Raw genomic sequence first — 54,604 nt, forward strand, 5'->3', positions numbered from 1 at the left:
GTCGTAGACGGCATCCATCAGCTGCTTGAGCTGAGGGTAATCGTCCTGCGTCAGGTTGCGGAGATTGAGGTGCAGGTCGTCAAGGGACATTGCGCTCGGTTCCTGATCAGGGGAAAAGGCAATTCTAGCATGAGGGACGGGTGGTCCCGCCGTTGCCGTTCGGTAGCGGAACTGTCATGCCAGCGTCATCGATGCCTTTCAGGATGGCTCCACGAATTCGAATTTGCGACTACGCTGAGATTCGGGAGAGTCGATGACAGCCATGCCACGCCTTCACCGGCAACGCGGACGCAGCATGAACCCGAACAAGAACAATCACCCAGGGGCGCACGCAGCGCCCGATGATCGCCAGCGCATCCGGCTCGAGGCCGTGAGCAAGCGCTGGGGCGATACCACTGCCGTCGACGCCATCGGCTTCGATGTGGCGCCGGGGGAGTTTGTCATCCTGCTTGGCCCTTCGGGCTGCGGCAAGTCGACCACGCTGCGCATGATCGCCGGGCTCGAACAGGCGTCCGCCGGTCGCATCGAGATCGGCGGGCGCGACGTCACCCACCTGCCGCCGGGCGACCGTGGCATCAGCATGGTGTTCCAGTCCTACGCGCTGTTTCCTCACCTGAGCGTGGCCGACAACATCGTCTTCGGCCTGCGCAGCCGCAAGGTGCCCAAGGCCGAGCGCCGCGAGCGCCTGGCGCGGGTGGCCCAACTGGTCGATCTCGAAGCCTATCTCGAGCGCAAGCCGGCCCAGCTCTCCGGCGGCCAGCGCCAGCGGGTCGCGCTGGCCCGGGCGATCATCTCCGAACACCCCATCTGCCTGATGGACGAGCCGCTGTCCAACCTCGACGCCCGCCTGCGCGGCGAGATGCGCCGCGAGATCAAGGCCCTGCAGCAGCGGCTCGGCATGACGGTGATCTACGTCACCCACGACCAGGTCGAGGCGATGAGCATGGGCGATCGGGTGATCCTGATGCAGGAGGGTCGCATCGTACAGGATGCCACGCCAAGCGAGCTCTACGAGCGCCCGGCCAGCGCCTTCGCTGCCAGCTTCATCGGCAGCCCGGCGATGAACCTGGTGACGCTTGCCGCAGCGGCGGACGGCGCCGTGATCGATGGCGAGCCCCGCTGCAGTGTGGCACCCCACGAAGCCAAGGGGCACTGGCTGGGCCTGCGCCCGGAGGAGGTGCGCCTGCTGCCGGCTGATGAGCCCGGCGTGCCCGCCGAGGTGATCGATGCCGAATACCTCGGCGCCGACAGCATCGTGCGGCTCAAGGTGGGTAGCCAGCAGCTGCGCGCCCGCCTCGACGGCAGGCCATCACTCGCTGCCGGGGCGGCCTGCCGGCTGCAGTGGCGGCCAGAGACGGCGCATTTCTTCGATGCGAGCGATGGGCAACGTTTGGCGATAACGGGCCACGACCTGTCAGCGCGGACGGGGCGCCATCGCTTCGAGCCGGGCCGCCCCGGTGCCCAAGGCAATGCAGTGCAAGACCGTGAGGCCCAGGCCTCGTCATATCCCGCAGGGAACGACTCTCCAGGAGTGAACCGATGAACGCACGCTTCTCACTGATCAAACGCCGTCGAAAAGGCGTAACGGTGCTGGCCGGAGCCGGGCTTCTGGCGGCCGGCGCATTGACCGCTCAGGCCCAGACCGAGCTGACCATGTACTACCCGGTGGCCGTGGGCGGTGCCCTGACCGACGTGATCGACGGCCTGGTGGCCGAGTTCGAGAGTGAACACCCGGATATTTCGGTGAATGCCATCTATGCCGGCAACTACGACGACACCCGGGTACGGGCGATGTCGGCCATCGAGGCAGGCAACCCGCCACAGCTCTCGGTGCTGTTCTCCATCGACCTGTTCGACCTGCTGGAGCAGGACGCCATCGTCTCCTTCGACTCGGTGATCGAAACCGACGAGGAGCAGGAGTGGCTCGACGGCTTCTACCCCGGGCTGATGGAGAACGGCCAGATCGACGGTCAGACCTACGGCATCCCCTTCCAGCGCTCCACCATCGTGCTGTACTGGAACAAGGACGCCTTCGAGGCCGCCGGGCTCGACCCCGAGACGCCGCCCGAGAACTGGGAGGAGATGGCCGAGATGGCTGCCGCGGTGCGCGAGGCGAGCAACGGCCAGCAGTGGGGCGTGATGGTGCCCTCTACCGGCTACCCCTACTGGATGTTCCAGGCATTCGCCTTCCAGAATGGCCACCGGCTGATGAACGAAGAGGGCACCGAGGTCTACTTCGACGACCCTGCCGCCATCGAGGCGCTGGAATACTGGGTCTCACTTTCCCAGGAGCATCAGGCCATGCCCGACGGCACCATCGAGTGGGGCACGCTGCGCCAGAACTTCATCGAGGAAGCCACGGCCATGATGTGGCACACCACCGGCAACCTCACCGCGGTGCGCAACGAAGCGGGCTTCGACTTCGGCGTGGCGAAACTCCCCATGAACACCCAGCGTGGCAGCCCCACCGGGGGCGGCAATTTCTACCTGTTCAAGGACAGCACCGAGGAGGAGCAGCGCGCGGCGATGACCTTCATCCGCTGGATGACCGACCCCGAGCGTGCCGCGGCCTGGTCTATCGAGACCGGCTACATGGGCGTCAGTCCGGCCTCCTACGAGACCGAGGCGCTGCGTGACTACGTCGAGGAGTTCGCCCCGGCGGCGGTGGCCCGCGATCAGCTCGAGCACGCCACCGCGGAGCTGGCCACCTACCAGGGCGGACGCGTGCGCCGGGCGCTGGACAACGCCGTGCAGGCGGCGCTGACTGGCCAGATGTCACCCGAGGAGGCGTTGCGCCAGGCCCAAGGTGAAGCCGACGCGGCGCTGCGCCGCTACGCACGCTCACATTGAGGAAAGGCCGACTCGACGAGTTTTCGCAGACGAGGCCGCCGGGGACAAAGGTCAATGAGGAGGCGCTGTGAATCCCTCCTTGGACGCTACATTTGCCATCCATGGCAAATGACCTCCTCATTGACCTATCCCCGGCGCCGCGATGGTGCAGGAGTCAAACCTTGGTAATCCATGGCGCCAACCGACGTATGCAAATCTACGGTGCGCTGTTGCTGCTGCCGGCGGCGGTGCTGCTTGGCACCTTCGCTTACCTGCCCACCGTGGCGACGCTGATCAACAGCCTATTCCTGCCCGGCTTTCGCGGCGCGCCGCCGGAGTTCGTCGGGCTGGAGAACTACGCGATGCTGGTGGAGGATCGCACCTTCTGGCGGGTGGCGCGCAACAACCTGATCTATGCCCTCGGCACCATTCCCACCTCCATCGCCCTGGCGTTGTGCATGGCGCTGTTCGTCAACGCCCGGCTGCCAGGGCGCGGCTTCGTGCGCATGGCCTATTTCACCCCGACCATCCTGCCGATGATCGCCGCGGCCAACATCTGGATGTTCTTCTACGCGCCGCAGATCGGCCTGTTCAACAAGCTGCTCGGCGCGCTGGGGCTCTCCGGGGTGAACTGGCTGGGCGACCCCAGCGTGGCGCTGACCTCGGTGATCGTGATGACGGTGTGGAAGGAAGCCGGTTTCTTCATGATCTTCTATCTGGCGGCGCTGCAGAGCATACCGCCGGAGTTGAAGGAGGCCTCGGACCTGGAGGGCACCAGCCGCTGGAGCTTCTTCTGGCGGGTCACCTTCCCGCTGCTGATGCCGACTACGCTGTTCGTGCTGATCAATGCCTTGATCAACGCCGTGCGGGTGGTCGATCACCTGTTCATCCTGACCAAGGGCGGGCCCAACAACGCCACCAACCTGCTGCTCTACTACGTCTACGAGAACGCCTTCTCGTTCTTCGACCGCACCTATGCGGCCACCATCACCGTGGTGATCCTGCTGGTGTTGGCCGTGGTGGCCACGCTCAAGTTCACCGTGCTTGACCGCAGGACGCACTATCAATGAACCGCGCCATCAGCCCCACCGCCAGCCGCTACGTCCTGCGCGTGCCGAGCCTCGAGACCACGGCCGCCTGGCTGCTGGCGATCATCTGGATCTTCCCGCTGCTCTACGCGATCTGGGCCGCCTTCCATCCGCCGGCCTACATGGTGCGCTTCGATCTGTTCGCTCCGCTGACGCTGGACAACTTTACCAACGCCTGGGCCCAGGCGCCGTTCGCCCGCTACTACCTCAACACCTTCCTGCTGGTCACCGGGGTGGTGCTGGGTCAGTTCGTGGTCTGCACCCTGGCGGCCTTCGCCTTCGCCCGCTTTCCCATTCCCGGGCGCGACGTGCTGTTCATGCTGGTGCTGATCCAGCTGTTCGTCTTCCCCGAGGTGCTGATCGTCGAGAACTACCGCATCGCAAGCTCCCTGGGGCTGGTCGACACCATCACCGGCATCGGGCTGCCCTACGTGGCCAGCGCCTTCGGCATCTTCCTCTTGCGCCAGACCTTCAAGACCATCCCCCGCGAGCTGGAGGAGGCGGCCCGGGTGGAGGGCTGCGGCTGGATGGCGATCCTGCTCAAGGTCTACGTGCCCTTGGCCAAGCCCACCTACCTGGCCTACGGCCTGGTCTCGATCAGCCATCACTGGAACAACTTCCTGTGGCCGCTGGTGGTTACCAATTCGGTGGAGAGCCGCCCGCTCACCGTGGGGCTCGGCATCTTCTCGGCGCCGGAAACCGGTGTCAACTGGGCCACCGTCAGCGCCGCCACGCTGCTCAGCATTGCGCCGCTGCTGGTCGCCTTCCTGCTGTTCCAGCGCCAGTTCGTGCAGTCGTTCCTCAGGGCGGGGATTCGGTGAGTGTTCCTCCGTGGAGACTCTTGCACGGCCTTGGTCCCACAATATGCGGGATTCTAATGAGCCGACTCTAGGAGCCATGAGGTCCAGCACTGGATGGACTCCAACTTGTAGGGTTGTGGATGCCCAAAGTGCTTCTTGGCAATTTTTTCACTAGCCTCAGAAAAGTTTGCAATCATTTTGTTGATCTCCATTTATTCAATTTATAGCTAAGCCTTATTAAGCTGTGGCGTACATTTGTAAGTTTTATATTACCGTTTTTTTGAGATGATGCTTACGAATTCTGGAGCTTTGGTCGTGCAGGGATTTTGGTGGGTGTCTATGTGATAATTAAAGCTCTTGTGGTGGTTTTAAAAGTAGAGGAGGCTGTGATTTTCACCTTTGAGTCCTTCTTCGGGATCAATGACGCTCAGTCTGAGACGGAGCAGCTGGTGCGGTTCGGCCAGGGCCTCACGCCGTGCGGCCGCCTACACAGAATCTCCGAGCCTGGATTTCGAGGCCAAATCGGTACCTCCCCCGGTGCCTCCTGTGTGATGGCAACGTCATTTGGCCCCATGCTGGCGCTTATGAAGCTCTTGAATATCGAACCCTGGTTAAAACCGGCGCCATACTCTTATGAATTCGATTTTCGCGCCGGCGCTCACCGGAAGGTACTCCTTTTTGCTGGGTCAGGCTGCATGTCCCAGGTTCCTCTCTGGAGTTCTGCCGGAAGGTGCTGCATGACATGGGGGTACTGACGATGCCCGCTGAACTGTTCGGCGAGAAGCATGGCATGCGCTTGACCTTCGTGCGTCCCACGGCCGAACTCGAGGAAGGCCTTTCCAGGATCAAGTCGGTTCTCCTTGAGTCGGCAGGGCAGACAGCCTAGTTGGCAGGCGTCGAGTTTTCACTGGCAGGCTGTTGCGCCTCAGTGCCGGCCTGTTGTGACGCCGCGTTGGCGCTTACGCTGAGGATAAGGTGACCAATATGAAGAGTGTGTTTATCGATGGCGAGTCAGGGACTACGGGGCTTCAGGTCCGTGAGCGTCTGGCGCGCCACCCCCAGATCGAAGTCGTAAGTATCGATCCGGAACTCAAGCGCGATGCGAACGAAAAGCGTCGTCTGATGCGGGAAGTGGATGTCGCCGTGCTCTGCTTGCCGGATGCGGCAGCGAAAGAGGCGGCGGCGCTGGCGCAAGAGGCAGGCTGTCGCGTGCTCGACGCGAGTTCGGCTCACCGGACCGCCGAGGGGTGGGTCTTTGGGTTACCGGAGCTCAACGACCGGCAGCGCGTCGCGATCGCTGGTGCGCAGTGTGTGGCCAATCCCGGGTGCTACGCCACAGGAGCTATTTTGATGCTGGCACCCTTGGTGTCTGCTGGGGTTCTGTCGGCAGATGATATCTACGCCATCAATGCCGTCTCGGGCTATTCCGGGGGGGGCAAGCAGCTCATCGAGCGCTATGAGAGCGGGGAGTCCCAGAACCCCGCTGTGGCGGCCTATGGCCTGGATTTTCAGCACAAGCATGTCCGGGAGATCCAGGTGCTCAGCGGCCTGGCCCATGCCCCTATCTTCATTCCGAGTGTGGGGGACTACCGCCAAGGAATGCTGGTGAGCATCCCGCTGCAGGAGGTAAGCGGCAGACAGCTGGATCGCCTGCTGGACACTTTCGAAGCGTATTATCGCGCGGAAGACTTCGTGAAGCTCCAAGCCTTCAACACGGTCGATCCGGATACGGCGCCGTTCCTAACGCCACATGGCTTGGATGGTAGCAACGAGGTACATATTCATCTCTTCGGATCCGAAGATGGTTCCCGAGGCCTGTTGGTGGCCAAGCTGGATAACCTCGGCAAGGGCGCTTCCGGTGCGGCAGTGCAAAACCTGAATCTGATGCTGGGGCTCGATGAGTCCCTCGGCGTCGACATTCGCTGAAGGAGCTGCCGTTGGAATTTATCAAATACGATGCTTTGGGAAATGACTACCTTGTTCTCGACCCTGCTTCTTGCGACCTTATCCTGGACCCGGCGGTCATTCGGCGTATTTGCGACCGTCATCACGCTCTTGGGAGCGATGGCATTTTGTACGGCCCCTTCTTCGACAATGGATCGGGTACCTGAACTACTCCTACTTCATGAACGATCGGCCCGGGTACTTCATTACGTCCGACAAGGTCCATCCGGACTATCAGGGGAAGGGGCTGGGGAGCTATATCCTGGGGCAGGCTATTGAGTATGCGCCGGCCATGGGTATCGAGGTGCTGGCAACCACCATCTTCGCTTCCAATACGCCCAGTATCAGGTTGTTCGAGAAGTTCCAGTTCAAGCGCTGGGGCTTCATGCCCAAGGTCGCCCGAATGGGAGATGTTGAGCATGACCTCGTGATGGTTGGGCGTCGTGTGGCCCTTTAGCGTATGCCGAGGGGACTAAGCATATATCCATAGACTTGACACAGCGTATCTCCCCGGGCCACCGTCAGCGCCGCCACGCTGCTCAGCATTGCGCCGCTGCTGGTCGCCTTCCTGCTGTTCCAGCGCCAGTTCGTGCAGTCGTTCCTCAGGGCGGGGATTCGCTGACGCTCCCATTGGCTACCCTTGGGGTGAATGCACGACCCAAGGAGAGATGCCATGGCTCAGGGACAGTCAGTGGGGCAGGGTAAGCAGGCCAAGCTATACCGCATGGTCATGGAAGAGCACCTGTGCCCCTTCGGCCTGAAGAGCAAGGACCTGCTGAAGCGCAAGGGCTTCGAGGTCGAGGATCACCATCTGACCACGCGGGAGGAGACTGAGGCGTTCAAGGAAGAGCATGGGGTCGATACCACGCCCCAGGCCTTCATCGATGGCCGGCGCATCGGTGGCTACGACGAGCTGCGGGAATACTTTGACCTGGCCACACCGGACGCCGACGAGACCACCTACCAACCGGTGATCGCCCTGTTCGCCACGGCGTTGCTGATGGGGCTGGCCGTGAGTTGGACCGCGACCGGTTCGCTGGTGAGCGCCAGGATGCCGGAATACTTCGTGGCCATTGCCATGACCCTGCTGGGGCTGCAGAAGCTCAAGGACGTGGAGAGCTTCAGCACCATGTTCCTCAACTACGATCTGCTGGCGCAGCGCCAGGTGCGCTACGGTTACGTCTATCCCTATGCCGAGACGCTGGCAGGCATTCTGATGCTGGCCGGCGCCCTGGTGTGGCTGGCCGCTCCCGTCGCGCTGTTCATCGGTACGGTGGGCGCCGTCTCGGTGTTCAAGGCGGTCTACATCGACAAGCGCGAACTCAAGTGTGCCTGCGTGGGCGGCGACAGCCAGGTGCCGCTGGGCTTCGTGTCGCTGACCGAGAACTTGATCATGATCGGTATGGGGCTATGGATGCCGCTACGCATGTACGTTCTCTAGCACTACTGTCCAGCTACCTGGCCATAGATCGGAGGTCTCTGACCCGGTCGGCCAGTGCGACGACATGCTCATCCTCGGCACCGAGGTCTTCCAGAGCAGCGGCAAGGTTCAGCAGGTAGTCGCGGTTGGCGCCGCTGGGGCCGTGAGCGGTGGCGATCTGCAGGGCCATGTCGTCGAGCGGGGCGTCGCCGAGGAAGGCGGCGTTGTCCTGGGTGGCTAGATAGACCAGCCCTTCGGCGTGGCTACCGTCGTGGAAGTGCATGAGGGTGAGTTCGCGCAGATAGCCATTCTTTTCGCGCACGTCCAGCGGTCCCAGCACTTCGGCACCGATACGATAGGCCATGCCTTGGCAGATCGAGCCGGGGGATTCGACCAGGGTGACCACGCGGCCCGGGTTCTCCGGGGTTCCACGATGATCGTGAGAGCCTTGCCAGAAGCGCCTGGCCCAGCCTTCGATATGGGCGGGCCGTCGCTCCTGGTAAGGGAACTCCGCCTTCCAGATCAACGAGCCATAGCCGAACAGCCAGATTGCCTCGGCGTCGGCGAAGAACACCCGTTCGCGATTGAGCTGTGTGGTGTCGAGGGTCATGGGCTGCGAGTGGCTCGGCGTATGAGAGGTTGGGTCAGGGTCTGGGCCATGAGCACTCCGCTCAGCACCATCGCGCCGCCGACCAGGTGGAAAGCCGCGATGCGCTCACCCAGGTACGCCATGGCGATCAGGGCGCTGAACAAGGGCATCAGGTTGATGAAGATACTGGCCTGGCTGGCGCCGATTTGTCGGATGGCGCGCATCCACAAGAAGGTGGTGATGATCGAGGCGGGAATCCCGGCATACAGGATCAGCCAGACGTTCTGGCCGTCGACCGGGGTCATCGGGCCCATCAGGTAGGGTGGCAACAGGAAAAGTACGGCGAACACCACCTGGGCGTAGAGCAGCACCCAGGGAGGCAGGTCCAGTGGCCAGCGCTTGAGCATCACGCCATAGAGGGCGTAGCAGGTGGCGGCGATGACCATCAGCAGGTCGCCAAGGGCCACCTCGAGCTGAAGCAAGGAGAGCGGATCGCCACGCCCGAGCAGCACCATGACGCCGAACAGAGCGAGCAGGCCGCCCACGGTGCCGCCAAGGCTCGGCGCTTCGCGCAGGATCAGGGCACTCAACAGTACCGTGAGCAGTGGCACCATGGCCGCGAGAATGCCCATGTTGGTGGCCGAGGTGGTTTCGGCGGCGACATAGGCAAGCCCCTGCCACAACCCCATGCCGAGCAGGCCGAGAGTGGCTAGCTTGATCCACTCGCGGCGAATCGTATGGCGGTGGCGCCAGGCGGCCGGCAACAGGAAGGGAGTGAGCACGGCCAGCGCCAGTAGCCAGCGCAGGAAGGCGATGCTGCTGGGCGCGATGGTGCCCACGGTGAGCTGGTTGATGGTCATGTTGCCCGACCAGATCAGCACGGCGCCCAGCGGGGGCAGGAAGTAAAGCAGCGGCATGGTGCCTCTCGACATGGTGTGGCCCCCTGCGTCGGGGCTCGCGAAAGCCAACATGATATCGGTCTGCTGCGTGGGTGCAAATCATGAGGAGGCTAATCTTGCTGCCGTCTGGCATTCGTGGCAGTTGGGCTACGCTTACCAGTGGCGAGTCCAAAAACACACAACGCTAACATCGAGGTGAAAACCATGGAGCATCGACACTACGGATGGATGGCACTGTGTACTGCGCTGGGCCTGGCTCTTTTTGCCAGCCATGTGCAGGCTGAATCGCATGGCGATGACCCTGCCCTGGAAGATGCCGTTGCCTACTCCGGTCGCTGGGCGACCGAGCCGGCCCTTTGTGAGCGCGACGAGGAGGAGGATCAAGCCATTACGCTTGGCCCGTCACGTATTGAGGGTAGCGAGGCCTCGTGTGACATGGAGGTCACGGAAGAGGGAGACAACGTCTGGGAGGCCCAGCTCGACTGCCCGGCCGATGACATGGCCACGGACGAACGGATCCGCATGTCGCTCGAAGCGGGAGACGAGGCGGAAGATGACGTGCTGACGCTGACCTACCTTGATCGCGAGGATCATGAGGTCACCCTGGTGCGTTGCCCCGGGCCGGGCGAATGATTGACATGTTCCACGCAAGCCATGAGCCGAGCCCCACCGAGGTGGGGCTCATTTCGTCAGGCTTGCAGCGACACTGGGCCTGCCAGGAGCGGAGGGTAGCTCAAACCCCGAGAATGCCCTTGGCCTCGTTCAAGACTTCCTCTGACTGACCGTGATCGCCATCGTTGTGGTACTGCTCACCTTGTGCACGCAGTTCGTTGACCCGTTCCAGTTCGTCCTCGCTGAGCTGAGCGACAATTTCTTCATTTTGTAGCGCTTCGTCGATGTCGGCCATCAGTGCAGGGCACATGTGAGCCCAGGCGGGTGCCATGAAGGCCATCAGTACCATGGCGGCAAAGAGCTTCTTGATCATTGTAATTCCTCCCTTTGGGCGTGGCCCGGCCTACGCCTTGCCAGGCTGGCCCTGGTGAATACCTGTCGTCAGGTGCCGTGCCGAACGCCTGCCGCCTTTCGACCGGTCAGGCTGCGGTCTGGCGCTGTCAGTATAGATGGCCGCTGCGTTTCGCACCGAAACGACGACGCCCCGGAGCCACAGCAGCCAACGGGGCGTCGACGAGCGAAGCGGTATGGTCAGGCGACGGCGGCGATGCCGGCCTTGGCGACCTGTACGTCCTGGTCGGGCTTGACGCCGGAGACACCGACGGTGCCGGCCATCTGGCCCTCGACCATCACCGGCACGCCGCCGGAGAGCAGGCCCTGCATCGGCGCGGAGAGGAAGGCGTTACGGCCGCCGTTGATCATGTCCTCGAAGGCCTGGGTCTCTCGGGCGCCGAGCGCCGAGCTGCGGGCCTTCTGGGTGGCGACGTCGGGGGTCATGGCCGGGGCGCCATCGAGGCGGCGCAGGCCGAGCAGGTGGCCGCCGTCGTCGGCAACGGCGATGGTCACCTTCCAGTCGTTGGCTTCCGCTTCTTGCTGAGCGGCATCGAGGATGGCGTTGACGTCGGTCAGGGTGAGTACGGGTTTGGTCTTCATGGGGCTCTCCTTGAGTCGTAATGTTGTCGGTGATGAGCTTCCCGGCGACAAAGCCACGCGAGGGCGCTGTGAACCCGTCCCTGGGCGCTACTTTTGCCATCCATGGCAAAAGACCCTCGCTTTGGCTTGTCCCCGGCGCTCATCTGCCGCGTTGCTGAATACTCTCTAAGCGTTGCCCGCCGAGGGGGGCAACGACTCATCGACGATTTCGATCCAATGCCTGACCGGCGTGCGCCCCGCGCCGTTGAGGTGCGTCTGGCAGCCGATGTTGGCAGTCACGATGGTCTCCGGGTTGCCGGCCTCGAGGGCGTTGAGCTTGTTGTCGCGCAGCTGGGTGGCCAGTTCCGGCTGGGTGATCGAGTAGGTGCCCGCCGAGCCGCAGCAGAGGTGGGCGTCCTGCACGGGCGTGAGGGTGAAGCCGAGTTTGACCAGCACGCCCTCCACCGCGCCGCCGAGTTTCTGGGCGTGCTGCAGGGTGCAGGGGCAGTGGAAGGCCAGCCGGCGGCCTTCGTTGACCTCGAGGCTCGTCAGCTCTTCGTCGCGCAGCACCTCGACCAGATCCTTGGCAAGCTCGCTCACGCGCTTGGCCTTGTCGGCGTAGGCGGGGTCGTCCTTGAGGATGTCGCGGTACTCCTTGACGAAGGCGCCGCAGCCGCTGGCGGTCTGCACGATGGCTTCCGCGCCGGCCTCAATGTGCGGCCACCAGGCGTCGATGTTGGCCCGCGCCCGGGCGCGGCCGTCGTCCTGGGCATTGAGGTGAAAATCGATGGCGCCGCAGCAGCCGGCCTCGGCGACCGGCGTCAGGCCGATGCCCAGCCGATCAAGCACCCGCGCGGTGGCGGCATTGGTATTGGGCGAGAGCCCCGGCTGCACGCAGCCCTCGAGAATCAGCATCTGCCGTGCGTGGCGCTGGTACTCGGGGCGCGTGCCGGCATCGGCCGGGGAGGGCGGCAGCTTGTCCTTGAGCTTGCCGGGTACCAGCGGCTTGAAGGTCTGGCCCAGCTTGAGCAGTGCCTGAAAGCGCTTGGGCTCCACCAGCGCCTTGCGCAGCGCATAGCGCTGGGCGCGGTCGGCGCGGCTGCGTGGCACCCGGCGCTCGATCTCGGCACGGCCGATGTCGAGCAGCTTGTGGTACTCCACGCCGGAGGGGCAGGTGGTCTCGCAGTTGCGACAGGTCAGGCAGCGGTCCAGGTGCAGGCGAGTCTGCTCGGTGACGTTTTCGCTGTCATCCGGGTTTTCCAGCATCTGCTTCATCAGGTAGATGCGCCCGCGCGGCCCGTCGCGCTCGTCGCCCAGCAGCTGATAGGTGGGGCAGGTGGCGTTACAGAAGCCGCAGTGCACGCAGCTGCGCAGGACGCGATCGGCCTCCTGGATATGCGGCTGCTTGAGGGCTTCCTCGGTGAAGTGCGTCTGCATGTCGAAATCCTGTACGTCTCAGAGCGCCGCGTAGAGCCGGCCGGGGTTGAAGAGTCCCTTGGGGTCGAGCTGTGCCTTGAGGTTGCGGTGATACTTCAACAACAGTTCGGGCAGCGGCGTGAAGGGCTCGGTGGCGTGAGGCCGGGGACCGTAGCAGGTGGCGTGGCCTCCGGCAGACTGGCAGGCGCGGCGCAGGGTTTCGGCGTCGAGGTCGCTGCGCAGCCAGCGCTGGGCCCCGGCCCAATCGTGGATCATTTCCCGCTCATCGATGTCGGGCAGGTCCAGGGCTGGCGCGCGGTGGGGCAGCGAGAGTCGCCACAGCGGGGCGTCCCCGCCGCGGAAGAACCCGAGGCGCTGATCACGCAGGGCGGTCCAGAAGCCGTTGTCGAGGTCGTCGCCGCCGATACGCGCGCGAGTCGCTTCCACCGAGCTTGGCCCGCCCTCCAGGCGCAGGTGCAGGGCGCCGTCGAGCCAGGCGGCGGCGCTGATCGGCAGCGGCTCGCGGCCCCATTCGGCCAGGCGCAGGCGGGCCTCCTCGAGGGAAAGCTCCAGGTGCAGGCTGTGGGTGGCGCCGGGCTTGGGCAGCACCTTGAATGACATCTCGGTGATCAGGCCCAGGCTGCCCTGGGCGCCGACCATCAGGCGTGACAGATCGTAGCCCGCCACGTTTTTCATCACTTCACCGCCGAAGCGCTGCTCGATGCCTTCGTGGCTGATCACTCGTGTGCCCAGCACGAAATCGCGCACGCTGCCGGCCCAAGGGCGGCGGGGGCCGGAGAGCCCGGTGGCGACCATACCGCCCACGGTGCTGCCTTCGCCGTAGCGGGGCGGCTCGAAGGGCAGCATCTGGCCGTGCTCTTCGAGGGTGGCTTCCAGCTCGGCCAGCGGTGTGCCGGTGCGCACCGAGACCACCAGTTCCACCGGGTCGTAAAAGCTGATGCCGCGATGCTCGCGGGTGGAGAGCTCGTTGCCCTTCACTTCGCGGCCATAGAAGTAGCGTGTGTCACCGCCGACGATGCGCAGCGGCGTGCCCTCCGCGGCGGCCTGGCGGATGCGCTCGGCCAGGGCGGCGCTGGCGTCATGGTCTTGGGGGGTCGTTGCGTTTGCCATGGTCACTCCAGTCAGCCCTGCGGTGCGGCCGGGGCACTGTCGGCGGCACTCTTGATAGTGCGGAACTCCGAGCAGCGCGCCGGGGTGGGAATGTTCTTGCCCGGGTTGAGCAGGTCGTTGGGGTCGAAGGCGGCCTTGGCGGCGCGGAAGGTGGCCAGCTCGTCGGGTCGAAACTGGGCGCACATCTGGTTGATCTTCTCGCGGCCGACGCCGTGCTCGCCGGTGATGGTGCCCCCGACCCTGACGCACAGCTCGAGGATCTCGCCGCCCAGCGCCTCGGCCACGGCCAGCTCGCCCTCGCGGTTGGCATCGAACAGGATCAGCGGGTGCATGTTGCCATCGCCGGCGTGGAATACGTTGGCCACCTTCAGGCCGTAGCGCTCGGAGAGGTCGCTGATTCCCTTGAGCACCCCTGCCAGCTCGCGGCGCGGGATGGTGCCATCCATGCAGTAGTAGTCGGGCGACATGCGGCCCACTGCGGGAAAGGCATTCTTGCGCCCGGCCCAGAACCTGGCGCGCTCGGCGTCGTCGCGGGCCTGCTTGATACCGGTGGCACCGGCCTTCTCCAGCACGCGGCGCACGGTTTCACAGTCGTCGTCGACGTCCGCCTCGACGCCGTCGAGCTCGCACAGCAGGATCGCCTCGGCATCTACCGGGTAGCCGGCGCCGATGAAGTCCTCGGCGGCGATGATGGCCAGCTTGTCCATCATCTCCAGTCCGCCGGGGATGATGCCGGCCTCGATGATGGCGCCCACGGCGTTGCCGGCCTTTTCGACGTCATCGAAGCTGGCCATCAGCACCTTTGCCACCTCAGGCTTGGGCAGCAGCTTGACGGTGATCTCGGTGACCACGCCGAGCATGCCCTCGGAGCCGTTGAACAGCGCCAGCAGGTCGAAGCCGGGGGCGTCCAGGGCATCGCTGCCCAGGGTCATGCGCTCGCCCTCGATGGTGAGGATCTCTACCTTGATCACGTTGTGTACGGTCAGCCCGTACTTCAGACAGTGCACGCCACCGGCGTTCTCGGCCACGTTGCCGCCGATGGAGCAGGCGATCTGGGAAGAGGGATCCGGGGCGTAATAGAGCCCGTAGGGCGAGGCGGCTTCGGAGATCGCCAGGTTGCGCACCCCGGGCTCGACTCGGGCGATACGCGCCTCGGGGTCGATCTCGAGAATGCGCGAGAAGCGTGACATGACCAGCAGTACGCCGTGCTCCAGGGGCAGGGCGCCGGCGGAGAGCCCCGTGCCGGCGCCGCGGGTCACCACCGGCACGCCGAGGCGATGGCACGTCTGGAGCAGGCGCTGGATCTGGTCCAGCGAGTCGGGCAGCGCCACCAGCAGCGGCAGGGTGCGGTAGACGGAGAGGCCGTCGCACTCGAAGGGACGCATGTCCTCTTCGCGATGCAGTAGCAGCATGTCCGGTATGGCCTCGGCCAGGCTGTCGCGAATGGCAGCCCTGTCCAGCTTCGGCGCCGGACCATCGAGTCGTTCGTCGTAGAGGATGTTCATGCAAGCCCTCAATTGCGAGTCTTGGCGGCGGGTTGTCCTTTGTGATGGCGACAATGTGAGCCTTGCAGGGCAACCTGTCCAGTCTGTGGTCTACTGGTATGACCAGTTGTTCTCGGCTATCATGGAAATAATTTTCATGGTACACAATGGCGCATCTGATCCCAGGCCTCAAGCCCATTCGTGCGGAGAAGTCCATGCTTCAGGATAGTGAACAGTTGCTGCCTACGCGCACGCCTGATGCCGTGGCGGCACGCCTCGAGCGGCTGATCCTCGAGGGCGTGTTCCGGCCAGGGCAGCTGTTGCCCTCGGAGCGTCGCCTGTGCGATCGCCTTGGCGTGTCGCGAACCTCTCTGCGGGAGGGGCTGCGAGTGCTGCGCAGCAAAGGCATCATCGTGACCCGTCAAGGCCGGGGCTCGGAGGTGGCGCCGCTGGTGGCGGGCCGCGACGACAGCCCGCTGATGCACCTGTTTCGCGACCATCCGCGCACCCTCTTCGACCTGCTCGAGGTCCGCTCGTTGCTCGAGGGCGAGTCGGCCAGGCTTGCAGCCGAGCGGGCTACCCCGGCGGATAGGGTGCTGATCCAGCGCTGCTACGAGACCATGACGGCGTACATCGAGTCAGGTCAGGAGATCGATGTGGAGCGTCTGGCGCACATGGACCACGCCTTTCATCTGGCAATCTGCCAGGCTTCCCACAACCCTGTGCTGGTGCATACCTTGCAGTCGCTCACCGACCTGCTGCTGAGCTCGGTGTATGCCTCGGTGAACAACCTTTATCATCGTGAGGCCCCGCGGCAGATGATCAACCGCCAACATGCCCGGCTCTACCGGGCGGTGATGGAGGGCAGGGCTCAGGCAGCGAAGCGTGCAGCGCTCGACCACCTCGGCGGAATCGAGGCCCAACTGCGCGAGATCGAGGCCGAGGAGCAGCGCCTGGAGCGCTCGGCCATGCGGTTGGGCGAATGGAAGTAAGGGAATACGGGGCGTGTTGCCTGCCTGCAACAGGGTCGAATCAGGACGCGGCCGCACTGCGCTTTTGCTCGACATCAATGACGTCGGTCAGTGACGCCACCTCGAGCTTGTTGCACAGGTGGTCGCGCAGGATCTGTCCGAGCCGCTTGCTGTCACGCTGCTTGAGGGCCACGATCATCTCTTCGTGGTCCTCTACTGCGCGGCGCCAGTAATCTTCGCTCATCTCCTTCGAATAGCGCACGCGCTTCACTCGCTGGCTCAGATTATTGTACATCTCGAGCAGCACGTCGTTGCCCGAGGCGTTGAGCAGGCTTTCGTGAATCTGCTGGTTGACGCGGAAATACTCCATGGCCTTACGCTCACGATAAAAGCTCAGCATCTCATCATGCAGGGCGCAGATAGCGTCGATTCCCTCATCACTGATGCGCTGGCAGGCGAGCTCCCCCGAGAGACCCTCCAGGGCTCCCATCAAGTCATAGGTATCCTTGACCATCTTGTAGGTCAGCTGCTTGACCCGAGCCCCCCGATTGGGGAGCAACTCCACCAGACCTTCCGAAGCCAGCACCTTCAGCGCTTCGCGTAGCGGGGTGCGGGAGACGCCAAAGGTATCGCAAAGCTCCCGCTCGGGTATCCGCTCACCTGAGGCGAGCTCGCCTCGTTCGATCATGTTGCGTACCCGGTCGGCCACTTCTCCGTAGAGATTGCGGTGCTGAATCTTGCTCATCCTCTTCTCCTCCCTGCGATAGTGGCCCGGAACGTTCCTGGCGGTTTTGCCACGTTGCTGTTCGGGCGCTGACTCCCTGACCGTTCCGAATGTATTGGATAGTGGCGGGAACGGAAAGGGTGTGCAAAGTTATTATGAATGCAAAATTCTATTCGTGGCAACGTGACACTGATTTCCGTTCGACAAGGACGGGTATGAGCACAAGAGGAGGCGTCCGATGGCAGGCAAGGTATTTCGCAGCAAGGTGCTGCTAGAGAGGCAGGCGGCGCGGGGGATCATAGATGGTGCCCTTGCGTTGGCCGAGCGCGAAGGCCTGGAGCCCTTGACGGTCACGGTGCTGGATGGTGGTGGCAACCTGGTGGCTGCTGAGCGTGCCGATGGCTGTTCGCCGCTGCGCTTTGCCGTTGCCAGCGGCAAGGCCTATGCCGCCTTGGGCAACGGTGCGGCGAGCGGGGTGATTGGCGAGCGCAACATCGAACGACCGGCCTTCCTGGCTAGCGTGGCGGTTGCTTCCGGGGGGCGCTCTATCCCCGTGGCTGGTGGTGTACTGATCCTCGATGCCGACCAGTGCGTCATCGGTGCCGTGGGTGTCAGCGGCGCCTCTTCGGCCGAGGATCAGCAGGCTGCCATCGCCGGTATCGAGGCGGCCGGCCTCGCCTGGGGGCTCGAGCCGGCGTGAGCCGAGTCGGTGGCACCGCTTCAAGACACTTGACACCGCGCAAGAGAGGGGACTAGCTTCATTCAAGACGCATAACGTATAAAGAATTCAATTTGCGTCGCCTCGCCGACACTGTCGCCTTCCACTTCGTCGTGTCGGCTGGCCAGCTTCAGCGCCATCACTACAACAAGAGGAAACGCGCCATGCATCTGCTACGTCTCACGGCGGTCGCCGCCGCTGTCGCCCTCGTCTCGGCCCCGCTCCAGGCCCGCGAGATCACCTTCGGCCACGTCGGTGGCCCCGACTCACTGTTCAGCGATTCCGCCAATTATTTCGCCGAATTGGTCAACGAGCGACTGCCCGAGCCCTACGAGGTGGTGGTGTTCGGCTCCAGCCAGCTGGGCACCGACTCCGAGCTGCTCCAGCGCATGCGGCTTGGTACCGTCGACCTGGCGCTGCCCTCCACCATCATGTCCTCGGTAGCGGACGAATTCGGCCTCTTCGAGCTGCCCTACCTGATTCAGGATCGTGAGCACATGAAGCGGGTCGAGGAGGAGGTCTTCTGGCCGGAGCTGGCGCCGCTGGCCGAGCAGAACGGCTACCGCATTCTTGCAGTGTGGGAGAACGGCTTCCGTCACATCACCAACAACCGGCGTGCGATCAACACGCCCGAAGACCTGCGTGGCATCAAGCTGCGAGTGCCACAAGGCGTATGGCGGGTACGGATGTTCGAGGAGTACGGCGCCGAGCCCTCTCCGATGTCGCTTTCCGAAGTGTTCATGGCCCTGCAGACCGGTGTCATGGATGGCCAGGAGAATCCGCTGGCTCAGATCGCCGGACAACGCTTCCAGGAAGTACAGAACTACCTCTCCCTCACCGGGCACGTCTATACCCCGGCCTATCTCACCGCTGGACGCCGCTTCAACAACCTCCCGGACGAGATCCAGGAAATCATCATCGAGGCGGCCAGAGAGACCCAGGCATTTGTCTACGAGCACGCCGCCCAGCTCGACCAGGATCTCATCGACGTGATTCGTCAGGCGAACACCGAGGTGAACGAGGTCGATACCTCGGTCTTCATCGAGGCCTCCGGCCCGATCTACGAAGCCTTCTCCAGTGAAGTGCCCGGTTCCCAGGCGTTGATCGACAGGGTATTGGCGCTCGGCAACGACTCCTGATCCGCCCCGCCTATTCGCGTGGCCTGCCCCTCCCCGCGCCACTCACCGGCGCGGGGGACCTGCCCCAAACCTGAACGAGTCGATAGCCATGGGTATCGTGAATCAACTTTCCCGCATCATGGAGCGTCTGCTCGAGATCGTCACGGTCGTGCTGATGGTCTCGCTCACGCTGGTGGTGCTCTACGCGGTGGTGACCCGCTATGCCTGGCGCACCCCTTCCTGGTATGACGAGGTCGCCGCCATCATGCTGGTCTGGCTAACCTACTACGCCGGAGCCCTGGCAGCGCTCAAGCGCGGCCATATCGGTGTCGACGGGGTACTGGCTGCCATGCCGGTGCATATTCGCATGCCGATTGCCTACCTCACCGAGGCGCTGTTCATCGGCTTCTTCGCCGTGCTGTGCTGGGCCGGGCTGGTGGTAATCGAGGTGATGCAGGGGATGTCGCTGATTACCCTGCGCTGGGTTCCGCTTACCTTTACCCAGTCGGTCATCCCTATTGGAGCGGCGTTGTTCATCATCGCCCAACTGCTCAGCATGCCTGCTCATCTGGCCAAGGTGCGTTCCGGGGTCACTCAGGAGGAAGAGGAGATCGCCCACGCCATCGCCGAGGCCGAGCGTGACAACGCCAAGGCCGGTTTTACCGCCGATGAATTGACCAAGAGGACGCCGTCATGACACTCCCCTTCATGATAGTGGGCCTGCTGGGTTTGATCCTGATGGGCTTGCCTATCGCGGTGGCACTGGCAATCGTCGCCACGGTGGCCATCGTGGTCTACCAGGGTATGGACATGCTGCCCAACATCGGGCTCACCATGTTCGAGGGGGCAAGCAGCTTCCCCTTGCTGGCCATTCCGATGTTCGTGCTGGCCGGTGCGATCATGAATACCGGCGGCATCTCCAAGCGCCTGATCGCCTTCGCCTCGGCGCTTTTCGGCTTCATTCGTGGCGGGCTGGCGATGATCAACATCGGTGTGTCGCTGTTCTTCGCCGAGATCTCGGGCTCCGCCGTGGCCGACGTGGCCGCCACCGGCTCGGTGCTGATACCGGCCATGAAGAAGCGCGGCTACCCCAGCTCCTTCGCCGCGGCGGTGACCTCCTCGTCGGCGTCGCTTGCAATCATCATTCCTCCCTCCATCCCGATGATCCTCTACGGGGTGATGTCGGGCGCCTCCATCGTCCAGCTCTTCGTCGCCGGTATCGTTCCAGGGCTGCTGGGTGCCGCAGGGCTCATGGCACTGAGCTACTACTATGCCCGTAAGTACAACTGGCCGGTAGAAGAGGTGTTTCAGTTCAAGCGGGTCAGGCAGACTGCCCGGGAGGCCGGTTGGGCACTGACCCTGCCGATCATCATCCTTGGCTCGATCTTCGGCGGCTTCGTGACCGCCACCGAAGGGGCCGGCCTGGCGGTAGCGGCGGCAATCTTCATCAGCGCCCTGATCTACCGCGAGTTGGACTTGCGCACCCTCTACAAGGCGATCATCGACGGCGGCCAGCAGACCGCGGTGGTGATGCTGCTGGTGGCGGCCTCGGCGCTGATCGGGGTGTTTCTCACCGAGATGCGCATGCCCCAGCAGCTGGCTCAGGCGGTGCTCAGTCTGACCGACAACAAGTATGTCATCCTGATGATGCTGAACGTCTTCTTCCTGCTGATTGGGCTCTTCCTGCACTCGGCGGCGGCAATCATCCTGGTAGTGCCCATCGTCATGCCGCTGGTCGGCGCGGCGGGGATCGATCCGGTCCACTTCGGCCTGGTGGTCTGTCTCAACCTGGCCATCGGCCAGCAGACACCCCCCGTGGCGAGCGTGCTCATCACGTCCTGCTCGATTGCCAAGGCGGATGTGTGGTCGGTGACTCGCTCGAATATCGGCTTCATCACCGTCCTGCTCTTCGTTCTGCTGTTGGTGACCTACATTCCCGCCATCCCCATGGCCCTGGTGGAGTTCTTCTACCGCTAGCGGAGGGGCCGGCGGAGCCAACCTCTGCCGGCCCTGCCATTGGATAGGATAAGTCATGGTCAAAAAATATGAATTCATTATTCAGGTATCCGAAGCCGACAGGCATGTTGGAGGGTCGTGATGAGTGTGAACACCCTGCTTTATGAAGTGCGTGACGGTGTGGCCTGGCTCGGCTTCAACCGCCCCGAGAGTCGCAATGCCATGACCTGGGAGATGTACGACGCCCTCTCGGCGCACTGCGATCACATCCGCGAGGACGACGCGGTCCACGCCGTGGTGCTGCACGGGGTTGGCGGCGAGGCCTTCGTGGCCGGCACCGACATCGGCCAGTTCGAGAGTTTTCGGACGCCGGGGGACGCCGTCGGCTACGAGCAGCGCATTGATGCGGTGGTCGGCAAGCTGGAAGCGTTGCCCAAGCCCACCATTGCCCTGCTGGAAGGGGCCTGTGTGGGTGGAGGGGCGGCGCTGGCGCTGGTCTGCGATTTCCGCTACGCCACCCCGAGCCTGAAGTTCGGCGTGCCGATCGCCCGCACCCTGGGCAACACCCTCTCGATCAGTAACGTCGCCCGGATGATCGACATGCTGGGGGTGGCGCGCACCAAGGAGGCGCTGATGCTCGGCACCCTGTTCGATGCCGAGCAGGCGAGTGGGGCGGGACTGCTCAACGGGGTAATCGAGCCCAAGACCATCTATGCGGAAGTGGCCGCCGTGGCCGAGCAGCTGGGCCGGAGGGCGCCGCTCACCCTGCAGGCCAGCAAGGCACTGGTGGGAAGGGTGCTGGCCCACCGTCGCCTGGCACGGGACGCCAGCGACGACTGGGTCACCACCTGCTACATGAGCGACGACTTCAAGGCGGCAGTGAACAAGTTCCTGCACAAGACACCCTTCGAGTGGAGCGGCCGTTGACGCTGTCGCGGCAGCCACCTGAACCACACAAGTGAGGTGAAGCCATGCTTCCCCTGGAAAAGCTCAAAGTCCTGGATATCTCGCAGATTATGGCCGGTCCCTACTGCACCATGGTGCTGGGTGACATGGGAGCCGAGGTGATCAAGGTCGAGAAGATCAACGGTGGCGACGATAGCCGCCAGATGGGGCCCTACGTCAACGACGAATCGACCTGTTTCGCGCAGATCAATCGCAACAAGAAGAGCATCTCGCTCAACCTCAAGGAGGAGCGGGCCCGGGAGGTCTTCTATCGGCTGGCCCGGGAGGCGGACGTCATCGTCGAGAACTACCGGCCCGGGGTGACCACCTCGCTCAAGATCGACTATGACACCGTCAAGGCGATCAATCCCGGCATCATCTACTGCTCGATCTCCGGCTACGGCCAGACCGGCCCCTACAGCCATCGCGGCGGCTTCGACCTGGTGGCCCAAGGCATGTCCGGGCTGATGTCGATGACCGGCGAGCCGGGGCGGCGCCCCCTCAAGACCGGCATTGCCGTCTACGACATCGGCGGGGGCATCACCGCCGTGTACTCCATCCTGGCCGCCTACATCCACAAGATGAATACAGGCGAGGGCCAGCACATCGATATCGCCATCACCGAGTGCGGTCTGCCCTGGTTCACCTGGGAGGCGGCCGCCTACTTCTCCGAGGGCAAGGTGCCCGAGCCCACCGGCTGGCGCCACCGCGTTTCGGCCCCCTACCAGGCGATCAAGGCCCGCGACGGCTACCTGATGCTGGGCTGTGCCAACCAGCGCACCTGGGAGCGCTTCTGCGGCGACGTGCTCGAGCGCCCCGCGCTGATGGAGGATTCGCGCTTTCGTACCAACTTCGACCGCGGCCAGCACGTCGAGGCGCTCGAGGCCCTGCTGGAGTCGATCATGGCCGAGCGCGACGTGGACGACTGGCTCGTGCGCTGCGACCGGGCAGGGGTGCCGGCCGGGCCGATCAACGACTTCGCCCAGGCCATGGCCGACGAACACTACTTGGCCCGGGAGATGGTGCAAGAGATGGAGCATCCGGTGATGGGGCGCATGAAGACCATCGGTTTCCCCAGCAAGTTCTCTGCCACGCCTTCGCGGATTCGCGCCCCGGCGCCGCTATTCGGCCAGCATACCGACGAAGTATTGGGCGGCCTTGGGCTCAGTGCCGAGGAGCTCGGCACGCTGCGCGAGGCCGGCTGCATCAAGTAGCGCCCGGCCCGAGGCCGGCACGTGATTGGACAAAGATCAAAACAACAACGAACACGAGGAAGAGACCCATGCTGAAGCTCGATTACCACCCCTCCGGCCGCCATTTCCTGCAGATTCCCGGGCCGTCGCCGGTGCCGGATCGCATCCTGCGTGCCATGAGCCTGCCCACCATCGATCACCGCGGGCCGGAGTTCGGTGCGCTGGGCCTCGAGCTGCTTGGCAAGCTCAAGAAGGTGTTCAAGACCGAGGGGCCGGTGGTGATCTATCCCGCCTCCGGCACCGGTGCCTGGGAGGCGGCGCTCTCCAACACCCTCTCGCCGGGCGACAGGGTGCTGATGTTCGAGACCGGCCACTTCGCCACCCTGTGGCACAAGATGGCTCGCCGTCTGCAGCTCGAGCCCGAGTTCATCGGCCTGCCGGGCTATGAGGGCTGGCGCCGGGGTGTCCAGGCCGACATGATCGAAGCGCGGCTGCGCGAGGATGGCGCCCACGAGATCCAGGCGGTCTGCGTGGTCCATAACGAGACTTCCACCGGGGTCACCAGCGACATCGCTGCGGTGCGCCGCGCCATGGATGCCGCCGGCCACCCGGCGCTGCTGCTGGTGGATACCATCTCGGGCCTCGCCAGTGCCGATTATCGTCACGATGAGTGGGGCGTCGACGTTACCATCTCGGGGTCCCAGAAGGGCCTCATGCTACCGCCGGGTATCAGCTTCAATGCCCTCTCCGAGAAGGCCATCGAGGCGAGCCGTCACAACCGCATGCCCAAGAGCTTCTGGGCCTGGGACGAGATCCTCGAGGCCAACCGGAACGGCTACTGGCCCTATACCCCCAGCACCAACCTGCTCTACGGCCTCAACGAGGCGCTGGACATGCTGCTCGAGGAGGGGCTGGACCACGTCTTTGCCCGCCACCAGCGCTGGGCCGCCGGGGTACGCACCGCGGTCGCGGCCTGGGGCCTTGATGTGCAGTGCCTGGATCCAGACGTCTACTCACCGGTGCTGACCGGGGTGGTGATGCCCGACGGGATCGATGCCGACGCCGTACGCAAGATCATCTACGAGCGCTTCGACCTTTCGCTGGGCATGGGGCTCGGCAAGGCCAAGGGCAAGATGTTCCGCATCGGCCACCTGGGCGACTGCAACGACCTCACCCTGATTGCCACCCTTGGCGGCTGCGAGGCCGGGATGCAGCTTTCCGGGGTGCCGCTGGCCGGCAGCGGAGTAACTGCGGGGTTGGAGTACTTTGCCCAGCATCCGCTCGATGCCCGGTGAGCTCCCGATAGGCTGCATAGAGGAAAACAAGATGACGTCACTGACGGGCAAGACCGCTGCCGCGGATGCACGGGTCAAGCCAGAGACCGAGCTGGCAGCCCGGCTGTCCCGGGAGATGGAGGGCGAGGTGCTGTTCGACCGCGCCTCGCGCGGTCGCTATTCGACCGATGCATCGATCTACCAGGTGATGCCGGTGGGGGTGGTGATCCCCCGCCACCAGCAGGACCTGACAGCAGCGCTGGAAGCGGCTCGTGACGCCCGGGTGGCGATCCTGGCGCGCGGGGCCGGCACCAGCCAGTGCGGCCAGACGGTGGGGGAGGCGCTGGTGATCGACACCACCCGTTGGCTCAACCAGGTGGTGGACTTCGACGCCGAAGCGCGCACCGTGGTGGTGGAGCCCGGCATCGTGCTCGACCACCTCAACGCCTGGCTCAAGCCCCACGGGCTGTGGTATCCGGTGGACGTCTCCACCAGCGCCCAGTGCACGATTGGTGGCATGACCGGCAACAACTCCTGTGGCTCGCGCTCGATCCGCTACGGCAACATGGTGCACAACGTGCTGGGCGTCGACGCCTGGCTGGCCGACGGCAGTGAGGGCCACTTCGGCTTTCTCGACGAGCTGCCGGAGAGCGGTCCCGTGCGGGCGCTGGCGGAGCGGGTCAAGGCCATTGCTGGCAACGTGGCCCCGGAGGTCCGCGAGCACTTCCCCAAGGTGCTGCGCCGGGTCGGTGGCTACAACCTGGACCTCTTCGACTGCCAGAACCCCAAGCCTTACGATCCGCAGGGGCGCGCCAATCTCGCCCACCTGCTGGTGGGCTCCGAGGGCACCCTGGGGGTGAGCCGGCGCATCACGCTCCAGCTTTCGCCGCTGCCGGAGCACAAGGTACTGGGGGTGGTGAACTTCCCCACTTTCTATCAGGCGATGGACTTCACCCAGCACATCGTGACCCTCGATCCCACCGCGGTGGAGCTGGTCGATCGCACCATGATCGACCTGTCGCTGGAGAATCCGGCGTTCCGTCCGGTGATCGAGAAGGCGTTGATCGGCCAGCCCCAGGCGGTGCTGCTGGTAGAGTTCGCCGGCGAGGAGCACGAGGCCCAGCTTGCCTCGCTCAAGCGCCTCACCGAGCTGATGGCCGACCTGGGCCTGCCCGAACACGTGGTGGAAATGCCCGAGGCCGCCGAGCAGAAGGCGCTGTGGAACGTGCGTAAGGCGGGACTCAACATCATGATGAGCATGAAAGGGGACGGCAAGCCGGTCTCGTTCATCGAGGACTGCGCGGTGCCCCTGGAACACCTGGCGGAATACACCGACAGGCTCACCGAGGTGTTTCATCGCCACGGCACCGAGGGCACCTGGTACGCCCACGCCAGCGTCGGCACCCTGCATGTGAGGCCGATCCTCGACATGCGCCGCGATGGTGCCCGCAAGATGCGCGAGATCGCCGAGGAGGCCTCGGCGCTGGTGCGCGAATACAAGGGGGCCTACTCCGGCGAGCACGGGGATGGCCTGTGTCGCGGCGAGTGGGTGGCATGGCAGTTCGGTGAGACCCTCAATGACGCCTTTCGAGCGCTCAAGAGCGCCTTCGATCCGAGCTATCTGCTCAACCCGGGCAAGATCGTCGACACGCCCAAGATGGACGACCAGCGCTATTTCCGTTTCCCCACCCGCTATCAGCGCATCCCGCTTACGCCGTTATTCGACTGGTCCTCCTGGAATGTCACTCGCGACCCGCTCACCGGCGAGCAGGGCGAGCCCGGCAGCGCCGGTGACGCCACCCACGGCCTGGCCATGGCGGTGGAGATGTGCAACAACAATGGCCACTGCCGCAAGTTCGATGCCGGCACCATGTGTCCCAGCTACCGCATCACCAAGGATGAGCAGCACCTCACCCGGGGGCGGGCCAATACCCTGCGTCTGGTGCTCTCGGGCCAGCTGGGTGAGGCGGGCCTGGCCGGTGACGAGGTCAAGGAGGCGCTGGACCTTTGCGTCTCCTGTAAGGGGTGCAAGCGCGACTGCCCCACCGGGGTGGACATGGCCAAGTTCAAGATCGAGGCCCGCGCCGCCCGGGCCAGGGTCAAGGGTCTCGCCCTGCGTGACCGCTTGGTCGGCGAGATGCCGCGCTATGCGCCCTGGGCGAAGCGGGTCTCGGGGCTGCTGCGGGCAGTGGAGCGCTTCGACCTCCTGGCCAGACCCCTCAAGAAGGCGCTGGGCCTGGCCCCCGAGCGCCGCCTCCCGGCCTTCACCGGCGACTTCCTCGGGGAGTCGCGCGCAACGTCGTCCCGGGTCTCGGCCGGGGCCACGGGGGAGGTGGTGCTCTTCGTCGATACCTTCAACAACTACCTGGAGAGTGACAATGCGCGGGCCGCCAAGCGGGTACTGGAGGCGGCCGGCTACCGGGTCCACCTCAACGTCAAGCCGGGGGAGCGGCCGCTCTGCTGCGGGCGAACCTACCTCTCCTCGGGGCAGTTCGACAAGGCCAGGGCCGAGGCGAAGCGCTCACTGGACGCGCTGATGCCCTTCGTGAAGCGCGGTGTGGCCATCGTCGGCCTCGAGCCCTCCTGCCTCCTCTCCCTGCGCGACGAGTTCCTGCAGTACGGTTTCGGCGACGAGGCTCGGGCGCTCTCCGAGGCGGCCTTCCTCTTCGAGGAGTTCCTGGTCAGAGCCAGTGAGGCCGGTGAGCTGTCCCTCGAGCTCAAGCCGTTGCCAGGGCGCGCCCTGCTGCATGGCCACTGCCATCAGAAGGCCTTCGACGCCCTGCGACCGGTCGAGCAGGTGCTGGGCTGGATCCCCGAGCTTACGGTGACCACCATCGAGTCCTCCTGCTGCGGCATGGCGGGCAGCTTCGGCTACGAGGCAGAACACTACCAGGCGTCGCTAAAGATGGCGGAGCTATCGTTGTTGCCGGCGATCCGTGCGGCCGAGGAGGGCGACGTGCTGGTGGCCGACGGCACCAGCTGCCGCCACCAGATCCGTGACGGCAGCGGGCGCGAGGCGATCCATGTGGCCCGGCTGCTGGAACGGGCGCTGGCGTAAGCGCAAGTAAGCCAGCATCATGACAAGCGGCAGCGGCAAGGGGCGACGTCCGTCGCCCCTTGCCGCTGCCGGCCCAGTGACGAGGAGACAAGGCCTTACATGATCGATCTACGCAGTGATACCGTGACTCGACCCTCCGCGGCCATGCGCGAGGCGATGGTCCGCGCCGAGGTGGGAGACGATGTCTGGGGCGACGACCCCACAGTCAAAGCCTTCGAACAGGCTGTGGCCGAGCGCGCCGGCAAGGCCGCCGCCCTGTTTCTCCCCTCGGGAACCCAGAGCAATCTCTGCGCACTGCTGACCCATTGCCAGCGGGGCGAGGAGGTGATCGCCGGTCAGTACTCCCACATCTTCCGGGACGAGGGGGGCGGAGCAGCGGCGCTGGGCAGCGTCGCGGTTCAGCCGTTGCCCCACCAGGCCGACGGCAGCCTGGCGCTCGATGCACTGCACACAGCGGTGAAGGGCGATGACATCCACCATGCCCGCTCGCGGCTGCTGGCGCTGGAGAACACCTACCGCGGCATGGTGATGCCGCGCGACTACACCCTGGCCGCTACCGCCCAGGCCCATGAACAGGGCTTGGCCACTCACCTGGATGGGGCGCGGCTGTTCAACGCTTCGGTGGCCACGGGACTCTCCCTGGCCACGCTCTGTGAGGGCTTCGATTCGGTGTCGCTGTGCTTCTCCAAGGGGCTCGGTGCGCCGGTGGGCTCGCTGCTGCTGGGCGAGGGCGACTTCATTGCCCACGCACGACGCTGGCGCAAGACCCTTGGCGGCGGCATGCGCCAGGCGGGGCTGTTGGCCGCGGCCTGCCACTACGCCTTCGAGCATCACGTCGATCGCCTGATCGATGACCACGACAACGCCCGGCGGCTGGCCGAGGGCCTTGCGGCCGTGCCGGGGGTGGAAGTTCGCGCTTGCGATACCAACATGGTATTCGTGGCCTTTCCGCAGGCCCACTGCCAGGCACTGCAGGCTCATCTCGAGGCCAGGGGCATTCTGGTAGCGGTGGGGCAGGTCACCCGGCTGGTGACCCATCTTGACGTGACTACCGACGCCGTCGAGCGAGTCGTTTCGGCTGTAAGCGATTACTTTTCCGAGGCCGGCAGCGAGTTACCGGCGTCGACGATCTGACAACCAGGGAGGAGCAGCGATGGCAATCTACCGATATGGCGAGCACCGCCCCGACGTCCATGCAAGTGTCTACGTGGCCGAGAGCGCCGAGGTGATAGGGCAGGTGACCCTGCAGGCCGAGGCAAGCGTCTGGTACCAGGCAGTGCTGCGCGGTGACTCCGACCACCTCGAGGTGGGCGAGCAGAGCAACATCCAGGATGGGGCCGTGTTGCACGCCGATCCTGGCTTTCCGCTCAAGGTGGGCAAGGGGGTCACGGTCGGCCATCAGGCGATGCTGCACGGTTGCACCATCGGCGACGGCAGCCTGGTGGGCATCCAGGCGGTCATTCTTAATGGCGCGGTGATCGGCGAGAACTGCCTGGTGGCGGCCGGCGCCGTGGTCAAGGAGGGGGCCGAGTTTCCGCCCAATTCGCTGATCGTGGGCGCCCCGGCCAAGGTGATACGCCAGCTCGACGACAACGCCGTGGAGGGTCTGCGCTTGAATGCGGCGGTCTACGTGGAGAAGGCACGCCAGCACAAGGGTGGGCTCGAGCGCATCGACTAGGGCTCGAGGCTACCAACGAGAGCGCCCCGAGGAACAACTCCTCGGGGCGCTCAGCGTTACAGCCAGGTCAGGCCAGGATCAATCGTCCGCGTCGAGCGGCTCCTGGTCCAGTTCATCCTCCTCATCCTGTTCCACAGCCTCGCCGTTCTCCTCTTGCACCTCCTCGATGAGGGGCTGCTCCATCTGCTGGCCGGCTTCCATCAGCGGGTCGCTGAGATTGAGCACATAGAAGCCAACCATGGCGATTGCCCCGGCGAACAAGAGGTAGTAGATCGTCGGCAGGATGGTCTTGCGGATGGTCTCGCCTTCGCGGCCGAGCAGGCCGACGGTGGCCGATGCCGCTACCACGTTGTGGATGGCGATCATGTTGCCTGCGGCGGCGCCCACAGCCTGTAGTGCCACCATGAAGGCGGTGGAGACGCCGAGCTGCTGGGCGACGTTGAACTGGAACTCGGCCAGCATCAGGTTGGCGGCGGTGTTGGAGCCGGCAATAAAGGCCCCCAGGCCGCCTACCGCGGGCGCGAAGAAGGGATAGACATCGCCCACTCCGTCGGCCACGAACTGGGCCATGGCCACCGGCATGGAGACCAGGTCGGCGGCGTTGACGCCGGAGTTGATCAGGATTCGTACCATGGGGATGGTGAAGATCAGCACGAAGCCGGCGCCGAAGATGGTGCGCGAGGACTCGCTGAAGGCCGCCTTGAGCTCACCGGCACGCATGCGGTGGATCAGGGCGGTGACCAGTACCACCATCAGCAGAATGCCGCCGGGCAGGTAGAGCGGGGCAAGGCTGCCCGAGACGCCGGACTCACCCAAGATGTTGTTCCAGCCGAACGTCCAGGCATTGAGCGCTTCACGCAGCGGCTCGATGGTGCGAGAAGCGACCAGGAACACGGCCAGCAGCACGTAGGGGAGCCAGCCCATCCAGGTGGAGAGCGGGGTCTTTCCGGCGATGTCGTCGATCTTGATCTCGATTTTGCCGATCCAGTTGTCGGGCCAGCTGGTGCGCTCGGGGAAGTCCCAGGTGTCCTTGGGGATCAGGAAGCCGCGACGGGCGGCGGGGACTACGATGGCCAGGCCCACCATGGCGCCGATCATCGACGGGAACTCCGGCCCCAGCAGCGCGCCAGCCAGCATGTAGGGCACCACGAAGGCGACCCCGGCAAAGATGGCGAACGGGGCGATGGAGAGTCCTTCCTTCCACGATTTGTTGGCGCCGAAGAACTTGACCATGATCACGACCATGATCAGCGGCATCAGGATGCCGATGATGCCGTGGACGATGGCGACTTCGGCGGCAATCAGGTGGAAGTACTCCAGCCAGGTGTAGCCGCCGGCCTCCAACTGCTCGGTGATGGCGTCCTGGTTGATGCCACCGGTGACCCCAACCACGATGGGCGTGCCCACGGCGCCGAAGGAGACCGGGGTAGACTGGATCATCATGCCGACCACCACGGCGGCCAGCGCCGGGAAGCCGAGCGCCACCATCAGCGGGGCTGCCACTGCTGCAGGCGTGCCGAAGCCCGATGCCCCCTCGATGAAGCAGCCGAACAGCCAGGCGACGATGATTGCCTGCACCCGGCGGTCGGGGCTGATACCCGAGAAGCCGTTGCGGATGGCCGCAATGCCGCCCGAGTGCTTCAGCGTATTGAGGAGCAGGATGGCACCGAAGATGATCCACAGGATCGAGGCGGTAAGTATGAGGCCCTGGAAGGTCGACGCCAGGACGCGATTGAAGCTCATCTCCCAGGCGAAGAGGGCGATGACAGCCGTGACCAGGTAGACGATCGGCATCGCTGTCTTGGCAGCCATTCGAAAGCCGATCAGCAGAACCCCCGCAAGTATCAAGGGGGTGAAGGCGAGTAGCGCTAAGGTCGTATCCGTCATGGTATTACCTCGGATTCTCCTTGTTAGGGGGCATGAGACCAATGCAGACGGCAGGGCGTATCCGCTCTGACCGGCGTGGACGGCAACGATACGAAGTGCGAGTCGAAGTTGCCATCCTTGGCCAATTGGTATGACCAATCCTTGGTGAGGTGAAACATCTTTGGAATCAGAAAAAATATTTCTGAAAACATGGGCTTGTAGTTCATTGGCGGGGGTGAGTGGCGCCCGTCAGGCCATTTGTTATTAGACTAATGGACAGTTGGTCCCCCTTCAGCGTAGTCGAGCCGGGGCCTGTTGGCATCCTGCCGTCAAGGCTGGCACTATCGGGGCTCGTCCATCGACTTTCCCCAGGAGGCGCCATGGCAAGGGTTCTCTACGAGCTTTGCGGTATCGACGAGGGGCTGCTCTTTTCACCCTATTGCTGGCGTGTGCGCTATGCACTGGCGCACAAGGGGCTCGAGGCAGAAACTCGTCCGTGGTACTTCACCGACAAGCAGGCGCTGGCCTTTGCCGACCATGACAAGGTGCCGGTACTTGTCGACGGAGACAGTACCGTCACTGACAGTTACGAGATTCTGCGCTACCTGGACCGGGCCTATCCCGGCACCCCGCTGCTGGGGGAGGGCATGGCGGAGTCCCGCGCACGTTTCTTCAAGCACTACGCGGAACGCGCACTGCAGCCGGCGATGATGCGCACCATCATCATGGATCTGCTGAACGCGATCCATCCCAAGGATCGCGACTACTTCCGCGAGACCCGAGAGAAACGTTTCGGTCGCACTCTCGAAGAGTTCCATTCCCCGGCAAAGGGCTTGGCCCAATTGGATGCCGCCCTTGCACCGCTGCGTGGCCAGCTGCAGGACAGTGACTTCCTGGACGGAGCGGTGCCTGCGGCGGCCGATTACCTGGTATTTGGCTCGTTCATGTGGGCTCGGATCGTCTCCAGTGCAGACCTCGTCTCAAATGCGGATCCGGTCTATGGCTGGCTCGAGCGCATGCTCGAGCTGCACGACGGCCTGGGTCAGAAGGCGATGCGCGTTACCGACATCGAGGGCGCCTATCGTTGAGAAGGTCGGGCGTTGAGAAGGCCGGGTGGGCCGGGTGAAGCGGCAAATGCTGCGGTGCAATAAAATGTTGCAATGCACAATCCGGGGTGCTATGTTGCATTGCAACAAGGCGCGATCCTACTTGATCCAGCCTTGGCAACTCAACGTAGGAGGTGTCTCATGAGCAAGACCCAAGATAAAGCCACTCAGCAGTTCGAATCCCTGTTCTTCGCCCCGGCGCGTGCCTATGGCTCGCTGACGCTGGAATACTACGAGAAGCTGCTGTCTGCCCAGATGGACGCTTTCCGCAGCTACTCCGACCTGAGCCTGGCCCAGGCTCGCGCCTGGGTCGACGTCAAGGACGCCGATGGCCTCAAGCAGGTTCTCGAAACCCAGCAGAAAGCCGTCAAGGAGCTGGGCGAGCGTCTGCAGGGCGACACCAAAAAGGTCGTCGATCTGAGCCAGGAGTTTTTGCAGAAAGGCCAGCAGCTGACCGAGCAGAACGTCAAGGCTGCCAGCGCTGCCACCAAGTAAGACCTCGTCGAGGCACAAGGCCGTCGCCCCCAGGGGTGGCGGCTTTTTTGTGTGGGCACGAGGAGTGGCGCAGCTGGCGTCACTTCAGTAGCGCTATTACCTCCTCTTCCTCTACCTGTCCGAAGTCGGCAAAGAACTGGCCCACGGCCATGAAGCCGCTTGGGACTTCCAGGCAAACGACTTCATCGGCGAATGCCTCCAACCGGGCGACGGCGCTGGGTGAAGCAACGCCGAGGGCTGCAATCAGGCGTTCGGTGCGGCCCTGCAGGGTTTGCAGTGCTGCCTCCATGGTGGCGCCGGTAGCGCTGCCGTCGTCGACGATCACCACGATCCGGCCATCGGGGGGAATCGGCGAGTGGATCGGGCTGTAGCGCTCACGGCGCTCCCTGAGCAGCTTACGCTGCTGCTCGGCGACCCGCTCGATCGACTCCTTCGAAAAATGCGCTGCCGCCTCGTCGAGCTTCATGACGCCCTCTTCGCTGATGGCGCCAATGGCGAATTCGGGGTTTCCCGGTGCGCCAATCTTGCGTACCAGTACGACGTCAAGTTCACCCTCGAGGGCATCGGCCAGGTAACGGCCCATGGGTACCCCGCCGCGGGGAATGGCCAGCACCAGCGGATTGCTGCCCTTGAGATAGGAAAGACGTGAGGCAAGCTGCTCGGCAGCATCCAGACGGTCACGAAACATATCGCATCCTCCATGTTGAGGGGATGCGACCAGTGTAGAACCCGAGGCGGGCGCCGGAAGGAGGGAAAAAGTGCAAAATTGCACTGAGTCGTTGCGTGAGGTGCCGGCCGGGGGGCCCGGCCGGCTGTTGGTTCAGGCGTTGGTTTGGGCGTCCTCGCTCTTGGTGGCCACCGGCTCTTCCGCTGCCTGATGCCTCGGTTTGCCCGGCAGCACCGCATCCAGCAGCAGGGCGGCGAGTGCGGCCGGAACCAGGCCCGATTTCAGCAGCAGGCCAGCCTGGCCGGGCATCGTCTCGGCAATGGCTTCCACTGCCGGCAGACCGATGCCCAGGCTCATGGAGACGGCGATGATCAACATGGCGCGCTGGTTGAGCTCACACTGCTGGATGATCTTGAGCCCCGCTGAGGCAATCATGCCGAACATCACCACGCCTGCACCCCCCAGGACCGCATGGGGCATGGCCGCGACTAGCCCGCCCAGCTTGGGGAACAGGCCCATGCAGATCAGCAGGATGCCACCGATGGTCACCACGTGCCGGCTGACTACGCCGGTCAGGGTGATCAAGCCCACGTTCTGGGCGTAGGCGGTGTTGGGAAGGGTATTGAAGATGGCAGCAAAGGAGGTGGCAACGCCGTCGGCCATCACGCCACCGGAGAGTTCACGATCCTTTGCCTGACGCCCGGCGCCGCCGATGGTGATGGCGGAAATGTTGCCGATTGTCTCGAGCCCCACCACGAACATGATCAAGGTCATGCCGATGATGGCGGTAAGGTGAAACTCCAGGCCGTATTGCAGGGGCTTGGGGAAGGCGAACCAGGCGGCGTTGCCGACGCTGGTGAAGTCCACCATGCCCAACACGATGGCGAGCAGATAGCCGCTGGCCAGACCAACCAGGATGGAGGCGGCCTTGAGAAAACCACGCCCGAACTGATGCACGACAATGGTCACCACCAGCACGAACAGTGCCAGGCCCAGGTTGGTGGGCGATGCAAAGTCATCGGCACCTACCCCTCCTGCAGCATAGTTGAGCCCAACCGGCATCAGCGTGATGCCGATCAACAGCACCACGATGCCGGTCACTACCGGCGAGAACCAATGGCGGATTTTCTTGAGGTAGGCGCCCAGTCCCACCTGCAGGAAGCCAGCCACCAGAGAGGCGCCCAGTACGGCGGCGAGGCCGAAGGTTCCGGCCAGGGGAAGTGCCACCGGGAGGAAGCCGAAGCTGGTGCCCTGGACGATGGGCAGCCTGGCGCCGATCGGCCCCATGCCGATGGTCTGGATCAGGGTAGCGATACCGGCCACGAACAGGGCGACCTGGATCAGGAAGATCTGCTCGCCGGTGGTGGCGCCGATGACGCCGGCGATGATGATCGGCGGCGTCACGTTGCCGGCAAACATCGCCATGATGTGCTGGATTCCCAGCGGGATCGCCTTGCCTAGTGGTGGCATGGCGTCGGGGTTCTGGTTGACGGTACGCGATGGCGGGGTTTGCTGAGGGGCTTGATCAGCGTCGGTCATGGTCAGGCTCTCGGGTTGTTGTTGTCTTCGTGGTGCGTTTGTGTACGCCACGCCTGAAAATTAATGTACACAATCGTCCTTCATTTGAAAGACAGTTTGAATAATTTTTTGTCTACCACTTGGGTTGTTCACGTAAAATCAATAAGATATAGACAATTATTTGACCGGTTGGTCATGTTTTTGTGCAAGAAAAAGCCCCGGCCTTACGTCGGAGCGACAGCGCTTTGCCGGGGCAGGCCATGGTGGGATAAGTGGGCGGGGAAGCAGCGTCGAAGCCCGACGCTGCCAGGTTGGCTAGGTGTCAGTGGCACGATCGTCCAGGCGAAAGCGGGCGATTCGGTTGATCTGCTCGATGGCGGTGCGACGCTCTTCATCAGGAGAGTTGTCCAGGCGGGTTTCGAAGGCGGCGAGAATGGCGTGGCGATCGCTGCCTTTCACGGCCATGACGAAGGGAAAGCCGAACTTCTCCTTGTAGGCACCGTTGAACCGCTCGAAGCGTGCCATCTCTTCGGGCGTGCACTGGTCCAGCCCGGCGCCGGCCTGCTCACGGGTCGAATCGTTCGTCAGCTCTCCGGCAATGGCGGCCTTGCCCGCCAGGTCGGGGTGAGCGCGGATGACTTCCAGTTGGCGCTCCTCGGAAGCCTCACGCAGCGTTTGCCCCATGGCTTCCGCCAGGCCAGCCGGCGTGTCCTGATGCGGCTGCAGCCCGCGCTCCCAGGTCAGCTCCGCCACCCAGGGTGAGTGCTCGTAGATGTCACCGAAGCGGGCGACGAACTCGTCGCGTGTCAGCGTGCTGGGGCGTGGTTCCAGGATGGGGTCTGTCATGGTGGTCTCCGTGGTCAGGATGTGTGTCGAGCCGTGTTTTGTGAAAGTGTATACAAAAAAATTTTGAAATGTACTACCAAAAGAGCTAAAACTGTCTTCATGACGATGGCGGTCCTTGCGCCCGCCCAGCACTGGCCAGCCCGGGCCCGCTCCACGGCTCTCGGGCCAACGAAAAGGGAGTAATGCAATGGGACGACTCACCACCCATGTTCTGGATACTGCCCAGGGCCGCCCCGGCGAGGGCATCCGCATCGAAGTCTTTCGGCTCTCGGGCGGTGAGCGTACGCCGCTCAAGACGGTCACCACCAACGACGACGGCCGCTGCGATGCGCCCATTCTCGAGGGCGACGACTTCCAGGCCGGCGAATACGAGCTGGTCTTCCACGCCGGCGACTACCTGCGTCAGCAGGGCATTCAGGCCGCCGAGCCGCGCTTCCTGGATGTCATCCCGCTGCGCTTCGGCGTGGCCGACGCATCTCAGCACTATCATGTGCCGCTGTTGCTTTCGCCCTATGGCTACTCCACTTACCGCGGCAGCTAGGGATCCCTTTTTGCTTCAAACTGGCTGCGACGGCCCCGGGCCGCTGAACAACAACACCGACCGAGACCCCCTCAGATGCAAGCTTACCTGCTCGAGTTCGTCAATTTCATGCTGCGCTGGCTGCACGTCATCGCGGCGATCGCCTGGATCGGTGAGTCGATCTACTTCGTGATGCTGGACAACAGCCTGCGCAAGCCCAAGGCGGCGGAAGACCGCGACAAGGGTGTTTTCGGCGAGATGTGGGCGGTGCACGGTGGCGGCTTCTACCATAACCAGAAGTACGCCACGGCACCCGCCAAGCTGCCCGATGACCTGCACTGGTCGTTCTGGAAGTCCTACACCACCTGGCTTTCCGGCTTCGCCCTGTTCGTGCTGCTCTACATGACCAATCCAGGCTTCTACCTGGTCAATCCCCACAGCAGCTGGGAGTGGGCCGCCAACATGAGCGGCTGGCAGGCCAATATCCTGGCTCTGGTGTTCCTGCTGGCGGGCTGGGTGGTCTACAACGAGATGTGCAAGCGCATCAGCCCCAACATGGAGCGCGACGGCATACTCAGCCTGGCGGTCGCCGTGCTGATGGTGGTAGTGGCCTACCTCAGCGTGCAGATGTTCTCCGGCCGCGCCGCCTTCCTGCTGACCGGTGCGGTGATGGCCACCGCCATGTCCGCCAACGTCTTCTTCTGGATCATTCCCGGCCAGCGGCGCATGGTCAAGGCGATGCAGGCCGGCGAGACTCCCAACCCGCTGGACGGCAAGCGCGGCAAACAGCGCTCGGTGCACAACACCTACTTCACCCTGCCGGTGGTGCTGCTGATGATCAGCAACCACTACTCCTTCGTGTACAACCACGAGTACGCCTGGGTGCTGATGTCGTTGTTCATCTTCGCCGGTGCGCTGATTCGCCAGTTCTTCGTGGTGATGCATGCGGGCAAGATCCAGCCGGCCTACCCGGTAGCTGGCGCAGCGCTGATCCTGGTGGCGTTCTGGCTGGCCATGCCCAGAGCGCAGGTTCCTGCCGGGGACGGTACCGCCGAGGCGCCGAGCCAGGATGAGGTGCAGGCGGTGATGGATCAGCACTGTGTGGTCTGCCACTCCCGCGAACCCACCCAGCCAGGCTTCTCTTCCCCACCTGCCGGCGTGGCGTACGACAGCTGGGATGAGATCCTGGGTCAGAAGAGTCAGGTCCAGCAGGTGGTGGCCAGTAAGTACATGCCGCTTGGCAACATGACAGGCATGACCGACGAGGAGCGTGAACTCATCTCCCACTGGTCGGAATAGCCGGCAAGGACGCTTGATCTGCACTGCGCCCGCTCACCTTTCCTGATCCGGAAGGGTGAGCGGGCGTGTTGCTGTTCGAGTCGCGGTAGGAAGCGTATACAATGTTCGGCAACGGTGGACTTCAAGGAGAGTGACCATGAACCAGCGGCAGAGCCTGGCCGAAGACGGCGATGCGGGAAAGGCCAAGCCAAGGCGCCTGGGCAAGAACGGCGACGGTGCCGAGCGCCACGAAGCGATCTATCGCTCGATCAGCGATGCCATCATCGAGCATCGCCTGAAGCCGGGCGCTCGCCTGCGTGAGGATGCCCTCGCCGAAGTGTTTGGCATCAGCCGTACCGGCGTGCGCAAGATCCTTCAGCGTCTGGCCCTGGAACAGCTGGTCACCCTGACCCCGAGACGTGGCGCCAGCGTCACCCGGCCAACAGCCGAAGAAGCCAAGGATGTGTTCGGTGCCCGCCAGATGGTGGAGTGCGGGCTGATGCCGGAGATCGCCCGTCGCATCGAGCCCGATGACGTACGCGAACTGCGCGACATGGCCCGTCGCGAGCGCGATGCGCTAAAGTCGGGCGAGCAGAGCCGTGCGATCAAGCTCTCCGCCGCCTTTCACGAGCGCCTGGCTCAGCTTTCCGGTAACGCCACCCTGGCGGCCTTCGTCGGCCAGCTGTGTTCGCGCTCTTCCCTGATTCTCGCCGTCTACGGCAGCTCGGGGCACCTGGGCTGCGAGTCGCACGACCATGACGACCTCATCGGCTTTCTCGAGGCGGGTGACGGCGAGCGGGCTACCGCCTTCATGGGGCGTCATCTCAAGGCGATCGAAGCCTCGCTGTCGATCGTCGAGGAGGAGCAGGAGGCGCCCGACCTGTATCGGATTTTTGGCTCCTGACCTGGGCTTGTCGTGGCTGTTTAGGCTTCACCAAGGCAACGGTAGATTCACCCATACCCCCTCTGGTGGAGTGAGACGCATCAGCGTGAACATGCCTTGGGCGATGGCGTACACCGCCAGCCCGTAGAGCAGGGCGGCGTACCAGCGCATCTGCGCGCAGCCGAGCAGCAGCCAGCCCAGCAGCAGCGGCGTGGCAAGATTGAAGCCGATCAGCCACATGGCCAGGCCATAGCTCAGGATGCCGCCCAGGATGGGCAGTTCGCGCCGGCTGGTGAGGTTGGCGACGCGCCCCAGGCGGTGAATCCGGAACAGCTGGCGGCCCAGTACGTAGAGGCTCAGCATCAGGCCGGGCACGATGCCGAGGCTCGGCATCAGCCGGGCGTTGGGTCGAAAGCCGAGCATCTCCACCAGCGCATAGCCGAAGGCCGCCACCATCAGCAGTGCGGTGAGCAGCACGATGCTGCTGTCGTGGCTCGGGGGCTCCTCGCCGGGTACGGCGGTTTCCGTCTGGGGCGTGGCGGTGCGGCGTCGGCGCAGCCAGCGCACCGCGTTCAGCACCAGGGGAATGGCGATCAGCGAGGCGATGATCAATACACCGGGGCGAGTCAGCCAGGTGAAGCCGTGGATCTGGGTGGTCAACCAGAAGTACTGCTCCATGGGGGTGGCCAGCACGAAGCCGACCAGCACGGGTGCCCGCGGAATGCCGGCATTCTTCATCAGCCAGCCGAGTACGCCGAGTATCAGCAGGGCGAGAATGTCGCCGAAGGTCTGGGTGCCCTGGTAGGCGCCGGCCACCATGATCAACAGCAGCGGGGCGGCGATCAGGGCGAAGTTCACTCGGGTCAGCCGGGCGATGTAGGGCGTCACGGCGAAGCAGATGGCGGCCCCCATCACCGAGGCCAGCGCCACGCTCCACACGATCATGTACATCAGATCCGGCGATTCGCTGACCATGCGCGGGCCGGGATAGAAGCCGAAGGAGAACAGTGCGCCGAGGAAGATGGCGGCGGCGGGGCCGCCTGGCACGCTGAACAGCATGGTGGGCACCAGGTCGGAGATCACCGTGGCGTTGTTGGCTCCTTCGGCGCTGGCCACGCCACGGATCTCGCCCTTGCCGAAGCGGCGCTTGTCCTTGGTGGAACTCATGGCGTGACCATAGGCGATCCAGGTGGAAGCGCTGGCGCCCACTGCCGGGACGAAGCCGCCGAAGATGCCGATCACCGAAGCACGACAGACCAGCCAGCGGTTGCGCCAGAACTCGCGGAAGCTCTCGCCCCACTTGCCCAGGGCCATGGGCTTGCCGGCGATGCCGCCACCCGAGGCGACCATGCTGATCAGCTCGGCCACGGCGAACAGCCCCAGCGCCACGATGGGCAGCGACAGGCCATCCATCAGGTAGGACTGACCGAAGATGAAGCGGTAGTTGGCAGCCGCCGGTGCAGCGCCGACCACGCCCAGCAGAATGCCGAAGCAGGCGGCAGCCAGCCCCAGGGTGATATCCTTGCCGACCATGCTGGCGGCGAAGCAGAGCCCTACCAGGGCGAACATGAACAGCTCCGGCGTGCCCAGGGCAAGCACCAGCGGGCCGGCTATGGGAATGGCGACGGAGAGAATCAGCGCGCCGAACAGCCCGCCTACCATGGAGGCCAGGAAACCGACCCCCAGAGCCAGCGCTGCCTTGCCCTGCTTGGCCAGCGCGTGCCCCTCGATGGCCGTGGGCGCCGAGGCCGGGGAGCCGGGTGCGCCGAGCAGCACCGAGGTGATGGTGTCCGAAGTGTAGATCACCGAAATGGCGCCGAGCAGCATGGCCAGGCCGGCGTAGCCGTCCATCAGGTAGATGAACGGCAGCAGGATGGAAACGGCGGCTACGCCACCCAGCCCCGGCAGCATGCCGAAGACCATCCCGGCCAGCATGCCGGCGAAGAGCGCCAGCAGCCGCGCGGGCTGGAACAGGATGTCCAGAGCCGAAACGATATTCTCGAGCACGTTGCGATTCCTATGCGGGATCATCGAATACGGCCAGCCACCGAGGGCTGGCCGCATCGGTACCGAGCTTACAGCTCGACGTCGTACTTCTCGTTGAGCAGGGTGCGCAGGTAGTCGCGCACTTCATCGGAGGGTTGCAGGGCCTCGCTCAGCGAATCGGTGACCGCCGATGCTGGCAGCAGGTCGTAGCCACCGATGGCGTCCTGGCTCTGCTCCTGGTAGTCCGGGTCATCGTTGATCGCCGCGATGGTCTCCTCAAAGATCTCGATGACCTCGTCGGGCGTGCCTTCCGGCAGGTAGGCGGTGAGACCGAAGTTGAAAGTGGTGGCGCCGATGGCCTGGAAGGCGTCCCACTCCACGCCGGAAGGCGGCTCGCCATGGAGCTCCTCGTAGACTTCGTAGACCGCAGGGTAGTCGGGGAAGGCCAGGTCGCGGGCGCTGAGTACACCGTCGTCACCCACCGAGCCGCCGGTCATGATCGGCACCGCGGAGCCTGCTTCGACCATGTCCACCACCTGCGACATGTAGGCAGGGGTGAACTGGAAGTCGATGTTGGTTTCGCCGCGCTCGAAGGCCAGGCGGGCAGGTCCGCGACCGTCGAAGCCGAGTACCGCACGCAGGTCGAGGTCAAGCAGCTCGAAGGCCAACAGTACGGGCAGGTCGCTGGCGGCAGCGGCGATACCGCCGTAGATCAGCGGCATGTCCGCCGAGTGCAGGTCGGCCGGCGTCTCGATCCCCGTTTGCGGTGATACGTAGATCACGGCACCGAAAGGCAGGCTGTAGGCTGGACGCATCGCGGCCAGGTCGTACTCCACCTCCTCCATTCCCAGTACGTAGGGATTCGAAGTGGAGGAGGTGGTGAAGAGAATGGTCTCGCCGTCGGGTTCGGCATTCTGCTGGAACCAGTTGGCCCCGAGGATCGATCCACCGCCCGGCCGGGTGCGCACGTTCACCTGCGGGTTGCCCGGCAGATGCTTCTCGAGGAAGGGTTCGAGAAATTTGGCTGCCACGTAGGTGGCGCCGCCTTCGCCGAATGGCACCACCATCTCGATGGTCTTGCCGGCGTAGAAGTCATCGGCCATGGCGGGAGCCGTGACGAGCCCGCCGGCAGCGACCAGCACGGCGGCGGAGAGGGACTTGAGTGGGGTAGCGGGATGGATCATGGCGTGCTCCTGGTATTGTTGTGGCGCACGATGCGCACTATTGAAGCTGGTATCGACGCGTTCAGGCCGGTCAGCGGCCGACCCGGTTTTCCAGTGTGCCCAGGCCTTCGACCTCGATGCGCACGACGTCGCCGGTTTGCAGAAACCTGGGGGGAGTGAAGCCGATGCCGACGCCCACCGGTGTGCCGGTCAGGATCACGTCACCGGGTTCGAGCGTGATACCGGCCGAGAGAGTCTCGATCAGCGTCGGCACGTCGAAGATCAGCTGGTCGAGTCGAGCGTCCTGACGTAGCTCGCCATTGACCCAGCACTTGATCGTGGCGGCGTCCCGATTCACCTCGTCGGCGGTGACGAGCCACGGCCCCATGGGGCAGAGGCCATCCAGCGACTTGCCGAGGTGCCACTGCTTGTGCCGCTGCTGCAGGTCGCGGGCGGTCACGTCGTTGGCAATGGTGTAGCCCCAGACGTGATCGTAAGCGTCGGCCTTCTTGATGCCGCGGCCGCCCTTGCCGATGATGACGGCGAACTCCGCTTCGTAGTCGAGCTGATCGGTGACCCCGGTGTGACGTGGGATGTCATCGCCATGGGCGATCAGGGTGTTCCAGGCCTTGGTGAAGACAATGGGGTGCTTGGGTACCACGTCGTCGGCGGTGGTACTGCTGTCGTAGCCGGAGCTGCTGAACTCAGCGGCATGCTCGAAGTAGTTCTTGCCGACACAAAACATGTTGCGATGCGGATGAAGCGGAGCTTCGAGGCGTGTACCGTCGAGAGGATGGCCTTCGCCCTTGGGGGCGATGCGTCCGCTGAGCTCCGGCCAGTCGCGAACCAGCTGCTGCATGTCACCCTGAAAGTCGGGGAGCAGTGTGCTCAGCGGCCAGTAGCGCTGGCTCGTGGCGTCGACCAGGGCGACGAGAGGGGGCTGGTCGGCCGTTGGCCGCAGAGTGGCGAATTTCATGTGAATTGGCTCTCCTTGGTTCTGTTTGGTTCCGTATTGATCGAGCCTAGAAGGCAATTGGTACTCTTTCAAGTCCTCGTTCAGGCCCATTTGTTTTGCCATGATGTACCAAATGGACTAGATTCAGCAGAAATTGGACCCATGATGGTTGATATGAAAAGGAAGCCAAGTGACCGATAGGCCAGCGCGCACCACCGACGACGTTGACTTCCGGGATTCCCTGGCCGAGAGCGGTATCCGCTCCGATGGCGCCCGAGCCCTGGCACGCTATGTACAAGCGGAGATCGCCAGCGGACGTTTTCCCCCCGGCCACCGCTTGCCTACCGAGCGTGAACTGAGCGAGCGCTTCGGGGCTTCACGCGGCGCGGTACGCAGAGTGCTGGGCCACTTCAAGTCCTTGGGGCTGATCACTCAGGTGGTAGGGAGCGGTACCTTCGTGGCGGAAGGGGAAGTGCCGCTCGACTCCGCGCCCAAGGCTTCCGGCATGGCCGAGCCGGGCGGCATGGCAGGGCAGGTCAGCCCGGCCCAGTTGATGGACGCCCGCCTTCTGATCGAGCCGCAGATGATTTCCCTCATTGTGCGTTTCGCCACGGCTGCCGACTTCGAGCGGATGGAAGAGTGCCTGGTGCGATCCGAGGCGGCCGGCAGCATCGAGGAGTTCGAGCACTGGGATGGCGCCTTGCACCAGGCCTTTGCCGAAGCCACGCACAACAACTTCTTCCTGCGTATCCTGGAGTTGACCAACGTGGTGCGCGAAGAGGGGGAGTGGGGGCGGCTCAAGCGGATTTCGCTGACGCCGGAGCGGCGTGAGCGGTACGAAACGCAGCATCGCGCCATCGTGGCCGCGCTGCGTGACCGTGATGAAGAGACGGCGCGATCTTTGCTCGAGGGGCATCTGGTCGAAGTGAAGAATAACCTCTTTGGCCGCAGCTGATTCCCTGCTCAGTGTGGCTGTGGTTCCCACCCGGTGACATGCTGTCAGGTCCCAGCCTGATGGGGGCTGGTCATCCCATCGACCAATCCAGAGCCGCCCCGACCATCAGGTCGAGGCGGCACTCTTTCTCGCAACGGTACTGTGCTGTTGCCTACTGACGGAAGCGCTGGCAGGGCGCCCAGTAGGTCATCAGCAGATAGTAGGTGACACCTGCGGGGATCAGACTGGCGTACCACGACACAGCGGAGAAGGTGAGGGCGGCGATGATGCCCACTGCGGTGGCGATCAGCGCGGCGTAGTTGACGCCCTGGTAGGGTCCGGCTTCGTCATACAGCTTGCCAAGATCCAGCGTGCGGCGACGGATCACGTAGTAGTCCACCACCAGAATGGCGAAGATCGGGCCGAGGAAGGCGGAGTAGGTCTGCACGAAGAGCTGCAGGCCGGCGGCGGACTCGGGTTGCACCAGCTTCCAGGGGAAGGTAGCGAAGGCCAGCAGGCCGACGATCACCGTAGAAGTGGCGAACTTGAGCTTGAACACGTCCATCAGCACATAGGTCGGCGGCACCACGTTGTTGAGCACGTTGGTGGTGACCTGGGCGAAGGCGATGAACAGCAGCGTGGTCATCAGCAGCGGGGTGTTGTCTACCGCATTGGCGAACACCTGGATGGGGTCGGCGGTGCCGGTGGCCTCGGACACCATGTAGCCGATCAGGCCCATGAACAGGGTGCAGGGCAGGATCGACATGGCATAGATGGTGGTCAGGATGCTCGGTCGGGTACCGTGCTTGTGCTCCCGCGAATAGTCGCTGACGTTGAGCATCATGGTGCTGTAGATGCCGAGAAACAGCATGGTAGCGCCCCAGAACGGCATGCCCCAGGAGCCTTCCATGGTCAGGAGGTTGGCCGAGAGTTCGTCGCCGTAGCGCTGCACCGTGGCATAGAACATGTAGGTCAGCGAGGCGAGGATGAATACGCTGCCGATGTTCTCCAGCCACTTGATGCCCTGGAAACCCATCACCGAGAGGCCGATCTGCAGGAACTGGAAGGCGATGAAATAGAAGATCAGGTTGTCGAAGCCGAACAGGGTGGCCGACACCATGTTCAGGGCGCCGGCACCGATCCAGCTCTGGAAGCCGTACCACACCACCGCCGGCACTGCGCGGACCAGGCCGGGAATGCGTGTGCCGGCGAAGCCGAATGCACTGCGCGCCTGGACCATGAAGGGGATGCCATACTTGTAGCCGGCAGCGCCATTGATGGCCAGCGCAATCCCGATCACGAAGCAGCCGATGGCAATCGCCAGGGTCGCCTGAATCAGGTTGAGCGTGCCGACCACGCTGGAGCCCATGGCAAAGGTGCCGATGGAGACGCAGCCGCCGAACCAGGCCAGGAAATAAGAGGTGCGCCCCATGATGCGGGTTTGCTGAGGGGCGAGGGATTCGTCCCCCGGGGCCTTCGTGGCCCCGGGGGACGTTCCGGCAGATGGCGATGCCGGGGCAGTGGCCGGAGCCGCCGTGCTGTGCGGGTTGTTGTTTGGCATGAGTCTATCCTCGCAGGTCATGGCTCTGTTGTGTTTGTGCCCAATGCTGCCAGCGGGCTTGGCGTGACGTGCTCAAGGTGCGTTGCGGTGATTCGTAGTCCTGATGCGTAGTTGTGATGCGTAGTCCTGATGCGTAGTCCTGATGCGTTTTAGCGGTCGTTGGAGAGCTGCGAATACCTTTCGAAGCGGCCGGTGAAGGGTTTGGGGCGCGGGAAAGCCAGGTCGCCATGTTTGCTGGTGCCCAGGCCCAGCCCCACGAGAGCCTCGGCCAGCTTCACGGCCGCCGTGACGCCCTCGACCACCGGCAGCCCGACTTCCTGGGAAATGCTCTGGGTCAGGTCGGCCATGCCGCCGCAGCCGAGCACGATGGCACCGATGCCATCCTCGTCGCGGGCGCGGCGGCACTCGTCGATGATGCGGTCCAGCGCTGCCGAGCCGTCCTCCTCCAAGTCGAGCACCGGTATCTCGGCGGCACGCACGCGGCGGCAGTGATGGCGAAAGCCGTACTGCTCCAGCAGGTGTTCGGCGATGATGCCGGTACGCGACAGGGTGGTGACGACCGAGAACCGAGTGCTGATCAGACTGGCCGCATGGAAGGCCGCCTCGGCGATGCCGATCACCGGGGCGCGGGTCAGCTCGCGAGCTGCCAGCAGGCCCGGGTCGCCGAAGCAGGCGATTACATAGGCATCGGTGCCTTCCCGCTCTCCTGCCAGTACCTCTTCCAGTACGCCCACGGCGCTGATCGCTTCATCGAAGTGACTCTCGATGGAAACAGGCCCGTCGGTGGGCTGAATGGCCACGACGTTCGTGCCGGGGGCGGCGATCCGCTGTGCCGCATCACCGATCTTGCAGGTCATGGCAGACGTGGTGTTGGGGTTGATGACGCGCAGTCGCATGCAGTCTCTCTCTTTGTGAACAATTAAAAATATCTTTGTACACAAAATAGGCGCTACGATTCTTCAGCGCAAGAAATTTATCATCCTCAGGAATTACGAGGATTTTCTATTTCCTCTCAATGAGTTGGCTGTCAATCGAGCAATAATGTCAGATGGTCTGACCGCTATACTTAGGTCTAAGGGAGCGAGTAGCACTGAGAGTCTGGGCACCGAAGGCGGCGTATATTGTATACATGATTGGCCTTTCCCGCTCTCGCCTGCGTATGTCTCGGCATCGAGTAAGTTGAGAAAATTGGCCTGGGGGGTGCGGATTTGGACTTGTCAGTGCCGTATTTTTTGTATACAAAAATATGGTGCCGGTGCCCAAGATGACTATTCCCTGCCATGCTTGTCGGCGGCAGAAGCATCGCGCTGCCAGCCCTGGGCTTGAGAGCATCTCGCTAGCCTGCGAGGGTTGAGATGTCTGGTTGCAACACTACTGGATACAGTCTATTTTCTATCCTGTATACATTTTGCCTCGGAAGCCGATTGGCCACGGTGCTCGTGCAGCGACATAGAACTGTGGAGACAGAACTGTGGCGACACAGAACAAAGAGGAAGGTGCCAGATGAGCATTGATTACCCCCGTGACCTGGTCGGCTACGGCCGTAACCCACCCCACGCCAACTGGCCGGGGCGGGCGAAGATAGCCGTTCAGTTCGTGCTCAACTACGAAGAGGGCGGCGAAAACTGCGTGCTGCATGGCGATGCCGGCTCCGAGCAGTTCCTCTCCGAGATCATCGGCGCGGCATCCTATCCCGATCGCCACCTGAGCATGGAGTCGATCTACGAGTACGGCTCACGGGCCGGGGTGTGGCGCATTCTGCGTGAGTTCGAACGTCGCGGCCTGCCGCTCACGGTGTTCGGCGTGGCCATGGCCCTGGAGCGCCACCCGGAGGTGGCTCAGGCGTTCAAGGAGCTGGGCCACGAGATCGCCTGCCATGGCTATCGCTGGATTCACTATCAGGAAGTCCCCGAGCACATCGAGCACGAGCATCTGCAGCGTGCCATGGAGATCTTCCAGCGCCTCTACGGCGAGAAGCCCCAAGGCTGGTACACCGGCCGCGACAGCCCCAACACCCGACGGCTGGTTCTCGACGAGGGCGGCTTTCTCTACGACAGCGACTATTACGGCGACGACCTGCCGTTCTGGACCCGTGAAGCCGACAGCCAGGGCGTCGAGCACGACCATCTGATCGTGCCCTACACCTTGGACAGCAACGACATGCGCTTTGCCGCACCACAGGGCTTCAACACTGCCGACCACTTCTTCACCTACCTGCGCGACGCCTTCGACGTGCTCTACGCCGAAGGCGAGGAGTCACCCAAGATGCTCTCGGTGGGCATGCACTGCCGGCTTCTGGGCCGCCCCGGCCGCTTCCGCGCCCTGCAGCGCTTCCTCGATCATATTGAGGCCCACGACCGGGTGTGGGTGGCGCGCCGTGTGGAGATCGCCAAGCACTGGATGGAGCATCATCCGGCACCGGGGCGATAATCCCGAATCCCGAAAGGACTGCCTGACTGCTTGACGAGGGGCGCCGGGGCAGGGCGTAGAGGAGGTCCTTCGCCATGGATGGCGAAGGTGGCGCCCAAGGATGGGTTCACAGCGCCTCCTCGAAGACCTGTCGCCGGGGTAGCCCCGAGTACCGACAAGGTTGGCCAACTTCATCGTTAAGGAATCTCTCATGAGCCAACGCACCTATTACGCCCCCCACGGCGGGCACCCGCCCCAGACCCAGCTGCTCTCCGACCGGGCGGTGTTCACCGAGGCCTACGCCTTCATTCCCAAGGGGGTGATGCGAGACATCGTGACCAGCAATCTGCCGTTCTGGGAGCAGACGCGGCTGTGGGTGCTGGCGCGTCCGCTCTCCGGCTTCGCTGAGACCTTCTCCCAGTACATTATGGAGGTGGGGCCGGGTGGCGGCAGCGAGAAGCCCGAGCTCGACCCCGGCGCCGAGGGCGTGCTGTTCGTGGTGGAGGGCGAGATGATCCTGACCATCGCCGGCGAGCGTCACGAGATGGTGCCGGGCGGCTACGCCTTCCTGCCGCCGGGCTGCCACTGGCAGCTGCGCAATGAATCGGATGCGCCGGTGCGCTTCCACTGGGTGCGCAAGGCCTACGAGTTCGTCGAGGGCATCGAAGTACCGCAGGCCTTCGTGGTCAACGAGAACGACCTCGAGCCCAACCCCATGCCGGGTACCGAAGGGCGCTGGGCTACCACCCGCTTCGTCGACCCAAATGACGTGCGCCACGACATGCACGTCAATATCGTCACCTTCCAGCCCGGGGCGGTGATCCCTTTCGACGAGACCCACGTCATGGAGCACGGCCTCTACGTGCTCGAGGGCAAGGCGGTCTACCATCTCAATCAGGACTGGGTCGAGGTCGAGGCGGGCGATTTCATGTGGCTGCGCGCCTTCTGCCCGCAGGCGTGCTACGCCGGGGGGCCGGGGCCGTTTCGCTATTTGCTCTATAAGGATGTCAACCGCCACGCGGCGCTTCGTTTGGGTACTCGCTGAGGCGCAGGGGGCTTTCAGTAACGTCGCCGAGTTTTCCGATCTCAGCGACGTTAGGGGCGCCGGGGGCAGGCCGGAGAGGAGGTCTTTTGCCAGGGATGGCAAAAGTAGCGCCCAGGGATGGGTTCACAGCGCCTCCTCGCAGGCCTGCCGCCGGATCAGCCCCGGTGATATAGGCTGATTGCCGAATGAATCGAGGGGCTAACATTAACATGCTGGAACTCAAAGCCGAGCCATTGACGCCTGAGGCCTTCGCGCCCTTCGGTGACGTCATCGACACGCGCACGGCGGACTACTTTCACATCAATGCCGGACGCACCCGGCGCTACCACGACCTGGCCAAGGTCGAGACCCTGGGCGAGGAGGCGAGGGCGCTGATCAGCATCTTCGTCAGTCAGCCGGTGTCGATCCCGCTGGAACTCGACTTCCTCGAACGTCACCCCCAGGGCAGCCAGGCCTTCATGCCGCTGCACGAGGAGCGCTTCGTGATCGTGGTGGCTCCGCCAGGCGACAGCATCGACCCGGCCGAGGTGCGTGCCTTCGTCACCGACGGTCGCCAGGGCGTCAACTATCGCGCCGGTACCTGGCACGCCATCCAGTCGGTACTGGAGCGTGAAGGGGAGTTCTTGGTGGTGGATCGGGGCGGTGAAGGCAACAACTGCGACGAGCATCCGCTGGCGCTACGCGTCACGCTCTGAGCTTTCGGGAAAGAATGACCCAGGCTGCTGTTTTGGCCTGGGTTTTTTGTGTCCAATCGAATTTATGAAAATATTTTCCAGTTTGTGTTGACGAGGTGGGCTGCGGCTTCTAATCTCGAAATACAGAAATATTTTCCAAAAACAACTCTCCACAAGAACAAAGCCACCTACGGGAGGAACCGTCATGGCTCGTATGACCGCAGCAGAAGCCGCCGTTCACGTGCTCAGGAAGGAGGGCGTCGATGTCGCTTTCGGCGTGCCGGGTGCCGCCATCAACCCGTTCTACGCCGCACTGCGCAAGGTTGGCGGTATCGATCATGTGCTGGCGCGTCACGTCGAGGGTGCCTCGCACATGGCCGAGGGCTACACCCGCACCCAGGCCGGCAACATCGGCGTGTGCATCGGCACCTCCGGCCCCGCCGGCACCGACATGATCACCGGGCTCTATTCGGCCAGCGCGGACTCCATCCCGATCCTGTGCATCACCGGCCAGGCGCCGCGCTCCCGGCTGCACAAGGAAGACTTCCAGGCCGTCGATATCCAGGCTATCGCCGGACCGGTGACCAAGTGGGCCGTCACCGTGCTCGAGCCGGCACAGGTGCCGCGTGCCATCCAACAGGCCTTCCAGCTGATGCGTTCTTCGCGGCCGGGCCCGGTGCTGATCGACCTGCCCGTCGACGTGCAGATGAGCGAGATCGAGTTCGACCCGGACACCTACGAGCCGCTGCCGGCCTACAAGCCGCGAGCTTCCCGTGCCCAGATCGAGAAGGCCATGGCCATGCTCGACGAGGCCGAGCGGCCGCTGATCGTCGCCGGTGGCGGCATCATCAACGCCGACGCCAGCGCGCTGTTGCAGGAGTTTGCCGAACTCACCGGTGTGCCGGTCATCCCCACCCTGATGGGCTGGGGCAGCATCGCTGACGACCACCCGCTGATGGCCGGCATGGTCGGGCTGCAGACCTCGCATCGTTATGGCAACGCCACGCTGCTCGAATCCGACTTCGTGATGGGTATCGGCAACCGTTGGGCCAACCGCCACACCGGCAACCTCGAGACGTACACCAAGGGGCGGAAATTCGTTCACGTCGACATCGAGCCGACCCAGATCGGGCGGATCTTCGGGCCCGACTACGGCATCGTTTCCGATGCCAAGGCGGCGCTGGAGCTGTTCGTCGAGCTGGCTCGCGAGAGGAAGGCGGCGGGTACGCTCAAGGATCGCAGCGCCTGGGCCGAGTCGTGCCAGGAGCGCAAGCGCACCCTGCTGCGCAAGACCCACTTCGACGAGGTGCCGGTGAAGCCGCAGCGGGTCTACGAGGAGATGAACAAGGTCTTCGGCAGGAACACCCGCTATATCAGCACCATCGGCCTGTCGCAGATCGCCGGTGCCCAGTTCCTGCACGTGTACAAGCCGCGCCACTGGATCAACTGCGGCCAGGCCGGTCCGCTGGGCTGGACCATTCCCGCCGCGCTCGGCGTATGCAAGGCCGATCCCAGCGCGGAAGTGGTGGCGCTCTCCGGCGACTACGACTTCCAGTTCATGATCGAAGAGCTGGCCGTGGGGGCGCAGTTCAACCTGCCCTACATCCATGTGCTGGTGAACAACTCCTACCTGGGGCTGATCCGTCAGGCCCAGCGCGGCTTCGACATGGACTACTGCGTGCAGCTCTCGTTCGAGAACGTCAACTGCCCGGAGATCAACGAATACGGCGTCGACCACGTCTCGGTGGTGGAGGGGCTCGGCTGCAAGGCCCTGCGCGTCACCCGGCCGGACGAGATCGTACCGGCCCTGAAGGAAGCCAAGGAGCTGATGACCCAATATCGGGTGCCGGTGGTGGTGGAGGTGATCCTCGAGCGGGTGACCAACATCGCCATGGGTACCGATCTCGACGCCATCAACGAGTTCGAGGCGCTGGCCGACGAGGGGGCGGATGCGCCGACCTCGATTGCCCAGCTTACTTAACAAACGCTGCGAGAACTCATCGTTTCGATTGATTGGCAAGCCGCGCCGAGGGGCGCCGGGGACAGGACGTAGAGGAGGTTCTTCGCCATGGATGGCGAAGATAGCGCCCAGGGATGGGTTCACAGCGCCTCCTCGCAGTCCTGTCGCCGGGTCAGCCCCGGACAGACGCGCGAGTCCTGGCCACGAACCAAGGAGACAACCATGCCCAAGTTTGCCGCCAACCTCAGCATGCTGTTCACCGAGGAGGATTTTCTCGACCGCTTCAAGGCCGCCGCCGAAGCCGGCTTCAAGGGCGTCGAGTACCTCTTTCCCTACGACTATTCCGCCGTCGAGCTCAAGGCGCGGCTCGACGAGCATGGCCTGACCCAGGTGCTGCACAACCTGCCCGCCGGCGACTGGGGTGCCGGTGAGCGCGGTATTGCCTGCCACCCGGATCGGGTCGAGGAGTTTCGTGCCGGCGTGGAGAAGGCCATCGACTACGCCACGGTGCTCGGCTGCAAGCAGGTCAACTGCTTGGCTGGCATCCAGCCCCAGGGCGTGAGCCTGGAGCAGGCGCGGCGCACCCTGGTGGAGAACCTGCGCTACTCGGCGGAGAAACTCGAAGCCGCCGGCATCCTGCTGCTGGCCGAGCCGATCAACACTCGCGATATCCCGGGATTCTTCCTCAACCGCACCGAGCAGGCCCTGGCGATCTTCGACGAGGTGGGCAGTAACAACCTCAAGCTTCAGTACGACATCTACCACATGCAGATCATGGAGGGTGATCTGGCGCCGACCATCGAGAAGCACCTGGATCGCATCGCTCACGTGCAGTTGGCCGACAACCCAGGCCGCCATGAGCCGGGCACCGGCGAGATCCACTACCCGTTTCTGTTCGCCCATCTCGACCGGCTGGGATACGACGGCTGGATCGGCTGCGAGTACAAGCCGAAGACAACAACCCGTGAAGGTCTGGGCTGGCTGGACCAGGCCCGCGGCTGAAAATTGCTGCAGCACTTTTGACGAGGGGCGCCGGGGGCAGGCCGAAGAGGAGGTCTTTTGCCAGGGATGGCAAAAGTAGCGCCCAGGGATGGGTTCACAGCGCCTCCTCGCAGGCCTGTCGACGGATCAGCCCCGAGTGGCGACGTCATATGCGACAGCCGCCGGGCAAGATTGCAACGACAAAGATAAGCTGAAAGGAGCATCATCATGAGCAAGATCGGTTTCATTGGCCTCGGCATCATGGGCCGTCCCATGGCGGGGCATCTGCTGGATGCCGGCCACGAACTCGTTACCGTCAAGCGTGGCACGCTGGATGCCACCCTGGCCGAGAAAGGCATGCGCGAGCTCGACAGCCCCCGTGCCGTAGCCGAGCAGGCCGAGGTCGTCATCACCATGGTGCCGGACACCCCCGACGTTGAGCTGGTGCTGTTTGGTGAGAATGGCGTCGTCGAAGGGCTCACGCCGGGCACCCTGGTGATCGACATGAGCTCCATCGCCCCCATCGCCACCCAGGGCTTTGCCAAGCGTATCCACGACGCCGGCGGTGAGTACGTCGATGCGCCGGTCTCCGGCGGCGAGGGCGGTGCCATCAATGCCGCGCTGACCATCATGGTGGGCGGCACCGAAGAGGGCTTCACCCGCGCCAGGCCGGTGCTGGAAGTGATGGGCAAGACCATCACCCACATCGGCGGTCACGGCGCCGGCCAGACCTGCAAGGTGGCCAACCAGATCGTCGTGGCACTCACCATCGAAGCGGTGGCCGAAGGCCTGCTGTTCGCCTCGAAGGCGGGGGCCGACGTGGCCAAGGTGCGCGAGTCGCTGCTCGGCGGCCTGGCCCAGTCGAAGATCCTCGACGTGCACGGCGAGCGCATGATCAAGCGCACCTTCGACCCCGGCTTCAAGATCAAGCTGCACCAGAAGGACCTCAACCTGGCGCTGGAGGGCGCACGCAGCCTCAATCTGGCGCTGCCCGGCACCGCCAACGCCCAGCAGCTGTTCCAGGCCTGTGTTGCGCATGGCGGTGAAGACTGGGATCACGCCGGCATCCTGCGTGCCTTGGAAGCCCTGGCCGATCATGAGGTAGGCAACTGACAGGCTTCCCTGGGGAGACGTCGCCGGCAGCCAGACGCGCGGCATCAGCGGCAATGTTTCCCTCCCGGTGAGCGTCGGGCCGTCGCTCACCGACCGCCGTACCTCGTACGGCCCTGACCCGGTGGCGGACTCCCCCTGTTCGACCCCCTCCGCCGCCGGGCTTTTTTCCTGCCTACCCTGCTGTTACCGTCGTTGCTGTCATCCGTTCGAGGTGTGCCCATGTCACAACAACTTCCTTCCCTGGACCACACGACAGACATGGCGACTTGGCTGCGTCGGCTCGCCGACGTGGCCGTGACCGCCGTGCATCCGGATTCCCTGGTCGCCGACCTGCTTCCCGATCCACCCCCCGGGCGCACCGTGGTGGTCGGTGCCGGCAAGGCGGCGGCTGCCATGGCCGCGGCGCTGGAGCGCGCCTGGCAGGAGCGCTGCCCCGATGCGCCGCTCACCGGCCTGGTGGTAACCCGCTACGGTCACGCTGAGGAGTGTGAGGTGATCGAGGTGCTCGAAGCCTCCCACCCGATGCCCGACGACCTGGGCGAGAAGGCCGCCCGGCGCATGCTCGATGCGGTCGCGGGGCTGGGCCAGGACGACCGCGTGATCGCGCTGATCTCCGGCGGCGGCTCGGCGCTGATGACGCTGCCCGCCGAGGGCATCACGCTTGCCGACAAGCAGGCCATCAACCGCGAGCTGCTGCGCTGCGGCGCACCGATAGGCCAGATGAATACCGTGCGTCGCCACCTTTCCGCGATCAAGGGCGGGCGCCTGGCGGCGGCGGCACACCCTGCCCAGGTGGTGACCTGGCTGATCTCCGACATTCCCGGCGACGTGGCCACGCAGATCGCCTCGGGGCCGACCCTGGCCGATCACTCGACCCCGGCCGATGCGCTGGCGGTGCTCGAGCGCTACGCCATCGAGATACCCGCTCACGTGCGCCGCCATCTGGAGCAGGCCCAGGGAGCGCCATCCCCTGACGACGAGGCCTTTGCGCGTGACGACAGCGTGACCCTGGCCCGCGCTCATGACGCGCTGGAAGCCGCTCGGGCCGCGGCGGAAGCGGTCGGCGTGACGGTCAAGGTACTGGGCGACGACCTGGAAGGCGAGGCCCGCGAGCTGGGCCGCGCCCAGGCGCGGCTAGCGCTGGAAGCGCGCGACGAGATCGAAGCGCCGCTGCTGATTCTCTCCGGCGGCGAGACCAGCGTCACCGTGCGAGGCAACGGGCGCGGCGGGCGCAACGTGGAGTACTTGCTGGGCCTGTTCGAGGCGCTGGCTGGCGCCGAGAGGGTTCATGCCCTGGCCATCGACACCGACGGCATCGACGGCTCCGAGGACAACGCCGGCGCGCTGTTCTCGCCCGACGACTGGGCGCGCGCTCGCGAGCAGGGGCTCAAGCCGGCCGATTACCTGTCACGCAACGACGCGTATACTTTCTTCCAGACATTGGATCGGCTGATCGTCACTGGGCCGACCCGCACCAATGTCAACGACTTCCGTGCCATCCTGGTCTTGCCGAGGACACCATGACGCTTCCGCCACACGCTCCCATTCATGACCCCATCCGCCGCACCAAGATCGTCGCCACCCTGGGTCCGGCCAGCGACCGCGAGGGCGTACTGGAGGCCATGATCCGCACCGGCGTCGACGTGGTGCGCCTCAACTTCTCCCACGGCAGCGCCGCCGACCACCGCCGCCGCCTGATCGCCGTGCGCCAGATCGCCGACCGCCTGGGGCGCAGCGTCGCCGCCCTGGGCGACCTGCAGGGGCCCAAGATCCGCATCGCCCGCTTTCGCGACGGCGCCGTGACCCTCGAGGCGGGCCAGCCCTT

General features: G+C 64.1%; 52 protein-coding genes and 1 pseudogene (1 of these 53 only partly in view). 35 read left to right on the top strand and 18 right to left on the bottom strand.

All coding sequences use genetic code 11. From position 1 onward, the window contains the following. A protein-coding gene (locus tag H1D44_RS09350; protein WP_181514586.1) for a bifunctional GNAT family N-acetyltransferase/carbon-nitrogen hydrolase family protein crosses the window boundary here: on the bottom strand, window positions 1–90 show its start. The gene continues 1,479 nt to the left of window position 1, outside the view; only the first 90 of its 1,569 coding nucleotides appear in the window; its start codon is at window positions 88–90; its stop codon lies beyond the left edge, outside the window. Window positions 91–295: 205 nt separating this feature from the next. Here H1D44_RS09350 and H1D44_RS09355 point away from each other — a divergent pair, with 205 nt between their 5' ends. From H1D44_RS09355 to H1D44_RS09390, 9 genes and pseudogenes are all read left to right on the top strand, one after another. Then, window positions 296–1,543 carry an ABC transporter ATP-binding protein gene (locus H1D44_RS09355; RefSeq protein WP_181514587.1) on the top strand — a complete coding sequence of 416 codons (1,248 nt, stop codon included), beginning with the start codon at window positions 296–298 and terminating at the stop codon, window positions 1,541–1,543. Further along, on the top strand, window positions 1,540–2,850 hold the full coding sequence (locus tag H1D44_RS09360; protein ID WP_181514588.1) for an ABC transporter substrate-binding protein: 1,311 nt from the start codon (window positions 1,540–1,542) through the stop codon (window positions 2,848–2,850). Before H1D44_RS09355 ends, H1D44_RS09360 begins: the two co-directional genes overlap by 4 nt. A gap of 188 nt (window positions 2,851–3,038) precedes the next feature. Beyond that, a complete protein-coding gene (locus H1D44_RS09365; RefSeq protein ID WP_181514633.1) occupies window positions 3,039–3,899 on the top strand; it encodes a carbohydrate ABC transporter permease in 861 nt (286 codons plus the stop codon). Beyond that, window positions 3,896–4,738: a carbohydrate ABC transporter permease gene (locus H1D44_RS09370; protein ID WP_181514589.1), complete on the top strand. Its 843-nt coding sequence runs from the start codon at window positions 3,896–3,898 to the stop codon at window positions 4,736–4,738. The genes H1D44_RS09365 and H1D44_RS09370 overlap by 4 nt, the downstream gene beginning before the upstream one ends. 721 nt (window positions 4,739–5,459) lie before the next feature. Then, the gene (locus tag H1D44_RS09375) at window positions 5,460–5,603 is read left to right on the top strand and encodes a hypothetical protein (protein WP_181514590.1); all 144 of its coding nucleotides are present in this window, start codon (window positions 5,460–5,462) and stop codon (window positions 5,601–5,603) included. 98 nt (window positions 5,604–5,701) lie between these two features. Next, entirely contained in the window at window positions 5,702–6,643 is a 942-nt protein-coding gene (argC, locus tag H1D44_RS09380; RefSeq protein WP_181514591.1) for an N-acetyl-gamma-glutamyl-phosphate reductase, read from the top strand. A gap of 109 nt (window positions 6,644–6,752) precedes the next feature. Next, window positions 6,753–7,118 carry a GNAT family N-acetyltransferase gene (locus H1D44_RS09385; RefSeq protein WP_275299065.1) on the top strand — a complete coding sequence of 122 codons (366 nt, stop codon included), beginning with the start codon at window positions 6,753–6,755 and terminating at the stop codon, window positions 7,116–7,118. Between the two features lie 57 nt (window positions 7,119–7,175). Next, a pseudogene (locus H1D44_RS21310) lies at window positions 7,176–7,283 on the top strand (carbohydrate ABC transporter permease); the annotation flags it as partial. A gap of 51 nt (window positions 7,284–7,334) precedes the next feature. After that, a complete protein-coding gene (locus H1D44_RS09390) occupies window positions 7,335–8,102 on the top strand; it encodes a glutaredoxin family protein (RefSeq protein WP_181514593.1) in 768 nt (255 codons plus the stop codon). Window positions 8,103–8,115: 13 nt separating this feature from the next. Here the strand turns inward: H1D44_RS09390 and H1D44_RS09395 are convergent, their stop codons facing one another. Together H1D44_RS09395 and H1D44_RS09400 are read right to left on the bottom strand one after the other, a co-directional pair. Further along, a complete protein-coding gene (locus H1D44_RS09395) occupies window positions 8,116–8,691 on the bottom strand; it encodes a gamma-glutamylcyclotransferase (protein ID WP_181514594.1) in 576 nt (191 codons plus the stop codon). Further along, window positions 8,688–9,587: a DMT family transporter gene (locus tag H1D44_RS09400; RefSeq protein WP_181514634.1), complete on the bottom strand. Its 900-nt coding sequence runs from the start codon at window positions 9,585–9,587 to the stop codon at window positions 8,688–8,690. Before H1D44_RS09400 ends, H1D44_RS09395 begins: the two co-directional genes overlap by 4 nt. A 186-nt stretch (window positions 9,588–9,773) precedes the next feature. Between H1D44_RS09400 and H1D44_RS09405 the strand changes: the two genes are divergently transcribed. After that, the gene (locus H1D44_RS09405; RefSeq protein ID WP_181514595.1) at window positions 9,774–10,202 is read left to right on the top strand and encodes a hypothetical protein; all 429 of its coding nucleotides are present in this window, start codon (window positions 9,774–9,776) and stop codon (window positions 10,200–10,202) included. A gap of 100 nt (window positions 10,203–10,302) precedes the next feature. Here H1D44_RS09405 and H1D44_RS09410 read toward each other — a convergent pair whose 3' ends face one another. The 5 genes from H1D44_RS09410 to glcD all read right to left on the bottom strand — a co-directional run bounded on the left by H1D44_RS09410 (window position 10,303) and on the right by glcD (window position 15,205). Continuing rightward, window positions 10,303–10,554, bottom strand: a complete 252-nt coding sequence (locus tag H1D44_RS09410) for a hypothetical protein (RefSeq protein WP_181514596.1) — start codon at window positions 10,552–10,554, stop codon at window positions 10,303–10,305. A gap of 218 nt (window positions 10,555–10,772) precedes the next feature. Beyond that, on the bottom strand, window positions 10,773–11,174 hold the full coding sequence (locus tag H1D44_RS09415; RefSeq protein ID WP_181514597.1) for a GlcG/HbpS family heme-binding protein: 402 nt from the start codon (window positions 11,172–11,174) through the stop codon (window positions 10,773–10,775). Between the two features lie 165 nt (window positions 11,175–11,339). Continuing rightward, on the bottom strand, window positions 11,340–12,590 hold the full coding sequence (glcF, locus tag H1D44_RS09420; RefSeq protein ID WP_181514598.1) for a glycolate oxidase subunit GlcF: 1,251 nt from the start codon (window positions 12,588–12,590) through the stop codon (window positions 11,340–11,342). A gap of 18 nt (window positions 12,591–12,608) precedes the next feature. Continuing rightward, window positions 12,609–13,700: a glycolate oxidase subunit GlcE gene (gene glcE, locus H1D44_RS09425; protein WP_181514599.1), complete on the bottom strand. Its 1,092-nt coding sequence runs from the start codon at window positions 13,698–13,700 to the stop codon at window positions 12,609–12,611. An 11-nt stretch (window positions 13,701–13,711) separates the two neighbouring features. Then, complete coding sequence (glcD, locus tag H1D44_RS09430; protein ID WP_181514600.1) at window positions 13,712–15,205, bottom strand: glycolate oxidase subunit GlcD; 1,494 nt, start codon at window positions 15,203–15,205, stop codon at window positions 13,712–13,714. 194 nt (window positions 15,206–15,399) lie between these two features. Here glcD and glcC point away from each other — a divergent pair, with 194 nt between their 5' ends. Further along, a complete protein-coding gene (glcC, locus tag H1D44_RS09435) occupies window positions 15,400–16,176 on the top strand; it encodes a transcriptional regulator GlcC (RefSeq protein WP_181514601.1) in 777 nt (258 codons plus the stop codon). Between the two features lie 40 nt (window positions 16,177–16,216). On the opposite strand, the gene H1D44_RS09440 is transcribed toward glcC, so the two are convergent. Then, on the bottom strand, window positions 16,217–16,900 hold the full coding sequence (locus tag H1D44_RS09440; RefSeq protein ID WP_181514602.1) for a GntR family transcriptional regulator: 684 nt from the start codon (window positions 16,898–16,900) through the stop codon (window positions 16,217–16,219). 217 nt (window positions 16,901–17,117) lie between these two features. Between H1D44_RS09440 and H1D44_RS09445 the strand changes: the two genes are divergently transcribed. The 10 genes from H1D44_RS09445 (at window position 17,118) to H1D44_RS09490 (ending at window position 28,819) form a co-directional block, all read left to right on the top strand. Next, the gene (locus tag H1D44_RS09445; RefSeq protein ID WP_181514603.1) at window positions 17,118–17,579 is read left to right on the top strand and encodes a GlcG/HbpS family heme-binding protein; all 462 of its coding nucleotides are present in this window, start codon (window positions 17,118–17,120) and stop codon (window positions 17,577–17,579) included. A gap of 182 nt (window positions 17,580–17,761) precedes the next feature. Beyond that, complete coding sequence (locus H1D44_RS09450) at window positions 17,762–18,736, top strand: TRAP transporter substrate-binding protein (RefSeq protein WP_181514604.1); 975 nt, start codon at window positions 17,762–17,764, stop codon at window positions 18,734–18,736. 88 nt (window positions 18,737–18,824) lie between these two features. Further along, window positions 18,825–19,412, top strand: coding sequence for a TRAP transporter small permease (locus H1D44_RS09455; RefSeq protein WP_181514605.1), 588 nt, complete (start codon window positions 18,825–18,827; stop codon window positions 19,410–19,412). After that, window positions 19,409–20,692: a TRAP transporter large permease gene (locus tag H1D44_RS09460; protein ID WP_181514606.1), complete on the top strand. Its 1,284-nt coding sequence runs from the start codon at window positions 19,409–19,411 to the stop codon at window positions 20,690–20,692. Before H1D44_RS09455 ends, H1D44_RS09460 begins: the two co-directional genes overlap by 4 nt. A gap of 120 nt (window positions 20,693–20,812) precedes the next feature. After that, on the top strand, window positions 20,813–21,598 hold the full coding sequence (locus H1D44_RS09465; protein WP_181514607.1) for an enoyl-CoA hydratase/isomerase family protein: 786 nt from the start codon (window positions 20,813–20,815) through the stop codon (window positions 21,596–21,598). 44 nt (window positions 21,599–21,642) lie between these two features. Continuing rightward, the gene (locus H1D44_RS09470; RefSeq protein ID WP_181514608.1) at window positions 21,643–22,830 is read left to right on the top strand and encodes a CaiB/BaiF CoA transferase family protein; all 1,188 of its coding nucleotides are present in this window, start codon (window positions 21,643–21,645) and stop codon (window positions 22,828–22,830) included. 68 nt (window positions 22,831–22,898) lie between these two features. Beyond that, window positions 22,899–24,104 carry a pyridoxal-phosphate-dependent aminotransferase family protein gene (locus H1D44_RS09475; RefSeq protein ID WP_181514609.1) on the top strand — a complete coding sequence of 402 codons (1,206 nt, stop codon included), beginning with the start codon at window positions 22,899–22,901 and terminating at the stop codon, window positions 24,102–24,104. A 31-nt stretch (window positions 24,105–24,135) separates the two neighbouring features. Next, window positions 24,136–27,141, top strand: coding sequence for an FAD-binding and (Fe-S)-binding domain-containing protein (locus H1D44_RS09480; protein WP_181514610.1), 3,006 nt, complete (start codon window positions 24,136–24,138; stop codon window positions 27,139–27,141). Window positions 27,142–27,240: 99 nt separating this feature from the next. Next, on the top strand, window positions 27,241–28,275 hold the full coding sequence (gene ltaE, locus H1D44_RS09485) for a low-specificity L-threonine aldolase (protein ID WP_181514611.1): 1,035 nt from the start codon (window positions 27,241–27,243) through the stop codon (window positions 28,273–28,275). A 19-nt stretch (window positions 28,276–28,294) separates the two neighbouring features. Continuing rightward, window positions 28,295–28,819: a gamma carbonic anhydrase family protein gene (locus tag H1D44_RS09490; RefSeq protein WP_181514612.1), complete on the top strand. Its 525-nt coding sequence runs from the start codon at window positions 28,295–28,297 to the stop codon at window positions 28,817–28,819. Between the two features lie 78 nt (window positions 28,820–28,897). On the opposite strand, the gene H1D44_RS09495 is transcribed toward H1D44_RS09490, so the two are convergent. After that, window positions 28,898–30,706, bottom strand: coding sequence for an L-lactate permease (locus H1D44_RS09495; RefSeq protein WP_181514613.1), 1,809 nt, complete (start codon window positions 30,704–30,706; stop codon window positions 28,898–28,900). Window positions 30,707–31,065: 359 nt separating this feature from the next. On the opposite strand from H1D44_RS09495, the gene H1D44_RS09500 reads away from it, so the two are divergent. Both H1D44_RS09500 and H1D44_RS09505 read left to right on the top strand, forming a co-directional pair. Beyond that, window positions 31,066–31,773: a glutathione S-transferase N-terminal domain-containing protein gene (locus H1D44_RS09500; RefSeq protein WP_181514614.1), complete on the top strand. Its 708-nt coding sequence runs from the start codon at window positions 31,066–31,068 to the stop codon at window positions 31,771–31,773. A gap of 159 nt (window positions 31,774–31,932) precedes the next feature. Further along, window positions 31,933–32,286 (top strand): phasin family protein, encoded by a 354-nt coding sequence (locus H1D44_RS09505; RefSeq protein ID WP_181514615.1) that lies wholly within the window; start codon window positions 31,933–31,935, stop codon window positions 32,284–32,286. A gap of 79 nt (window positions 32,287–32,365) precedes the next feature. Here H1D44_RS09505 and H1D44_RS09510 read toward each other — a convergent pair whose 3' ends face one another. The 3 genes from H1D44_RS09510 to uraD all read right to left on the bottom strand — a co-directional run bounded on the left by H1D44_RS09510 (window position 32,366) and on the right by uraD (window position 35,317). Then, window positions 32,366–32,974 (bottom strand): phosphoribosyltransferase, encoded by a 609-nt coding sequence (locus H1D44_RS09510; protein WP_181514616.1) that lies wholly within the window; start codon window positions 32,972–32,974, stop codon window positions 32,366–32,368. Window positions 32,975–33,106: 132 nt separating this feature from the next. Next, a complete protein-coding gene (locus tag H1D44_RS09515) occupies window positions 33,107–34,492 on the bottom strand; it encodes a uracil-xanthine permease family protein (protein ID WP_181514617.1) in 1,386 nt (461 codons plus the stop codon). A gap of 294 nt (window positions 34,493–34,786) precedes the next feature. Beyond that, complete coding sequence (gene uraD, locus H1D44_RS09520) at window positions 34,787–35,317, bottom strand: 2-oxo-4-hydroxy-4-carboxy-5-ureidoimidazoline decarboxylase (protein ID WP_181514618.1); 531 nt, start codon at window positions 35,315–35,317, stop codon at window positions 34,787–34,789. Window positions 35,318–35,504: 187 nt separating this feature from the next. Here uraD and uraH point away from each other — a divergent pair, with 187 nt between their 5' ends. From uraH to H1D44_RS09535, 3 genes are all read left to right on the top strand, one after another. Continuing rightward, on the top strand, window positions 35,505–35,858 hold the full coding sequence (uraH, locus tag H1D44_RS09525; protein WP_181514619.1) for a hydroxyisourate hydrolase: 354 nt from the start codon (window positions 35,505–35,507) through the stop codon (window positions 35,856–35,858). Window positions 35,859–35,933: 75 nt separating this feature from the next. Continuing rightward, on the top strand, window positions 35,934–37,136 hold the full coding sequence (locus H1D44_RS09530; RefSeq protein WP_181514620.1) for a urate hydroxylase PuuD: 1,203 nt from the start codon (window positions 35,934–35,936) through the stop codon (window positions 37,134–37,136). A 136-nt stretch (window positions 37,137–37,272) separates the two neighbouring features. Continuing rightward, window positions 37,273–38,019, top strand: a complete 747-nt coding sequence (locus tag H1D44_RS09535; protein ID WP_181514621.1) for a GntR family transcriptional regulator — start codon at window positions 37,273–37,275, stop codon at window positions 38,017–38,019. Window positions 38,020–38,046: 27 nt separating this feature from the next. Here the strand turns inward: H1D44_RS09535 and H1D44_RS09540 are convergent, their stop codons facing one another. The 3 genes from H1D44_RS09540 to H1D44_RS09550 all read right to left on the bottom strand — a co-directional run bounded on the left by H1D44_RS09540 (window position 38,047) and on the right by H1D44_RS09550 (window position 42,123). Then, complete coding sequence (locus tag H1D44_RS09540) at window positions 38,047–40,005, bottom strand: tripartite tricarboxylate transporter permease (RefSeq protein ID WP_181514622.1); 1,959 nt, start codon at window positions 40,003–40,005, stop codon at window positions 38,047–38,049. A gap of 68 nt (window positions 40,006–40,073) precedes the next feature. Then, window positions 40,074–41,168 carry a Bug family tripartite tricarboxylate transporter substrate binding protein gene (locus H1D44_RS09545; RefSeq protein ID WP_181514623.1) on the bottom strand — a complete coding sequence of 365 codons (1,095 nt, stop codon included), beginning with the start codon at window positions 41,166–41,168 and terminating at the stop codon, window positions 40,074–40,076. A gap of 70 nt (window positions 41,169–41,238) precedes the next feature. Continuing rightward, window positions 41,239–42,123, bottom strand: a complete 885-nt coding sequence (locus H1D44_RS09550; protein WP_181514624.1) for a fumarylacetoacetate hydrolase family protein — start codon at window positions 42,121–42,123, stop codon at window positions 41,239–41,241. A 169-nt stretch (window positions 42,124–42,292) separates the two neighbouring features. Here H1D44_RS09550 and H1D44_RS09555 point away from each other — a divergent pair, with 169 nt between their 5' ends. Continuing rightward, on the top strand, window positions 42,293–43,057 hold the full coding sequence (locus H1D44_RS09555; RefSeq protein ID WP_238984366.1) for a FadR/GntR family transcriptional regulator: 765 nt from the start codon (window positions 42,293–42,295) through the stop codon (window positions 43,055–43,057). A 151-nt stretch (window positions 43,058–43,208) separates the two neighbouring features. Here the strand turns inward: H1D44_RS09555 and H1D44_RS09560 are convergent, their stop codons facing one another. Both H1D44_RS09560 and H1D44_RS09565 read right to left on the bottom strand, forming a co-directional pair. Continuing rightward, window positions 43,209–44,597: an NCS1 family transporter gene (locus H1D44_RS09560; RefSeq protein WP_181514625.1), complete on the bottom strand. Its 1,389-nt coding sequence runs from the start codon at window positions 44,595–44,597 to the stop codon at window positions 43,209–43,211. 149 nt (window positions 44,598–44,746) lie between these two features. Then, window positions 44,747–45,493, bottom strand: a complete 747-nt coding sequence (locus tag H1D44_RS09565) for an aspartate/glutamate racemase family protein (RefSeq protein ID WP_181514626.1) — start codon at window positions 45,491–45,493, stop codon at window positions 44,747–44,749. Between the two features lie 607 nt (window positions 45,494–46,100). Between H1D44_RS09565 and puuE the strand changes: the two genes are divergently transcribed. The 8 genes from puuE to H1D44_RS09605 form a co-directional block, all read left to right on the top strand. Then, complete coding sequence (puuE, locus tag H1D44_RS09570) at window positions 46,101–47,027, top strand: allantoinase PuuE (RefSeq protein WP_181514627.1); 927 nt, start codon at window positions 46,101–46,103, stop codon at window positions 47,025–47,027. Window positions 47,028–47,217: 190 nt separating this feature from the next. Further along, on the top strand, window positions 47,218–48,051 hold the full coding sequence (locus H1D44_RS09575; protein WP_181514628.1) for a bifunctional allantoicase/(S)-ureidoglycine aminohydrolase: 834 nt from the start codon (window positions 47,218–47,220) through the stop codon (window positions 48,049–48,051). 209 nt (window positions 48,052–48,260) lie between these two features. Next, window positions 48,261–48,746, top strand: a complete 486-nt coding sequence (locus tag H1D44_RS09580; RefSeq protein ID WP_181514629.1) for an ureidoglycolate lyase — start codon at window positions 48,261–48,263, stop codon at window positions 48,744–48,746. Window positions 48,747–48,930: 184 nt separating this feature from the next. Beyond that, window positions 48,931–50,706 carry a glyoxylate carboligase gene (gene gcl, locus H1D44_RS09585; protein ID WP_181514630.1) on the top strand — a complete coding sequence of 592 codons (1,776 nt, stop codon included), beginning with the start codon at window positions 48,931–48,933 and terminating at the stop codon, window positions 50,704–50,706. A 201-nt stretch (window positions 50,707–50,907) separates the two neighbouring features. Then, the gene (hyi, locus tag H1D44_RS09590) at window positions 50,908–51,687 is read left to right on the top strand and encodes a hydroxypyruvate isomerase (protein WP_181514631.1); all 780 of its coding nucleotides are present in this window, start codon (window positions 50,908–50,910) and stop codon (window positions 51,685–51,687) included. A 207-nt stretch (window positions 51,688–51,894) separates the two neighbouring features. Next, entirely contained in the window at window positions 51,895–52,779 is an 885-nt protein-coding gene (locus tag H1D44_RS09595; RefSeq protein ID WP_181514632.1) for a 2-hydroxy-3-oxopropionate reductase, read from the top strand. Between the two features lie 219 nt (window positions 52,780–52,998). After that, window positions 52,999–54,303 (top strand): glycerate kinase type-2 family protein, encoded by a 1,305-nt coding sequence (locus H1D44_RS09600; RefSeq protein ID WP_238984367.1) that lies wholly within the window; start codon window positions 52,999–53,001, stop codon window positions 54,301–54,303. Next, window positions 54,300–54,604, top strand: a 305-nt coding sequence (locus H1D44_RS09605) for a pyruvate kinase (protein ID WP_244964798.1), incomplete at its 3' end; no start/stop codon positions are given. The genes H1D44_RS09600 and H1D44_RS09605, both read left to right, overlap by 4 nt.

The organism is Billgrantia kenyensis (genome assembly GCF_013697085.1).
Classification (GTDB): Bacteria; Pseudomonadota; Gammaproteobacteria; order Pseudomonadales; family Halomonadaceae; genus Halomonas; species Halomonas kenyensis.

Excerpts from the sequence above, each read along its gene's own strand:
- H1D44_RS09580 (WP_181514629.1), top strand. The coding sequence starts at position 48,261 with ATGCTGGAACTCAAAGCCGAGCCATTGACGCCTGAGGCCTTCGCGCCC.
- ltaE (WP_181514611.1), top strand. The coding sequence starts at position 27,241 with ATGATCGATCTACGCAGTGATACCGTGACTCGACCCTCCGCGGCCATG.
- H1D44_RS09390 (WP_181514593.1), top strand. The coding sequence starts at position 7,335 with ATGGCTCAGGGACAGTCAGTGGGGCAGGGTAAGCAGGCCAAGCTATAC.
- H1D44_RS09515 (WP_181514617.1), bottom strand. The coding sequence starts at position 34,492 with ATGACCGACGCTGATCAAGCCCCTCAGCAAACCCCGCCATCGCGTACC.
- H1D44_RS09450 (WP_181514604.1), top strand. The coding sequence starts at position 17,762 with ATGCATCTGCTACGTCTCACGGCGGTCGCCGCCGCTGTCGCCCTCGTC.
- H1D44_RS09550 (WP_181514624.1), bottom strand. The coding sequence starts at position 42,123 with ATGAAATTCGCCACTCTGCGGCCAACGGCCGACCAGCCCCCTCTCGTC.
- glcE (WP_181514599.1), bottom strand. The coding sequence starts at position 13,700 with ATGGCAAACGCAACGACCCCCCAAGACCATGACGCCAGCGCCGCCCTG.
- H1D44_RS09560 (WP_181514625.1), bottom strand. The coding sequence starts at position 44,597 with ATGCCAAACAACAACCCGCACAGCACGGCGGCTCCGGCCACTGCCCCG.
- H1D44_RS09445 (WP_181514603.1), top strand. The coding sequence starts at position 17,118 with ATGGCAGGCAAGGTATTTCGCAGCAAGGTGCTGCTAGAGAGGCAGGCG.
- H1D44_RS09370 (WP_181514589.1), top strand. The coding sequence starts at position 3,896 with ATGAACCGCGCCATCAGCCCCACCGCCAGCCGCTACGTCCTGCGCGTG.
- H1D44_RS09440 (WP_181514602.1), bottom strand. The coding sequence starts at position 16,900 with ATGAGCAAGATTCAGCACCGCAATCTCTACGGAGAAGTGGCCGACCGG.
- H1D44_RS09545 (WP_181514623.1), bottom strand. The coding sequence starts at position 41,168 with ATGATCCATCCCGCTACCCCACTCAAGTCCCTCTCCGCCGCCGTGCTG.
- H1D44_RS09365 (WP_181514633.1), top strand. The coding sequence starts at position 3,039 with ATGCAAATCTACGGTGCGCTGTTGCTGCTGCCGGCGGCGGTGCTGCTT.
- H1D44_RS09480 (WP_181514610.1), top strand. The coding sequence starts at position 24,136 with ATGACGTCACTGACGGGCAAGACCGCTGCCGCGGATGCACGGGTCAAG.
- H1D44_RS09530 (WP_181514620.1), top strand. The coding sequence starts at position 35,934 with ATGCAAGCTTACCTGCTCGAGTTCGTCAATTTCATGCTGCGCTGGCTG.
- H1D44_RS09410 (WP_181514596.1), bottom strand. The coding sequence starts at position 10,554 with ATGATCAAGAAGCTCTTTGCCGCCATGGTACTGATGGCCTTCATGGCA.
- H1D44_RS09495 (WP_181514613.1), bottom strand. The coding sequence starts at position 30,706 with ATGACGGATACGACCTTAGCGCTACTCGCCTTCACCCCCTTGATACTT.
- H1D44_RS09500 (WP_181514614.1), top strand. The coding sequence starts at position 31,066 with ATGGCAAGGGTTCTCTACGAGCTTTGCGGTATCGACGAGGGGCTGCTC.
- H1D44_RS09575 (WP_181514628.1), top strand. The coding sequence starts at position 47,218 with ATGAGCCAACGCACCTATTACGCCCCCCACGGCGGGCACCCGCCCCAG.
- argC (WP_181514591.1), top strand. The coding sequence starts at position 5,702 with ATGAAGAGTGTGTTTATCGATGGCGAGTCAGGGACTACGGGGCTTCAG.
- H1D44_RS09600 (WP_238984367.1), top strand. The coding sequence starts at position 52,999 with ATGTCACAACAACTTCCTTCCCTGGACCACACGACAGACATGGCGACT.
- H1D44_RS09455 (WP_181514605.1), top strand. The coding sequence starts at position 18,825 with ATGGGTATCGTGAATCAACTTTCCCGCATCATGGAGCGTCTGCTCGAG.
- H1D44_RS09355 (WP_181514587.1), top strand. The coding sequence starts at position 296 with ATGAACCCGAACAAGAACAATCACCCAGGGGCGCACGCAGCGCCCGAT.
- H1D44_RS09415 (WP_181514597.1), bottom strand. The coding sequence starts at position 11,174 with ATGAAGACCAAACCCGTACTCACCCTGACCGACGTCAACGCCATCCTC.
- H1D44_RS09535 (WP_181514621.1), top strand. The coding sequence starts at position 37,273 with ATGAACCAGCGGCAGAGCCTGGCCGAAGACGGCGATGCGGGAAAGGCC.
- H1D44_RS09360 (WP_181514588.1), top strand. The coding sequence starts at position 1,540 with ATGAACGCACGCTTCTCACTGATCAAACGCCGTCGAAAAGGCGTAACG.
- H1D44_RS09505 (WP_181514615.1), top strand. The coding sequence starts at position 31,933 with ATGAGCAAGACCCAAGATAAAGCCACTCAGCAGTTCGAATCCCTGTTC.
- H1D44_RS09465 (WP_181514607.1), top strand. The coding sequence starts at position 20,813 with ATGAGTGTGAACACCCTGCTTTATGAAGTGCGTGACGGTGTGGCCTGG.
- H1D44_RS09565 (WP_181514626.1), bottom strand. The coding sequence starts at position 45,493 with ATGCGACTGCGCGTCATCAACCCCAACACCACGTCTGCCATGACCTGC.
- uraD (WP_181514618.1), bottom strand. The coding sequence starts at position 35,317 with ATGACAGACCCCATCCTGGAACCACGCCCCAGCACGCTGACACGCGAC.
- H1D44_RS09460 (WP_181514606.1), top strand. The coding sequence starts at position 19,409 with ATGACACTCCCCTTCATGATAGTGGGCCTGCTGGGTTTGATCCTGATG.
- glcF (WP_181514598.1), bottom strand. The coding sequence starts at position 12,590 with ATGCAGACGCACTTCACCGAGGAAGCCCTCAAGCAGCCGCATATCCAG.
- glcC (WP_181514601.1), top strand. The coding sequence starts at position 15,400 with ATGCTTCAGGATAGTGAACAGTTGCTGCCTACGCGCACGCCTGATGCC.
- H1D44_RS09475 (WP_181514609.1), top strand. The coding sequence starts at position 22,899 with ATGCTGAAGCTCGATTACCACCCCTCCGGCCGCCATTTCCTGCAGATT.
- H1D44_RS09595 (WP_181514632.1), top strand. The coding sequence starts at position 51,895 with ATGAGCAAGATCGGTTTCATTGGCCTCGGCATCATGGGCCGTCCCATG.
- glcD (WP_181514600.1), bottom strand. The coding sequence starts at position 15,205 with ATGAACATCCTCTACGACGAACGACTCGATGGTCCGGCGCCGAAGCTG.
- hyi (WP_181514631.1), top strand. The coding sequence starts at position 50,908 with ATGCCCAAGTTTGCCGCCAACCTCAGCATGCTGTTCACCGAGGAGGAT.
- H1D44_RS09490 (WP_181514612.1), top strand. The coding sequence starts at position 28,295 with ATGGCAATCTACCGATATGGCGAGCACCGCCCCGACGTCCATGCAAGT.
- uraH (WP_181514619.1), top strand. The coding sequence starts at position 35,505 with ATGGGACGACTCACCACCCATGTTCTGGATACTGCCCAGGGCCGCCCC.
- puuE (WP_181514627.1), top strand. The coding sequence starts at position 46,101 with ATGAGCATTGATTACCCCCGTGACCTGGTCGGCTACGGCCGTAACCCA.
- H1D44_RS09470 (WP_181514608.1), top strand. The coding sequence starts at position 21,643 with ATGCTTCCCCTGGAAAAGCTCAAAGTCCTGGATATCTCGCAGATTATG.
- H1D44_RS09510 (WP_181514616.1), bottom strand. The coding sequence starts at position 32,974 with ATGTTTCGTGACCGTCTGGATGCTGCCGAGCAGCTTGCCTCACGTCTT.
- gcl (WP_181514630.1), top strand. The coding sequence starts at position 48,931 with ATGGCTCGTATGACCGCAGCAGAAGCCGCCGTTCACGTGCTCAGGAAG.
- H1D44_RS09405 (WP_181514595.1), top strand. The coding sequence starts at position 9,774 with ATGGAGCATCGACACTACGGATGGATGGCACTGTGTACTGCGCTGGGC.
- H1D44_RS09400 (WP_181514634.1), bottom strand. The coding sequence starts at position 9,587 with ATGCCGCTGCTTTACTTCCTGCCCCCGCTGGGCGCCGTGCTGATCTGG.
- H1D44_RS09375 (WP_181514590.1), top strand. The coding sequence starts at position 5,460 with ATGGGGGTACTGACGATGCCCGCTGAACTGTTCGGCGAGAAGCATGGC.
- H1D44_RS09395 (WP_181514594.1), bottom strand. The coding sequence starts at position 8,691 with ATGACCCTCGACACCACACAGCTCAATCGCGAACGGGTGTTCTTCGCC.